Annotated in this window: 48 protein-coding genes, 1 pseudogene and 1 riboswitch (2 of these 50 cut by a window edge); of the genes and pseudogenes, 13 read left to right on the top strand and 36 right to left on the bottom strand. The window is 62.3% G+C overall.

Annotated features, from left to right (window positions below; genetic code table 11):
• The 10 genes from IDH44_RS09310 to IDH44_RS09265 all read right to left on the bottom strand — a co-directional run.
• Positions 1–239, bottom strand: the 5' portion of a protein-coding gene (locus IDH44_RS09310; protein ID WP_190916949.1) for an ABC transporter ATP-binding protein. Its footprint begins 739 nt before the window's first position; 239 of the gene's 978 nt are visible here — the first part of the coding sequence; the start codon lies at positions 237–239; the stop codon falls past the left edge of the window.
• A gap of 66 nt (positions 240–305) precedes the next feature.
• A complete protein-coding gene (locus IDH44_RS09305; protein WP_190916947.1) occupies positions 306–1,244 on the bottom strand; it encodes an ABC transporter permease in 939 nt (312 codons plus the stop codon).
• 17 nt (positions 1,245–1,261) lie between these two features.
• A complete protein-coding gene (locus IDH44_RS09300) occupies positions 1,262–2,179 on the bottom strand; it encodes an ABC transporter permease (RefSeq protein ID WP_190916944.1) in 918 nt (305 codons plus the stop codon).
• A gap of 17 nt (positions 2,180–2,196) precedes the next feature.
• The gene (locus IDH44_RS09295; protein ID WP_190916942.1) at positions 2,197–3,795 is read right to left on the bottom strand and encodes an ABC transporter substrate-binding protein; all 1,599 of its coding nucleotides are present in this window, start codon (positions 3,793–3,795) and stop codon (positions 2,197–2,199) included.
• Positions 3,792–4,994 carry a M20 metallopeptidase family protein gene (locus IDH44_RS09290; RefSeq protein WP_190916940.1) on the bottom strand — a complete coding sequence of 401 codons (1,203 nt, stop codon included), beginning with the start codon at positions 4,992–4,994 and terminating at the stop codon, positions 3,792–3,794. The genes IDH44_RS09295 and IDH44_RS09290 overlap by 4 nt, the downstream gene beginning before the upstream one ends.
• Complete coding sequence (locus IDH44_RS09285) at positions 4,991–5,740, bottom strand: FadR/GntR family transcriptional regulator (protein WP_190916938.1); 750 nt, start codon at positions 5,738–5,740, stop codon at positions 4,991–4,993. Before IDH44_RS09285 ends, IDH44_RS09290 begins: the two co-directional genes overlap by 4 nt.
• A gap of 290 nt (positions 5,741–6,030) precedes the next feature.
• Positions 6,031–7,848: a thiol reductant ABC exporter subunit CydC gene (gene cydC, locus IDH44_RS09280; protein WP_190916937.1), complete on the bottom strand. Its 1,818-nt coding sequence runs from the start codon at positions 7,846–7,848 to the stop codon at positions 6,031–6,033.
• Complete coding sequence (gene cydD, locus IDH44_RS09275; protein ID WP_190916935.1) at positions 7,817–9,703, bottom strand: thiol reductant ABC exporter subunit CydD; 1,887 nt, start codon at positions 9,701–9,703, stop codon at positions 7,817–7,819. The genes cydC and cydD overlap by 32 nt, the downstream gene beginning before the upstream one ends.
• Before the next feature lie 2 nt (positions 9,704–9,705).
• A complete protein-coding gene (gene cydB / locus IDH44_RS09270; RefSeq protein WP_190916932.1) occupies positions 9,706–10,719 on the bottom strand; it encodes a cytochrome d ubiquinol oxidase subunit II in 1,014 nt (337 codons plus the stop codon).
• Entirely contained in the window at positions 10,706–12,145 is a 1,440-nt protein-coding gene (locus tag IDH44_RS09265; RefSeq protein WP_190916930.1) for a cytochrome ubiquinol oxidase subunit I, read from the bottom strand. The genes cydB and IDH44_RS09265 overlap by 14 nt, the downstream gene beginning before the upstream one ends.
• A 248-nt stretch (positions 12,146–12,393) precedes the next feature.
• Between IDH44_RS09265 and IDH44_RS09260 the strand changes: the two are divergent.
• Positions 12,394–12,726: pseudogene (locus tag IDH44_RS09260) on the top strand (L,D-transpeptidase).
• Positions 12,727–12,734: 8 nt separating this feature from the next.
• Here the strand turns inward: IDH44_RS09260 and IDH44_RS09255 are convergent.
• The 3 genes from IDH44_RS09255 to IDH44_RS09245 all read right to left on the bottom strand — a co-directional run bounded on the left by IDH44_RS09255 (position 12,735) and on the right by IDH44_RS09245 (position 17,352).
• Positions 12,735–14,315: a histidine kinase N-terminal 7TM domain-containing diguanylate cyclase gene (locus IDH44_RS09255; protein WP_190916927.1), complete on the bottom strand. Its 1,581-nt coding sequence runs from the start codon at positions 14,313–14,315 to the stop codon at positions 12,735–12,737.
• 111 nt (positions 14,316–14,426) lie between these two features.
• A complete protein-coding gene (locus IDH44_RS09250; RefSeq protein WP_190916925.1) occupies positions 14,427–15,800 on the bottom strand; it encodes an MATE family efflux transporter in 1,374 nt (457 codons plus the stop codon).
• Between the two features lie 187 nt (positions 15,801–15,987).
• On the bottom strand, positions 15,988–17,352 hold the full coding sequence (locus IDH44_RS09245) for a TrkH family potassium uptake protein (protein WP_190916923.1): 1,365 nt from the start codon (positions 17,350–17,352) through the stop codon (positions 15,988–15,990).
• Between the two features lie 115 nt (positions 17,353–17,467).
• Positions 17,468–17,665, top strand: a riboswitch (cyclic di-AMP (ydaO/yuaA leader).
• A gap of 113 nt (positions 17,666–17,778) precedes the next feature.
• Between IDH44_RS09245 and IDH44_RS09240 the strand changes: the two genes are divergently transcribed.
• The 7 genes from IDH44_RS09240 to IDH44_RS09210 all read left to right on the top strand — a co-directional run bounded on the left by IDH44_RS09240 (position 17,779) and on the right by IDH44_RS09210 (position 23,670).
• On the top strand, positions 17,779–18,438 hold the full coding sequence (locus IDH44_RS09240; protein ID WP_190916921.1) for an adenine nucleotide alpha hydrolase family protein: 660 nt from the start codon (positions 17,779–17,781) through the stop codon (positions 18,436–18,438).
• 4 nt (positions 18,439–18,442) lie between these two features.
• A complete protein-coding gene (locus tag IDH44_RS09235; protein WP_190916919.1) occupies positions 18,443–19,102 on the top strand; it encodes a potassium channel family protein in 660 nt (219 codons plus the stop codon).
• Positions 19,103–19,121: 19 nt separating this feature from the next.
• The gene (locus IDH44_RS09230) at positions 19,122–20,495 is read left to right on the top strand and encodes a TrkH family potassium uptake protein (RefSeq protein ID WP_397326760.1); all 1,374 of its coding nucleotides are present in this window, start codon (positions 19,122–19,124) and stop codon (positions 20,493–20,495) included.
• A 185-nt stretch (positions 20,496–20,680) separates the two neighbouring features.
• Complete coding sequence (locus IDH44_RS09225; protein WP_190916915.1) at positions 20,681–21,298, top strand: TetR/AcrR family transcriptional regulator; 618 nt, start codon at positions 20,681–20,683, stop codon at positions 21,296–21,298.
• Positions 21,295–22,158, top strand: coding sequence for an ABC transporter ATP-binding protein (locus tag IDH44_RS09220; RefSeq protein WP_223869509.1), 864 nt, complete (start codon positions 21,295–21,297; stop codon positions 22,156–22,158). The genes IDH44_RS09225 and IDH44_RS09220 overlap by 4 nt, the downstream gene beginning before the upstream one ends.
• Positions 22,155–22,865 carry a fluoroquinolone export ABC transporter permease subunit gene (locus IDH44_RS09215; RefSeq protein ID WP_190916913.1) on the top strand — a complete coding sequence of 237 codons (711 nt, stop codon included), beginning with the start codon at positions 22,155–22,157 and terminating at the stop codon, positions 22,863–22,865. The genes IDH44_RS09220 and IDH44_RS09215 overlap by 4 nt, the downstream gene beginning before the upstream one ends.
• Positions 22,858–23,670: a hypothetical protein gene (locus tag IDH44_RS09210; protein ID WP_190916911.1), complete on the top strand. Its 813-nt coding sequence runs from the start codon at positions 22,858–22,860 to the stop codon at positions 23,668–23,670. The genes IDH44_RS09215 and IDH44_RS09210 overlap by 8 nt, the downstream gene beginning before the upstream one ends.
• 64 nt (positions 23,671–23,734) lie before the next feature.
• Here IDH44_RS09210 and IDH44_RS09205 read toward each other — a convergent pair whose 3' ends face one another.
• The gene (locus IDH44_RS09205) at positions 23,735–24,679 is read right to left on the bottom strand and encodes a dihydrodipicolinate synthase family protein (protein WP_190916909.1); all 945 of its coding nucleotides are present in this window, start codon (positions 24,677–24,679) and stop codon (positions 23,735–23,737) included.
• A 743-nt stretch (positions 24,680–25,422) separates the two neighbouring features.
• Positions 25,423–26,451, bottom strand: a complete 1,029-nt coding sequence (locus tag IDH44_RS09200) for a LacI family DNA-binding transcriptional regulator (RefSeq protein WP_190916907.1) — start codon at positions 26,449–26,451, stop codon at positions 25,423–25,425.
• Positions 26,452–26,616: 165 nt separating this feature from the next.
• Here IDH44_RS09200 and IDH44_RS09195 point away from each other — a divergent pair, with 165 nt between their 5' ends.
• A complete protein-coding gene (locus IDH44_RS09195; RefSeq protein WP_190916905.1) occupies positions 26,617–27,018 on the top strand; it encodes a VOC family protein in 402 nt (133 codons plus the stop codon).
• Between the two features lie 141 nt (positions 27,019–27,159).
• Here the strand turns inward: IDH44_RS09195 and IDH44_RS09190 are convergent, their stop codons facing one another.
• Positions 27,160–27,459: a hypothetical protein gene (locus tag IDH44_RS09190; RefSeq protein WP_190916904.1), complete on the bottom strand. Its 300-nt coding sequence runs from the start codon at positions 27,457–27,459 to the stop codon at positions 27,160–27,162.
• A gap of 200 nt (positions 27,460–27,659) precedes the next feature.
• Here IDH44_RS09190 and ssuE point away from each other — a divergent pair, with 200 nt between their 5' ends.
• Entirely contained in the window at positions 27,660–28,205 is a 546-nt protein-coding gene (gene ssuE, locus IDH44_RS09185; protein WP_190916902.1) for an NADPH-dependent FMN reductase, read from the top strand.
• Positions 28,206–28,508: 303 nt separating this feature from the next.
• Here the strand turns inward: ssuE and IDH44_RS09180 are convergent, their stop codons facing one another.
• The 4 genes from IDH44_RS09180 to IDH44_RS09165 form a co-directional block, all read right to left on the bottom strand.
• Entirely contained in the window at positions 28,509–30,050 is a 1,542-nt protein-coding gene (locus IDH44_RS09180; protein WP_190916900.1) for a hypothetical protein, read from the bottom strand.
• A 72-nt stretch (positions 30,051–30,122) separates the two neighbouring features.
• Complete coding sequence (locus IDH44_RS09175) at positions 30,123–30,872, bottom strand: class I SAM-dependent methyltransferase (RefSeq protein WP_190916898.1); 750 nt, start codon at positions 30,870–30,872, stop codon at positions 30,123–30,125.
• Between the two features lie 18 nt (positions 30,873–30,890).
• The gene (locus IDH44_RS09170; protein ID WP_190916896.1) at positions 30,891–31,826 is read right to left on the bottom strand and encodes a phosphotransferase family protein; all 936 of its coding nucleotides are present in this window, start codon (positions 31,824–31,826) and stop codon (positions 30,891–30,893) included.
• Between the two features lie 62 nt (positions 31,827–31,888).
• Positions 31,889–32,620, bottom strand: coding sequence for a DUF421 domain-containing protein (locus IDH44_RS09165; RefSeq protein ID WP_190916894.1), 732 nt, complete (start codon positions 32,618–32,620; stop codon positions 31,889–31,891).
• Between the two features lie 138 nt (positions 32,621–32,758).
• Here IDH44_RS09165 and IDH44_RS09160 point away from each other — a divergent pair, with 138 nt between their 5' ends.
• Entirely contained in the window at positions 32,759–33,175 is a 417-nt protein-coding gene (locus IDH44_RS09160) for a hypothetical protein (RefSeq protein ID WP_190916892.1), read from the top strand.
• Between the two features lie 29 nt (positions 33,176–33,204).
• Here IDH44_RS09160 and IDH44_RS09155 read toward each other — a convergent pair whose 3' ends face one another.
• From IDH44_RS09155 to IDH44_RS09145, 3 genes are all read right to left on the bottom strand, one after another.
• Positions 33,205–34,017 carry a GNAT family N-acetyltransferase gene (locus IDH44_RS09155; protein WP_317890142.1) on the bottom strand — a complete coding sequence of 271 codons (813 nt, stop codon included), beginning with the start codon at positions 34,015–34,017 and terminating at the stop codon, positions 33,205–33,207.
• Between the two features lie 160 nt (positions 34,018–34,177).
• Positions 34,178–34,624: a GNAT family N-acetyltransferase gene (locus IDH44_RS09150; protein ID WP_190916888.1), complete on the bottom strand. Its 447-nt coding sequence runs from the start codon at positions 34,622–34,624 to the stop codon at positions 34,178–34,180.
• Between the two features lie 347 nt (positions 34,625–34,971).
• Complete coding sequence (locus IDH44_RS09145) at positions 34,972–38,394, bottom strand: S-layer homology domain-containing protein (RefSeq protein WP_223869522.1); 3,423 nt, start codon at positions 38,392–38,394, stop codon at positions 34,972–34,974.
• Positions 38,395–38,518: 124 nt separating this feature from the next.
• Here IDH44_RS09145 and IDH44_RS09140 point away from each other — a divergent pair, with 124 nt between their 5' ends.
• Complete coding sequence (locus IDH44_RS09140) at positions 38,519–40,717, top strand: bacterio-opsin activator (RefSeq protein WP_190916884.1); 2,199 nt, start codon at positions 38,519–38,521, stop codon at positions 40,715–40,717.
• 54 nt (positions 40,718–40,771) lie between these two features.
• Here the strand turns inward: IDH44_RS09140 and IDH44_RS09135 are convergent, their stop codons facing one another.
• The 10 genes from IDH44_RS09135 to IDH44_RS09090 form a co-directional block, all read right to left on the bottom strand.
• Positions 40,772–41,935 (bottom strand): MFS transporter, encoded by a 1,164-nt coding sequence (locus tag IDH44_RS09135; RefSeq protein WP_190916882.1) that lies wholly within the window; start codon positions 41,933–41,935, stop codon positions 40,772–40,774.
• Positions 41,936–42,126: 191 nt separating this feature from the next.
• Positions 42,127–43,344 (bottom strand): GTP-binding protein, encoded by a 1,218-nt coding sequence (locus IDH44_RS09130; RefSeq protein WP_190916880.1) that lies wholly within the window; start codon positions 43,342–43,344, stop codon positions 42,127–42,129.
• A 32-nt stretch (positions 43,345–43,376) separates the two neighbouring features.
• The gene (locus IDH44_RS09125; RefSeq protein WP_190916878.1) at positions 43,377–45,083 is read right to left on the bottom strand and encodes a nucleoside recognition domain-containing protein; all 1,707 of its coding nucleotides are present in this window, start codon (positions 45,081–45,083) and stop codon (positions 43,377–43,379) included.
• Positions 45,077–46,207, bottom strand: coding sequence for an NAD(P)/FAD-dependent oxidoreductase (locus IDH44_RS09120; protein WP_190916876.1), 1,131 nt, complete (start codon positions 46,205–46,207; stop codon positions 45,077–45,079). Before IDH44_RS09120 ends, IDH44_RS09125 begins: the two co-directional genes overlap by 7 nt.
• Before the next feature lie 34 nt (positions 46,208–46,241).
• A complete protein-coding gene (locus IDH44_RS09115; RefSeq protein WP_190916874.1) occupies positions 46,242–46,574 on the bottom strand; it encodes a DUF3024 domain-containing protein in 333 nt (110 codons plus the stop codon).
• A gap of 34 nt (positions 46,575–46,608) precedes the next feature.
• Entirely contained in the window at positions 46,609–46,878 is a 270-nt protein-coding gene (gene rpsN / locus IDH44_RS09110) for a 30S ribosomal protein S14 (RefSeq protein WP_190916872.1), read from the bottom strand.
• An 87-nt stretch (positions 46,879–46,965) separates the two neighbouring features.
• Entirely contained in the window at positions 46,966–48,708 is a 1,743-nt protein-coding gene (locus IDH44_RS09105) for an ABC transporter ATP-binding protein (RefSeq protein WP_190916870.1), read from the bottom strand.
• Entirely contained in the window at positions 48,705–50,546 is a 1,842-nt protein-coding gene (locus IDH44_RS09100) for an ABC transporter ATP-binding protein (protein WP_190916868.1), read from the bottom strand. The genes IDH44_RS09105 and IDH44_RS09100 overlap by 4 nt, the downstream gene beginning before the upstream one ends.
• Positions 50,547–50,704: 158 nt before the next feature.
• Complete coding sequence (locus tag IDH44_RS09095; RefSeq protein ID WP_190916866.1) at positions 50,705–51,664, bottom strand: helix-turn-helix transcriptional regulator; 960 nt, start codon at positions 51,662–51,664, stop codon at positions 50,705–50,707.
• A 143-nt stretch (positions 51,665–51,807) separates the two neighbouring features.
• Positions 51,808–53,169, bottom strand: a complete 1,362-nt coding sequence (locus IDH44_RS09090; RefSeq protein WP_223869507.1) for an MFS transporter — start codon at positions 53,167–53,169, stop codon at positions 51,808–51,810.
• Between the two features lie 158 nt (positions 53,170–53,327).
• On the opposite strand from IDH44_RS09090, the gene IDH44_RS09085 reads away from it, so the two are divergent.
• A complete protein-coding gene (locus IDH44_RS09085) occupies positions 53,328–53,531 on the top strand; it encodes a nitroreductase family protein (RefSeq protein ID WP_190916864.1) in 204 nt (67 codons plus the stop codon).
• On the opposite strand, the gene IDH44_RS09080 is transcribed toward IDH44_RS09085, so the two are convergent.
• The 3 genes from IDH44_RS09080 to IDH44_RS09070 all read right to left on the bottom strand — a co-directional run.
• On the bottom strand, positions 53,528–56,215 hold the full coding sequence (locus IDH44_RS09080; RefSeq protein ID WP_190916862.1) for a UxaA family hydrolase: 2,688 nt from the start codon (positions 56,213–56,215) through the stop codon (positions 53,528–53,530). The genes IDH44_RS09085 and IDH44_RS09080 overlap by 4 nt on opposite strands.
• Before the next feature lie 115 nt (positions 56,216–56,330).
• Entirely contained in the window at positions 56,331–56,888 is a 558-nt protein-coding gene (locus IDH44_RS09075) for a hypothetical protein (RefSeq protein WP_190916860.1), read from the bottom strand.
• A 30-nt stretch (positions 56,889–56,918) separates the two neighbouring features.
• Positions 56,919–57,671, bottom strand: the 3' portion of a protein-coding gene (locus IDH44_RS09070) for a mechanosensitive ion channel family protein (RefSeq protein WP_190916858.1). Its footprint extends 555 nt past the window's final position; the window shows 753 of its 1,308 coding nt (coding positions 556–1,308); the start codon falls outside the window, past its right edge; the stop codon is at positions 56,919–56,921.

Here is a 57,671-nt window from a genome sequence, read left to right as displayed (position 1 = left end):
AGCTGCAGCAGGTCGACGCCGTCCAGCCGCACCTCGCCGCCCGCGATGCGCCCGGGCTCGGCGATTAGCCCCATGATAGACAGCGAGGTGACGCTCTTGCCGCTGCCGGATTCGCCGACCAGCGCCAGCGTCTCTCCCGCCTCGACGGTGAAGCTGATCCGATTGACCGACGGGACGAGGCCGTCGCTAGTCTTGAACTGCGTCTGCAGCTGTGTCACTTCGAGCAGACTTGCCGTCATACCCGTCTCCCCCTTCCCTGCTTGTACCTGCCCCCAGCTCGACCTCGCGCCGCCGGACGCCCGGCTTCATGCGCGCTCCTTCATGCGCGGATCGAGCACGTCGCGCAGCCAGTCCCCGAGGAAAATGACGCCCAGTACGGTGACCGTGATGGCGATGCCGGGGAACGTCGCCACCCACCAGCTCGTCGCCACATACGATCGGCCGTCGCTGAGCATGCCGCCCCAGGATACGTCCGGCGAGGTGATCCCGAGCCCGAGGAAGCTGAGCGACGCCTCCAGGATGATGGTCGTAGCGACGCTCATGCCGGAGATGACGATGAAGGAGGAGATGATGTTGGGCAGGATATGCTTATACAGTATGCGTCCGCTGCGCGCGCCTACCGCCTGCGCAGCCTTGACGAAATCGCGTTCCTTGATGCTGAGCACCTCGCCGCGCACGACGCGGGCATACGGCACCCAGTTGGTGAAGCCGATGACGAAGATCAGCGTCGTCAGCCCCGGCCCGACGACCGCGAGGACGACGAGCATCAGCAGGATCGTCGGAATGGCGAGGAAGGCGTCCGCCACGCGCATGATCAGCGCATTGATCCAGCCTCCGAAGTAGCCGGAGACGAGGCCGAGCACGGCGCCCACCGCGCCGGACACGAGCACCGCGCCGATGCCGACGAGCAGCGAGACCTGGGCGCCGTAGACAATGCGGCTGAGGATGTCGCGGCCGAGATTGTCCGTGCCCAGCAGATGGCCGGGCAGGCCGCCCTCCATCCAGACCGGGGGCTTGAGCCGCTGCAGCGGCTCGACATCCGCCGGGTCGTGCGGCGCGAGCAGCGGCGCCAGCGCCGCGAGCAGCACGACTGTTACTACGATGAGCGCTCCGACCGCTCCGGTCTTGCTGCGGATCAGGCTGCGGAGCAGCCGCGTCCAGCTGCCCGGCTTGCGCCGCGCGGCCGCCGCGACGCGCACGTCGGCCGGGCCGGCGTCGTTCGTCGAATCTGCAGGGTGTGCCATCGCGTGTCCTCCTGTCGTTAGCTGTATTTGATCCGCGGGTCGAGCAGGCGGTACACGATATCCGTCAGCAGATTGCCGAGGATGACGATGATGGCGATCACGAAGACCGCCGCCTGGACGATCGCCATGTCATGATTGTTGACCGAGGTCACGAGCAGCTGCCCGAGCCCCGGCCAGGCGAATACCGTCTCGGTGATGAGCGTGCCCCCGATCAGGCTGGTGAATTGCAGCGTCAGGATCGTGACGACCGGGATGAGTCCGTTGCGGAAGGCATGCGAGCCGACGACGACGAGCTCGCTCAGCCCCTTGCTCCGTGCGGTGCGGATATAGTCCTGGCTGAGAATCTCCAGCATGCTGGAGCGGATCAGCCGCGTCATCTGCGCGGCCAGTCCGACGCCCAGGGTGACGGCCGGCAGGATGAGATGATCGAAGCCGCCGCGGCCCGATACCGGGAAGTAGCCGAGATAGACCGAGAACAGCAGGATCAGCATGATGCCCATCCAGAAGTTCGGCATCGCCTTGCCGATGACCGAGACGCCGGAGATCAGCAGGTCCAGCACCGTGTTGCGCTTGACGGCCGAGAGGATGCCCAGCGGCACGGCGAGCAGCACGGCGAGCGCCATCGCGGCCGCCGCCAGCTCGAAGCTGGCGGGCAGCCGCTCCAGCACGAGCGGCAGCGATGACTGTCCGTAGTGGAACGAAGTCCCGAAGTCGCCCTGCAGCGCGTCGGCCAGGAAGATGCCGTACTGCACGAGCAGCGGCTTGTCCAGGCCGAGCGCCGCGGTCAGCGCCACCCGATCCGCCTCGGAGGCGGATTCGGGCAGCATCAGCGCGACCGGGTCGCCGGTGACGCGCACCAGGATGAAGACGATGAGCGAGATCAGCAGCAGGACAGGGATCATTTGAAGCAGCGACTTTACAATATATCTAGCCAACGCGCAGCCCTCCCTGCTTATTCCGCGGAGGTAATCTCCTCCGCGTAGAACATTTCATCGATGCGCGGGTCGAAGTTTACCGCGTCGCGCTTGCCGTAGATGCCTTCCATCTGGAACAGGTAGACGGCCGGACGCTCCTCCGCGAATATTTGCTGGACCTCCTGATACTGCTCGGTACGCGAAGCCTCGTCCATGTTCTGCAGCGCGTCCTGCAGCAGCTCCTCGACGCGCGAATTGTCGTAATCCGTCTCGCCCGTATTGCGCTCGACGGTGAAGCGATTGTAGTTGTTCGACGCATCGAACAGCGAGTTGCCGATGCCGATCATGAAGAGGTCGCCGAAGGTCCGGGAGCTGAGCTTCTCGCTGAAGGCGCTCGATTCCAGGATTTCCAGATTGACTTCGAAGTAAGCGTCCGTCAGCATCGCCGCGACGACCTCGGCGTATTCCTTGTATTGCGACTGTGCGGACAGGCTGACGACGGCCGGATTGTCTGCGCTGTAGCCGGCTTCCTCCATCAGCTGCTTGGCGCGGTCGGCATCGTAGAGGGTCTGCTCGTACAGACTCGGGTCGGCTCCGAAGTTACCGGGCGTCACCGATGTGCGGGTCACGGTGCCTGCGCCGCCGGCGATGCTGTCGACAATGCCTTGCTTGTCAATGGCCAGATCGAGCGCTTCGCGCACCTTCGGATCTGCCGTCGGAGAACCTTCAGTGTGACGCAGGATGACCTGCAGCACGCGCTGGATCGGCGAGCTGACGATCGAGGTGCCTTCGCTCAGGTCGATCCGCGGGATGTCCGTGGACGGGACGTTGGCGATAATATCGACCCCGCCGGTCAGCAGCTCGGATACGCGGGTCGACGTCTCCGGGATCGCGCGGAACACGACCTTGTCCCATTGCGGCTCGCCGCCGAAATAATCGTCGTTTTTGACCAGCTCTACGCGGTCGTCCTTGGCCCAGCTGCCGTACTTGTACGGCCCCGTGCCGACCGGCGCCGCCAGGAAGGCGTCGATGCCGTTCTCTTCGATATACTTCGAGGGCAGCATGCCCGCGCCCATTCGCGACAAGCGATTCAGCAGGATCGGATCGGGATTGATCGTATGAATCTCGACGTGGGTATCGTCGATGATGGTCACTTCTTCGATGTTATTGTACAGGGAATGCTGCTTCAGCGCCTCATCGGTAGCAATCCGCTCCAGCGTGTACTTGACGTCGGCTGCGGTGAAGGGATCGCCATTGTGGAAGGTGACGTCGTCGCGCAGCTCGAATGCCCACGTCGTATCGTCGACGCGCTCCCATGAGGTCGCCAGATTCGGCTCGAGCTCCATGTCGGCACCCCGCTGAATCAGATAGTCGTACATGTTGACGAGCACCGATTCGCTGACCGTCGTATTGTTGTTATGGAAGTCAAAGCTCTGAATGTCCGCCGGATTGGCGATCGTCAGCACACGCTCCTGTCCTTCTTGTGCGGCGCCGTCATTTTGCCCGGCGTTGGCATTTGCATTGGAATTCGTGTTGCCCTCGTTGTTGGTGTCGTTTGCAGCATTGCCGCAGCCTGCGAGCACGAGCAGCAGGGCAAGCAGCAGGACAGATCCTTTTACCAGTCGATTGTGCTTCATTGCGTGTCATCTCCCTTTTTTGGATTGAGGTATTCGAGCGCGGCCGTCGCGAGCAGCGCGCTGCCGATCGGCAGCGCCTGCTCGTCGAGATCGAACATCGGATGATGCAGCGGGTACGACGTCTCGGCCGAGCCGCTGCTCGTGCCGAGCCGAATGAACGCGCCCGGGATGCGCTCCGTGTAGAAGGCGAAATCCTCGCCCCCGGTGGACGGGGTCATCGCGCTCCACGGCTTGCCGCCGACGAGCCGCTCGGTCGCGCGGGCCATCAGATCGATCATCGCGCCGTCATTGGTCACGACGGGATAATTGTGATGGTAATCCAGCGTGTGCGAAGCGCCGAAGGCCGCGGTAAGATGATCGAGCGCGCGCTCGACGAGCTGCGGCATCCGCTCCCGGACATGCGGCGCCAGCGTGCGCACCGTGCCGTGGAGCACCACCTCCGGTGCGATCGAAGAGCCCATGTATCCGCCCGAGATCTTGCCGATGGTGAGCACAGCCGTCTCGAGCGGATCGATCATCCGGCTCACCACCTGCTGCAGGCCGGTGATGACCTGGCCGGCTACCGCGATCGCATCGATCGCTTCATGCGGTCGCGCCGCGTGCCCGCCTTGGCCGTGAATCCGGATGACGAAGTCGTCGACGGACGCATGAGCGACGCCCTTGACCATCGCGAACGATCCGGTGCGCAAGCCGGGATAGACGTGGAGCCCGACAATGGCGTCGACTCGGGGGCGATCCAGCACGCCGTCTGCGATCATTGCGGCCGCTCCTGCCAGCCCCTCTTCCGCCGGCTGAAAGATGAATTTGATGTTGCCGCGCGCCGGCGGCCCCATATCCCGGAGCAGCTGTGCCGCGCCCATCAGCATCGTCGTGTGGGCGTCGTGGCCGCATAGATGCGCCTTGCCCGCCACGCCGGAGCCGTAGTCGACGCTTTTGGCGTCCTGGATCGGAAGGGCGTCCATGTCGGCGCGCAGCGCGATGGTCGGACCGGGGCTCGTCCCCTCCAGCAGTCCGACGACACCGGTGCGGCCGATGCCCTCGGCGACCTGCAGGCCGAGCCCGTGCAGATGCTCCGCGACGACGTTCGCCGTCCGCACTTCCTCGAATCCGATCTCCGGGTGGCGGTGCAGATCGCGCCGCCACCGGACGAGCTGGGGCGCGAGGCGCTTGGCCTGCTCCAATAGGTGCTCAACTGTCAAACGGGTGTTCCTCCTTCGCTGTCGCTCTCGGTGAATACGCGGGCGTGAATGGCCTCCAGCGATTGCCCGATATGCGCCTTCATGATGTCGTAAGACTGCTGCGCTTGCCGACCTGCGAGCGCCTCGAAAAGCTTGCGGTGATGGTCGACGTTGACGACCCGGACGTCCGGGTTATACGGCATCAAATCGAGCGCGCGGTTGATGCGCGTCCGAATGCGACGGACCGACCGTTCAATGTGCGAGTTGCCGGACGCCTTGGCAATCAGCAGATGGAACTTGACGTCCAGTGCGCGGAACAGCTCGCGCGAACAATCGTCCGCCATGCTCTTGTCCAGATAGCCCTCGAGCTCGCGCAGTTGCTCGGGAGCGATTCGCTTCGCGGCATAATAGGCGGCCTCCGGTTCGATAATGAGCCGGAATTCGGACAGCTCGACCATGTCGTGCCAGTCGCTCTTAATCTCCTCGCGCGTCCGGCGATGGGCATGCATCGTGACCGGCAGCACGAACGTCCCGCCTTTGGCGCCGAGTCTTTTTTCCACAAGTCCCTTCTGCTCCAGATGGGCCAGCGCTTCTCGCACGGCGAGCCGGCTGGCGTTGAAGATTTCCGCCAGCTCGCGCTCGGTCGGCAACTGCTCCTCGGACATCAGCTCTTTGAGAATGATGGCTTCTTCCAATTGCTCCAATATAAAATCGCTCACTTTTTTAGAGCTGACTTGCTCGAATTGCAGCGGGAAAAGCTGTGGCATTCCTTTCACCCCTTTAAAAGTCCGTTACTAAGATTTAAGGTCTAAACCTTATACCTTTGAACCATATGCTCACTATACCGACTTTGTCGAAACGTGTCAACATAAATCACACTTCTTTTTTATGGATAGCGCTTTCTATGTCATGTTACCTTACACATACTAGATAAAAACGTAAGAAAAAAGCGCGTTCGTCTGAAGTTGCTCAAACGAACGCGCCAAATTGCACAGGTGCAACTCGCGCTCCGGCTCGGCCGGAAGCGAACGAAGATGTCGGGCGGCGGCACGGCGCGTCAACCGGCCGCAGGTCGATCCAGCCGATAGAGCCGGCGATAATGCGCGCTGGATTGCAGCAATTGGCGATGCGTGCCGCGCAGCGTGATCGCACCCTCGTCGATAAAGACGATCTCATCCATCGCCTCCATACCGGTCAGGTGGTGCGTCACCCAGATCAGCGTCCGCCCCTCCAGCGCCTGCAGCAGGGTCCGCAGCAGCGCCTGCTCCGTCCGCGGGTCCAGCCCCACGGCAGGCTCGTCGAGCAGCACGATCGGGCGGTCGAGCAGGATCACGCGAGCGAGCGCAATCCGCTGCCGCTCTCCTCCGGAGAAGCGGCGCCCGCCCTCCAGCACCCGCGTGCGCAGCCCCATCGGCAGCGATTCGACCAGCGGCTCCAGACCGGCGAGGCGTACCGCGCGCATCACCGCGGCATCGTCGGCCTCCGGCCGGCCGATCCGAATGTTGGCAGCCAGCGTCGTATCGAACAGGTGCGGCTGCTGCCCGAGCACTGCACAGTGCGCCTGGCTGTCAGCGCCCGCCCAGAGGGGATGTCCGCCGAGCAGCGCTCGTCCGGCAGTCGGGGCCAGCTCTCCCTGCAGCAGGCTGAGCAGCGTCGATTTGCCGGCCCCGCTGCGCCCGAGCACGGCGATGCGCTTGCCTGGCGGCGCATGCAGCTCGAGGTCTCGCAGCGTATCGCCCGTCTCGCCCGGGTAGCGATAGCACACGCGCTCGAGCCGCAGCTCGCAGGGGTGCCCGGCCGCATGCCCGTCGACCTCGTGCCCGGCCAGCGCCGCATCCGCTGCGGCTGCCTCTGCAGCGCTGCGCGCATCGTCGGCAGCCAGACGCTCGCCCTCCAGCTCCGTATCGCGCAGCCTGCGCAATGCCGCGGCATCGTCGGTCACACGCGCCGTAGCGTCGCCGCTGCGAATCAGCGCCTCCAGCAGCGGCATGCCTGCCAGCGCGATCGCTGCGATCCAGGTCGGCCCGATGGCGCCCTGCTGCGCTAGTCCGCCGGCCCAGAGGCTGAGCAGGATGATCGCCACGCCGCTCAGGCACTGCGACAGCCAGTGCATCCGCCAGGCCCGGCGGCGCAAGCCGCCCTCCAATGCCGCCGCATGTCGCCGCTGCTCGGCGAAGCGCGCCAACCATTCGCGCGTGCGGCCGCTCAGCATCCAATCCTGCATCCCGAACACCGCATCCGTCAATTCGGTATACGCGCGCCGCCTGGCCTGTCTGGCCCGTCTGCGCCGCTCCCTCCCGCCGAGCAGCGCGAGCGCCGGCGCGCCCAGCAGCAGATAGCCGGCATAGCATGCCATGAACACCGCAAATCCGGGGTCCAGGCGGCCGATGGCTGCAATCCCGACCGTATACGCCGCAGCCGCAATCAACGCGGGCAGAGCGAAGCGCAGCAGCAGCTGCTGCACGCGCTCGATATCCTCGGCCATCAAGCCGAGCATGTCGCCGGTCCGCACCCGACTGCGCGGTCGCGCAGCGAGCGGCTCCACCAGACGGTACAAGCGGCCGCGCAGCGACGAGAGCACGCGCAGCGCCGCGCTGTGCCCGGCCAACCGCTCGAGGTATTGCATCACCGCCTTGCCAAAGCCGAACGTCCGTACCAGCACGATCGGCACATAGACCATGAGCACATTCTCCGGGCGCAGCGCCGAGCTGGAGATCAGATGTCCGGAGGTATAGAGCAGCGCGGCCGCGCAGAGCAGCGCGCCCAGTCCGAGCAGCGCTGCCAGCGCCAGCTTGGCGGTGCTGCCGCGCCGGGCGGCGCGGGTCTGGCTCGCCGCCCGGCCGCTACCGCGCCTGCCTGTCGATGTGAATGTCATCGCGGCCTTCCTCCTCCCGATTCGTCAGCATGCTGTAATATCGCCCACGCCGCTCCAGCAGCTGCGCAGGGGTGCCGGCCTCGACCAGCCGGCCCCGCTCCATCACCCAGACCCAGTCCATGTCCGCCATCCAGTGCAGGCGATGCGTGGCGATGAACATCCGCTTGCCGTGCAGCGCCTGCAGGATGGTCGCCTTCAGCTCCCACTCGGTCTCGATATCCAGATGAGCGGTCGGCTCGTCAAGCAGCACGGTGGAGCGGCCTCCGACCAGCGCCCGCGCGAGCGCGACGCGCTGAGCCTGACCGCCGCTGAGCGCGCGGCCGCCCTCCCCGATCCGCGCCTCCAGTCCGTCCGGCAGCTGACGCAGCAGCGGCCCCAGGTTGGCCGCTTCGATCGCCGCCCGCACCTCCTCGTCCTGTGCCTCGGGCGCATAGAAGCGGACATTGTCCGCGAGCGTACGGGCGAACAGATAGGGCTGCTGGGGAATGTAAGCGATCCGACGCTGCCAGCTCTCCACCTCGCTGATCCCCGGCGTCCGGCCATCGAGACGCAGCTCGCCGCGATCCGGGCGGACGAAGCCGCTCAGCACATCCAGCAGCGTCGACTTGCCGGATCCGCTCGCGCCGACGATCCCGATCCGCAGCGCCTGCGGCGGCAGCTCGGCCCGAATGCCCGTCAGTCGCGGCCCGTCCTCGCCGTCGACGCCGACGTCGTGCAGCGAAGGCAGATCGGGGAGGACGCCGCGGTCGACGCGGGCCGGCGGCACGACGAACGGCCGGATCGGGGAGCGGGCGCGGACGCCGCAGGCGTCTGCGCCTACAGGCGATGCGGACGCAGGCGTCTCCCCCTCCCGTTCGTCTGAGAGCGGCACGCCGGGGCGGCCGTCCTGGTCGGATGCGCCGCCTCCCGGCCGCCGTCGTTCGTCCAATATGCGCCTCGCGTCGGCCCAGGCCTCCTTGCCGTCCAGCGAAGCGTGATAGTCGGTCCCCAGCATCCGCACCGGTACGAACACCTCCGGCGCCAGGACCAGCACCGCCAGCGCGCGCTCGAGCCCGATCGCGCCGTCGATCAAGCGCAGTCCCAATCCGACGGCTACAAACGCAACTGCCAGCATGCTGAAAAAATCGAGCGTAAAGGAAGAAAGAAAAGCGACCCTCAGCAGCCGCATCGTCGCTCCCCGGTGCTGCTCGCTGACCGCCTCCACCGTCCGGCCGTGGGCGCGGCTGCGGCCGAGCTCGCGCAAGGTGCGCAGGCCGCGCAGCGCGTCTGTGAAATGATGCGCTAGCAGCCGATGCGATTGCCACTGGCGGTCTGCCTGACGTCTGGCCGCCAGTCCCATGAGTATAAAGAAAGCGATCAGCACCGGCAGCGAGACGGCCAAAATGAGCGCGGATACCGCATCGAGCCATGCGACGGCCGCGATCAGCAGCGTCGTCCCCACCGCCATGCCGATGACGCGCGGGATCGCCAGCTCCAGATAGACGCGCACACGGTCGATCCCGTCCATCGCCAGCGTCACCAGCCGGCCGCTGCCCTCTCGGGCGGCGGCGACCGGGCCCATGTGGAAGAAGGTCTCCGTCAACCGGACCCGCAGCGCCTCTGCCGTCCGCTCGGCGAAGCGGTCAGCGGTGCGCCGCTCCAGCCAGATCAAGGTATGGCGGACGCACCACCCCCCGCCGAACAATGCCAGCCCTAAGGCGGCCTCGGCGCCTGTACCGCCATGGAACAACGTCGCGACCGCCGCGGCCAGCCCGAGCGCCTGCAGCATGACCGCTCCGGCCTGCAGTGTCGTCAGCAGCCCCAGCCGCAGCAGCAGACCGCGGAAGCCCGGCAGCTCCAGCCATGCCCGGTCCATGATCAGTACTCCAGATGATCGCCGGGGCGCAGCCGCTTGTGAAAGACGACATAGCTCCAGGCTTGGTAGCCCAGCACGAACGGCAGCAGGCAGGCGGCGACGATTGTCATCGCGGTCAAGGTATAGCTGCCGGAGGCGGCATTGTAGATCGTCAAGTCGTACGCCGCATCAAGCGAGCTGACCATCACGCGCGGGAAGAGGCCGGCGAACAGTGCTACGCAGCCGAGCGCGATCGTCGCGCCGCTCATGGCGAAGGCGAGTCCCTCGCGGCCGCCCCGGTTCCAATAGGCAGCCAGCGCATAGGCAGCCGCGCCGAGCGCGAGCACCAGCCCGAGCCACAGCCCGCGCCGCTCGAACAGGTCGGTGGACAGCCACGTGGCGACGGCGAACGCCGCCAGCAGCGCGCCCTGCCACGGCATCCAGCGCAGCGCCATGCGGCGCGAACGCTCGCGCAGCTCGCCGGTGGTGCGCAGCGCCAGGAAGTGCAGGCCGTGCAGCAGACAGAGCCCGGTGAGCGTGAGGCCGCCCAGCACCGTATAGACGTTGACGATATCGCTCCACCCGGCGGCCATCTCCATATCCGCGCCGATCGGCACGCCGGCGGCGGCCCCGGCCAGCGCCATGCCCAGCAGCAGCGGCGGAGCCGTGCTGCCGATGAGGATCGCGCCGTCCCAGATTCGCCGCCAGCGGGGGGCCTCCAGCTTGCTGCGGAATTCGAACGCGACGCCGCGGCCGATCAAGGCCAGCAGCACGAGCGCGAACAGCAGATAGTAGCCGCTGAACATCGTCGCATACCAATGCGGGAACGCAGCGAGCATCGCTCCGGCCGCCGTGATCAGCCACACCTCGTTGGCATCCCAGAACGGACCGATCGTATTGAGCATAATGCGCCTGTCGGTGTCGCTTTTCGCCAGCAGCCTCGTCGCCATTCCCACGCCGAAGTCGAAGCCCTCCAGGAAGAAAAATCCGGTAAACAATACGGCAATCAACACAAACCACAGCTCATTCAGCGACAAGGCCGTCGCCTCCTTTCGATTCATACGGATCAATCGCCGCAGGCGCTTCCGGCGCCTCCGGGGCCGGCCCTTGGCGCGCCACGCGAACGAACAGGTACGCCTGCACGCCCAGCAGAATGGTATAGATGCCGGTAAACGCGAGCAGAGTGAACCAGACCTCGCCGGCGCTCACGCTCGGCGATACGGAATCGCTCGTCGTCAGCAAGCCGAAGACCGTCCACGGCTGGCGGCCGATCTCGGTCATGATCCAGCCCGCCGTATTGGCGACGAAAGGCAAGGCGATCGCCGGCACGAGCAGCAGCAGGAAGCGCCGGTTCCCCTCCGCCAGCCGTCTGCGCAGCATCAGATAGACGCCGTACAGGCCGAGCACGATCATCGCGCTGCCGCAGCCGACCATGATGCGGAAGCTCCAGAACGTCGTGCGCACGGGCGGGATATAATCGCCGGGGCCGTAGACGGTCTCGTATTCGGCCTGCAGCTCCTTCATGCCCGGCACCGATCCGGAGAACCGGCTGTAGCTGAGAAAGCTGAGCAAGTAGGGCACCTTCAGCTCATAAGCGTTGGCCTGAAGCTCGGGATCGATCCCCGCGATGATCGTCCATGGCGCCGGGTCCTCGCTGCGCTCCCACAGGCCCTCGCTGGCCGCCATCTTCATCGGCTGCGTGTCGACGAGATACTGGGCCTGCCCATGCCCGAACTGGGCGATTGCTGCCGAAGCGATCAGCGCCGTCACCAGTCCGATGCGCAGCGACGAGACGAACAGCGGCTTATCCGCATGGGCGTCCGTATGCGCTTTGCCGCGCTGCAGCTGCAGCAGCTTCCAGGCGCTGATGCCGGTGACGAGGAAGGCGCCCGTCGCAATTGCGGCAGCCAGCGTATGCGGAAACTCCCACAGTAGTTGGCCGTTCGTGAGCAGCGCGCCCAGATCGGTCATCTGGGCGCGGCCGTCGACGATCGCATAGCCGACCGGCCGTTGCATGAACGAATTGGCGGCCAGAATCCAGAGCGCCGAGAGCATCGTCCCGATCGCGACGAGCCACATGCAGGCCAGGTGGACTTTTTTCGGCAGGCGCTCCCAGCCGAACACCCAGAGCCCGATGAAGGTCGATTCCAGGAAAAAGGCGAGCAGCGCTTCAATCGCCAGCGGCGCGCCGAATACATCGCCTACAAACCGCGAAAAATCGGACCAGTTCATTCCGAATTGAAATTCCTGCAAAATGCCCGTGACGATGCCGACGGCAAAGTTGATGATCAAAAAGGTCCCCCAAAACTTGGCCATTCGCTTGTACATCTCGTCCTTGCGCGTCACATACAACGTCTCCATAATGGCCACGAGCAGCGACAAGCCGATTGAAATCGGCACGAATACAAAGTGAAAAATTGTAGTCGTCGCAAATTGCAGCCTAGCCAAATCCAGTACATCCATCGCGTCCACCCTCTCTGTCCTGTGCCCGCTCAATTAGTTGTGAATGATTTCACTTATTATTGTGAAATTAATCACAATAAAACGTGAAAGTATTCACAATATTTATTGGCCGCGGGCTCGGTTTCGATATGCTCTTATTATATCGCCTTCCGAAGACCGCGCATATCCGCTCGCCCCGCAGTTCGTGAAATTCAAATGGCGTTTCGTTGACAACTTTGTGAAAAATAACACAAAGTCCCCTCCTATGCATATACCGAATCATCGTCGACTTGTCCGAACGCACCTTGTATCTGCTCGACGGAGACCTCGTCGTGCGCGCCTTCCCCGTCGCCATCGGCAAAATGCTGACTCGCACGCCGACCGGGGAATTCACCATCATCAACAAAGAGCCGAATCCGGGCGGCCCGTTCGGCGTCTTTTGGATCGGATTGTCGTAGCCGCACTACGGCATTCACGGCACAAACGAGCCTGCATCGATCGGGCGAGCCGTCTCGCACGGCTGCATCCGCATGTACACTGCGGACGTGCTGGAGCTCGCCGCGCTCGTGCCGATCGGCACCCGTGTGACGATCCGTCCGTGACGTACCGCTCATCCGTTGCCGGACTGGCGTTCCTTGCCGTTCGACATATAGCTTCGCACTTGATTGCGCCCGCCCCGCTTCGCTGCATAGAGCGCTTCGTCCGCCTCGCGCAGCAACTCCGTCAGCTCTGCCGATTCGAGCCGCGACTCGGTCACGCCAAAGCTGGCGGTCGCAACGATCGGACCTTCGGAGGACTGCAGCGGGTCCGCCTCCAGCGCAGCCCGTATGCGCTCCGCCTCCTCCTCGGCCGCGTATACCGTGCAATCGGGCAAGGCAATGACGAATTCCTCGCCCCCGAAGCGCGCGAACGGCAGCCCGGGCGGGAGCAACTGGCGGGCGATCGTCACGACATGCACGATGGCGGAGTCGCCAGTCTCATGGCCGTACTTGTCGTTAATGGACTTGAAGTGATCAATGTCGAACAAAATCAGCGCGAGCGGGCGGCCGCGTTGCCAGCAATCTTGCAGCAGCTCGCGGGCGATGTGGATAAAATGCATGCGATTCAGCAAATTCGTCATACCGTCGTAGTAGGCCAACTGGTGAAGCTGCTCTTGCAGCAGACGCTGCTCCGTGACGTCAATAAACATTAACAGACTGCCGACCGGTTCGCCGTCCTTGCCCCGAATGAGAGAGGAGCGGACCTGATAGCAGCAATTGCGACCGTCCGCCACCCATGGCAGCTCCTTCTGCTCGCCGTCGCGCAAGCCGCGCACCGGGAAAACGACGCCCGTCAATTGTTGCCACGCTTCGTCGAGCGTCAAGCCGAGCATGTCGGTAGACAGACCCGGCAGCATGCGGCTCACCGCGCCGTTGAAGTCCACGAGCTTACGCTCCGGGCTCAGTACAATGACGCCTTCGCGCATGCTCTCGAACAGGTGCTCCTTGGCGATCGGCACGATGGTCAGCATGCGCGTGGAGAATAGCACCCAGATGTACAACGCCGAGGAGATCGACAGCACCATCGGGACCGGGTCCATGCCGTAAGGGGTGATGCCCATCAAGTACACAAAAGCGGCGGTGATCGGTATCATTTGTCCGACGATAAACGTCGCCAGTTGCAGACGATGCCGCTTGTGCGTGCGCGGCCAACGCCTGATCAGCAGCACCGCTGCCGCGAACATACTGCCGAACGTATACGCGCCATGCACGATATACCATTCCCCGATGACGATGTCCACGGTCGGGAACGGCGAATCCGGACGCCAATAAATGTCTTTGTAAAATAAATGATGCCAATCGTTGGTCGCGACCATGAATAGTGTAATCACCGGAATAATCAGTAAAATGACGACCAAACGCGGCGTAATCGTTTTGCCGATGTAACGCATGACCAGCAGCAAGCCAAGTGCCGGCGCCCCGGCAATGCCAATGTATTCGATCACGCCCCAAAATTTGATTTGATCCAGCGTATCGCTGGTCATTTCGAAAGAAACGGCGAAAATGTAAATGGCCTGGACCGCGGTATATGGGATGAAAATGCGGGCGCCCGGCAGTTCATTGCGCTGCAGCAGCGCATACATAAACAAAAAGATCATCATCACGCCTGAAGTGGTGACCAGTGTAATCAGCATTGTCAATGAAGGTTGCATAAATCCCCTCTTTAGCTCGTGTGTGAAACGGCGTCGCCAACCGCGTGAAGCATGCTAAATGACGGCGCGCCATGACAGTATCGTATCATAAGCTGGCTAACGCAGGAAGAGTCAGCGCGCGGAAGCAGGCGTTCGCTTGGACAGGCTCCCGCGCTGCACCCGTCGCAGTCGAATCAAAAACCCGATCGCGGCGAAGGTCAGCCCGATCGTAATGCCGATCCAAAAGCCTCTCGGCCCCCATGCGGTATATGCCGCCAGCGCATAACCTGCCGGGAAACCAATTACCCAATACGCAACCAGCGCGATCACGAACGGCACACGCACGTCCTTGTATCCCCGCAGCACACCTTGCAGAGATACCTGGGCGGCATCGGACAATTGATACACAATGGCAATGGTCAAAAACGATGCCGCAAGCCCAACCACGTCCGGATCCGGCGAGTACATCCGTGCGATCGGCACGCGGAGTACATAAAGGCCGGCCGCGCTCACGGCCAGAAAAGCGACACAGCCGAGCACGCCGAGCAAGGCGTATTGCCGTGCGGCCGCCTCTCTGGCCGCGCCTACCGAATAGCCGACGACGATGGTCAGAGCCATCGCCATACTGAGCGGCACCATGAAGATCAGCGACGTAAAGTTGAGTGCGACTTGATGCGCCGCCACCGTCTCGGTCGTGAACATCATACCCATCATCAGCGTCACGACAGAAAAAATACCGGTCTCAAAAAAAATCGACAAGCCGATCGGCAGACCCACGGTCAACAGCGCCCGCCACTCCTTCCAAGACGGGACAGTCCACTGCGCAAGCGCCGCATAGCCGCGTATTGCCTTGAAGCGGAAGGTCACAGCCACGCTAAGCGCCAGCACCAGCCAGTAGGTGATGCCGGTGGCATATCCGGCTCCGACGCCGCCGAGCGCCGGCAAGCCGAAATGGCCGAAGATCAGTCCGTAATTGAGCAGCACATTCATCGGAATCGCGCTCAGCATAATGAACATCGTCAAGTGCGTATGTCCGTGCGCATCGAAAAAATAACGCAGCACATTGGCGGCAAAAAGCGGCACAATGCCGACAGCCAGTCCGACCAAATAATGAAAGGCAATCGATTCGACGGCAGGGTCGACGCCCATTGCAGCGAGCAGCGGCCCCAATGCAACTGCGCCGCATCCGATGACCAATAGCGCCAGCGCAACGGCTACGTAAATCGCCTGGTTCACGGTACGGCCGATCAGGCCGGTCCGACCGGCGCCGATCTGCTGCGCCACAATCGGCGATACGGCCATCAGCACGCCCCCCACCCCAGTGAAGATCGGGGTCCAAAGACCGCTGCCGATCGCGACGCCGGCCAGATCGTTCGTGCCGACGCGGCCGGTCATGATCGTGTCGACCAAATTCATGCCGATCAGGCTAACCTGCGTTACGGCGATCGGCCAAGCCAGCTTCAGCAGCAGCGCGAGCTTCCCCTTCCATGTCGTTTCGTGGTGCATCCGCTCTCCTCCTACTTAAACACTTCTATACGCTAACATGCAAGCAACCGCTTCAAGCCGGCTTGTTCCTTGCAAGGACTCATAATTTAATGCTATTAACTATTAATGTCGAAACGTGTAGAAAATCCGCAGTGATGCTAAAATAAATCAAATTAATGCCGACAATCATTAACCTCATTAAATGAATTTATCCGATCATGACCTTTTCTTCAGGCAGCCTGAACTTTGCGTCCACTTGATGGCGGTAAAGCGCGAAAGCTAGCGTGAGCGGCCCGAGACGTCCGATATACATCGTCAAAATCACAATCCATTTGCCGACAGGCGACAAATCGGCGGTCAGGCCCATCGACATGCCCACGGTACCGAAGGCCGAGGTCGCTTCAAAAAGCACTTCCATGAAATCCTTTTGCTGGCTGTGCTCGGTAATGGTCAGTAAAAAAGCGGACGTCAGTACGATTCCGAGGGACACGACCGTCACGGCCAGCGCCCGCATGATCATGCTGACGGGCAGTCTTCTATTCATCAGCTGCACGTCGGAGCGGCCCCGTATCGTGGCGCGAAGCGTGGCGACGAGAACGGCAAATGTCGTCGTCTTGATCCCGCCTCCTGTGGAGCCGGACGATGCGCCGATGAACATCAAGAAGATCATAAAAAACTGGGACGCGGTCATCATCGAGGCGACGTCGATGCTGTTGAAGCCGGCAGTACGTGTCACGACGCCCTGAAAAAAGGCGGTCCAAAGCCGATCATTCCAGCTCATCCCGCCCAAAGTCTCGGGATTGAACACTTCGATCAGGAGGATGCCCGCAAAGCCGGCGCAGCAAAGTAGCCCGCTCGTCGCCAGCACGACTCTGGCATGAAGCGAAAGCTTGCGCCAGCTCCTGCTTCGCCAAAGTTCCAGAATGACGAGGAAGCCAAGCCCCCCCGCAATAAACAGCCCGCAAATGACAACATTGACGACCGGATCGCCGGCATAGCCGGTCAAGCTGTCCGGCCATAGCGCAAAGCCGGCATTATTAAAGGCCGAGATCGCATGAAAGGCGCCGTAGTAGGCGGCCTGGCCGAGCCCCATCTCGCCTGACCAGCGCAGCGTCAATACGAGCGCGCCGGCCGACTCGATCAGCAGCGCGATAAACGCTATGGCAAGCGACAGCCGCACCACGCCCTGGGTAGAGAGCGCGCCGGTCGATTGCTGCAGCAGCAAGCGGTCCTTGAGCCCGATCCTGCGCCCGACCAATACGGCGATCACGACCCCGTAGGTCATGAAGCCGAGGCCGCCGAGTTGAATTAAAAACAAGATGACCAATTGACCGAACAGCGTAAAGTCAGAGCCCGTATCCAATACGACCAGCCCCGTCACGCTGACGGCGGACGCCGCTGTAAACACGGCGTCGACAAATGCGATCGGCCTGCCCGAGGCCGCTGCCGCCGGCAGCGCGAGCAGCACCGCTCCGATCAAGAGCGGCAACGCGAATCCCGTCAACAAAATGCGTGAAGGGGTAAAGGTCAGACTATGCTTTTGCAGACGCCGCCGCAGTTGCTTGGGCCCCATTCCATCATCTCCTTTTGCATTAACGTTATATCACACCTGAACGCCGCTTTGCCAGCTTCTTTCCGCACTTTACTTTTAAAACAAAGTGGCGTAATATTATTCGCGATATCAATATAATTGCAAATCGCTTAATCCCCATCAGGGGGAACGGGGGAACCAACCGAGACGACAAGCCGAGCAACGGCGGCTTGACAAGTTTCGTTTAAAAGCCGCAAGGCTTTAGGGGTGTATCCTCTCCGCGCCTACCGGAGAGGACGGATACTCTCAGGTCCGAATCCGACAGCTAACCTCGTCAGCGTGCATGGGAGATGAAACCTCCGGTTGCGCATGGTGCCGTGTCGGCACCTTCGAGACCCGGCGGCAGAATTTCTCTGCTGCCGGGTCTTTTGCATGGAATCCGGATATGATCAGAATGGGAGATGCGCAATGAAAAACAGCAAGGAAAAATTACTGGTATGCGTCTATTATGGGCCCAACGGCGAGCGGTTGATTCGGCGCGGCGCCGAATTGGCGCGCATGATGGGCTGTCCGCTAGATGTCGTGAACGTCGTTCCGGGCGCGTCCGGCGAGCTGGATTTTGAGATGGAGCGATTCGCCAGCCACTGGCAGACCTGCTGCAGCGAGCTGGGCGCGGACTACCTCTCCGAGCCCGCAGGCTCGCGAGACCGCGCCGAGGCGATCGCCGAGGTGGCGCGCAAGCGCGGCGCGACGCAGATCGTGATCGGTCAATCCGGCCAGACGCGCTGGCAGGAGATCACGCAGGGCTCGTTCATCAACGAGCTGCTCGGCGAGATCGGCAATATCGATCTGCATGTCGTGGCCGTGCAGCGGATGGACGACAAGCTCTACGATTCGCACGAGCACGGGGTGCCGGTGTTTGTCGTGCACGAAGCGAGCAACTTCCGGATTGCGGGAGCGGAAGGCGCGGCCAGACAGATCGCCGAAGGCGTGTTTTTTCGCGAGCGCAATACCGACTTTGACAATGGCGTGCTGCGCGTCGCTGCGAAGGACGGCATACGCTATCTCGATGTCGACCAGGGCATTGTAGACGATCCGCCGGCAGATTGGGCAGCCGAGAGGACGTGAGGCCATGAAAAAGCAATTCATCGTCATCGGGCTCGGCCGCTTCGGCTCCAGCCTGACGCAGACTCTGATTGCAAACGGACACGAGGTGCTTGCCGTCGACAAGGACGAGCAGCTCGTCCAAGACATGGCGGCGATTGCCACCCATGCCCTTCAGGCCGACTGCACGGACGAGGCCGTCCTGCGCGAGCTTGGCGCCCGTAATTTTACGCATGCGGTCGTGTCCATCGGCGAAGATATGCAAGCCAGCATCCTGGCGACACTGCTGCTCAAGGAGATCGGAGTGCCCAAGGTCACCGCCAAAGCCCGCAACCAGCGGCATGGCAGTGTGCTGCGCAAGGTCGGCGCCGATTACGTGGTCTACCCCGAGCGCGATATGGCGACCCGGCTCGGCCACCAGCTCAGCTCCAACAATCTGATCGATTACATCGAGCTTTCGCCGGATTACAATCTGGTCGAGATTCACGCGCCGGAAGCGATGAACGGGCGGAGTCTGCAGGAGCTGAACATTCGTGCCAATTATGGCTGCACGATTATCGCCATCAAGACCGGCGATCAAATGAACGTCTCGCCCAAAGCGGAGGATGCGATCCGTACGGGCGATATTTTGCTGATGATCGGCAGCAATGACGACATCCGAGACCTGGAGGAAGACTTTGAGCGCTAACCGCGAACACCATACACGCTTGCGTCCCGATCTGCGCGAGCTGCTGGAGCGAATCATCGAGCGCCTGAAAAACAACACGAGTCCGCCGCAGCTCGTGCTGTTCGTCTTCTTTGTCCTGATCTGGATCGGCGCAGTGCTGCTCACACTCCCTGCGGCCTCCGCCAGCGGGAAGTCGATCGGATTGCTGGACGCGTTGTTCACAGCCACATCGGCCGTCTGCGTCAACGGTCTGATCGTCGTCGATACCGGCAGCGTTTTTTCGACGTTTGGCCAAGTGGTCATCATGCTGCTGATCCAGATCGGGGGACTCGGCTTCATGACCTTCGGCGTCGTCGTCGCGATCGTCCTCGGCAAGCGCATCGGACTGAAGCAGCGCCTGATCATCCAGCAGACGACCCAGTCGTCGACCGCACAAGGATTGGTTAAGCTTTCCATCTATATGGTGGTCATTGCGCTTTCCTTCGAGCTGCTGGCCACGGCAATCCTGACGCTGCGTTGGCAGGATGAGATGGGCCCCGGACAAGCGCTTTACTACGGCTTGTTCCACGCCGTGTCGGCGTTCAATAATGCCGGCTTTGCCCTCTGGTCCGATTCACTCACCCCGCATGTCGGCGATCCTGTCGTGAATCTGACGATCATTGTGTTGTTTGTCATCGGCGGCCTGGGCTATATTGTCGTGCTTGAGTTGTTCCGCAAGCGCTCGTGGCGCAAGCTCTCCCTTCATTCCAAGATCGTCCTGCTGTCGAGCGGCGTGCTATCCGTTGTCGGCTTCATCTTTTTGCTGCTCATTGAGAGCTGGAATCCGGCGACCTTTGGCGGATTGAATTTTGGCGAGCGCATGATGGCCGCCCTGTTTCAAGGCATGGCGCCGCGCAGCGCCGGCTTCAATACGATTGACATCGCAAGCATGCTGCAGACCTCGCAGTTTTTGATCATTATCCTGATGTTCATCGGCGCGGCTTCCGGCGGAACCGGAGGCGGCATCAAAATAAATACGTTCGTCGTGCTGGTACTGGCGACACTGCAGACGTTCCGCGGGGGCGGACAAGTGCATGCCTTCGGACGCCGGGTCGACAGCGCGGCCGTCTTGCGCGCGCTTGCGGTCACGATGAGCTCGCTTGCCTTCGTACTCGTCACGGCTCTGCTCCTGACCGTATCCGAAGGCATGCTCAAGGAGCACTTCCTGGAGGTGCTGTTCGAAGCAACCTCCGCGTTCAGCACGACCGGCTTGTCGATGGGCTTGACGAGCGACCTGTCACCCGCCGGCAAGGTCATCCTCACGTTTGCGATGTATCTTGGCCGGCTTGGCCCGCTGACGCTCGCCTTTGCGCTGGCGCAAAAAAAACGCACGTCCAAAATTGGCTACCCCGAGGACAACGTGCTGATCGGGTAATGGATCGGATGAGCCGTTACGCCCCTTCCATTAGCTGCTCGTTCCAGCTAGGGCAGGTGACCGAACACGCTATATACGCCGCAGCCGTCCCCCACGGCCTTGCGGCGATTTTTTTGTTTTTTTTTTTATGAATTATAAATGTTATTATTCATATATTCATAAAATAATATTGGAGGAACGCTCCGATGCCGAAAAAATTTGATTTGCAAACGCGTGAAACCGTTCGCGCCCAGTTGATGCAGGCCGGGCGGGAGCAATTTGCCCGTTACGGGCTGCAAAAAACGAATGTGGCGGAGCTGGCCAAAGCTTCCGCTATTGCCGCCGGCACCTTTTACGCTTTTTTTCCGTCGAAGGAGGCGCTCTATTTTGAATTGCTGGAGGAAGAAGAACGCCGGATCCGCAAGCAGCTGTATCGTCTGGCCGAGGCCTCCCCGCCGACGGCAGCGTCGTTCCGGCAGTTTTTTCGGGACGCCTTTCGATTGTTGCGCGAGAGTCCCTTCATTCGCCAGACGCTCGACGCCGCACAGCTCGCTGCGCTCGTGCGCAAGCTGCCGGCCGAGCGGCTCGCCCGCAACGCAGAGCAGGACAATATTGCCCTGCTGCCGCTGCTGGGACGCTGGCAGGATGCCGGCGTGCTGCGCCCGGCGCCCGGCGAGCTGATCGTCAGCGCGATGCGCGCCCTGCTGCTGCTCGCCTTGCACGAAGTCGAGATCGGCGAGCTGCAGTATGAAGCGACGATGCAGCTCTTGATCGATTCCGTATCGGATGGGCTGTTGCGCAATGAAGGAGCGCGTACGCCATGATTGTAGAAGCACGCGAGCTGACCTACCAATACGCCGGCCGCGTCGAACCCACGCTGGGTGGATTGACCCTGCGCATTGCCCGGGGCGAAATCTTCGGCCTGCTCGGACCTTCCGGGTCGGGCAAGAGCACCCTGCTGAACGTATTGACCGGCCGACTTAAGCGCTATACAGGCACAGTAAACGTGCTGGGTTGGGAAGCGGCGGCAGCGGGCCCCGGCTTTTACGAACGCATCGGCGTCGGCTTTGAGTCGCCAGGCTTTTACGAGCGTTTTACCGCGCTCGACAACCTGCGCCACTTTCGCCGCCTGTACAGCTCATCTGCGACCGATCCGGAACGTCTGCTGCGTGAGCTCGGCCTGGCAGAATCCGCACAACTGAAGGCCGAGCAGCTGTCCAAAGGGATGCGGATGCGTCTGGGCGTATGCCGGGCACTGCTCGGCGATCCGCAGCTGCTGCTGCTTGACGAGCCGACCTCGGGACTTGATCCCAAGAGCGAAGAGCGGTTGCGGCAGGTGCTAGAGGGCCGTCGTGCGGCCGGCATGACCATTGTGTTGACGACGCATAACATGAAGGCCGCGGTGCAGCTCTGCGACCGGATCGGCTTTCTCGTTGACGGCCGCATGCAGTTGATCGATACCCCGCAGGCGGTGATGCAAAGGTACGGCGAACGGATACTCCGGGTGGAGCATGCCGAGTCCGAGGACGGCGCATGTCAGGTCGAGCGATTTGCTTTGGACGGAATCGGCGCCAACGCCCGTTTTCAGCAGCTGCTGCAGAGCGGGCGCATCATGGCCATGCATACGGAGGAAGCGACGCTGGAGCAGGTTTTTGGCAGCATTGCCGGGAGGGTAATCCAATGAGGCTGTGGCAGCTCGTGCGCTTCGATCTGCGTTATCTGTGGCGGCATCGCGCCTACGCCGTCTATATTCCCGTCTGCGCCGCCTACATCGCGCTGCTGGCGGCGCTGCCGGAGGACTGGCGGCAGCGCGTGCTCGTGCTGCTGACGCTATCGGACCCGGCGGCGATCGGATTGCTGCTGGCGGGCGCGATCACGCTCCTGGAGCGCCATCAGGGCGTATGGGACGGCTTGTTCGCCACCCCTGTGCGGCTGGCCGAATACGTGCTCGCGCGCTGTCTTGCGCTCGGCTGTCTGTCCGTGGCGGCTGCATGGACCATTCACCTGCCGTCGGCAGGCTGGCCCGCCTCCCCGCTGCAGTTCACCTTGGGAACGGCGCTCAGCTCGGTGTTCTTCAGCCTGCTCGGCCTGGCGGCCGCCGCGCGCTGCAGGACAATCAACGGCCTGCTGCTGCTGGTGCAGCTGTACGCACTCCCCTTCACCCTGCCGCTCTTGGCCTACGTCGGCTGGCTGGAGAGCCCGCTCTTGCAGCTGCTGCCCACCGCGGGCGCGCTCCTCCTGCTGGACGGCGCCCAGGAGCGTGTCGAGTGGGCGCATGCCGCCGGTGCTATCGGGCTGCTCGCCATCTGGATCGGGGCGGCAAGCTGGCATGTCCTGTGGCTGCTGCGGCGCACGGTGCGGGTCTATGACGGGGGCGCCGCGCATGAATAGGTTCAATGCCTTGCTGCGACTGGATCTGCGCCGTCTCGTTCACGATCCGATGCTGCTGCTCGTCGTGCTCGGGCCGCTACTGCTCATCGCCGCATTGCGCTGGGGGTGGCCGCCGCTGAGCGACTGGCTCGCACTGCGCAGCGGCCTGGAGCTGGCCGCATACACGGACCTGCTGGCCGCATTGACGATGCTCGTCGTGCCGCAGCTTGCCGGCATCGCCTCCGGTCTGCTCGTGCTCGACGAGCGCGATGCCGGACTGCTGGCCATCTATGCGGTCACCCCGCTGCGCAGCTCCGGTTATTGGGGCTACCGCCTGCTGCTGCCGAGCGCGATCGCCCTCGGGATGAGCGGTCTGTTTCTCGTCGGCTCGAATCTGTTCGCGCCGGACCTGCGGCTTGGAGCCGTGCTCGTCCTGCTTGCGGCCCAGGCGCCGATCTATGCGATGGCGCTGGTCGCCTTGTCTGCGAACAAGGTGGAGGGGCTGGCGCTGTCCAAGCTCGTCTCGCTCACGGTACTGGCTGCGCCGATTGCCTACTGGGTGCCGATGCCCTGGCAGCTGCTCGCCGCTCCCCTCCCCGGCTATTGGCCGGCCATGCTGGTGCTGGACCATGCGCCGGCCGGCAGCACAGTGATTGGAAGCATGGCGACCGGAAGCGCGGCGACCGGAAGCACGACGATTGGAAGCATGGCGACCGGAAGCGCGGCGACTGCGAGGACGGCGCTCTGGCTGCTTTGCGCCGTCGCAATCCACGGCGGGCATCTCTGGTTCTGGCTGCGGCGCTGCAAGCGCAAGCTGGAGCTGTGAAGCTTGCGCATTTAATGGTGCATCGCAGGCAAGGGATGGCTTGCTCGCGTCGACTTCGGACGCCTTATTTGGTCACTGGCAGTGCCGTCTGTATGCCGAGCTGCTGCGCCGCCCGTTGCGCGAGCAGGCGCAATTGCTCGATCTCAAGCCGGTCGGTCGCCGAGAATGCTTCGGACGCTTGGACGCGCGTTTCCAGTTCCTTATAGACGCCTTCCAGCGACAGGAAGTATTTGGCGTTGACCGGGTAGAGCTGCTTCTCAATGAGCGCAGTCAAGCTCAGTAGCGCGGCCAGCTCCTCCGCTTGCCGGGGCTCGGCCTGCCAATGACGCGTCAGCCAGACATATAGTTCAGGATGGAAGTTGGCCATGATGCCGCTGTAACCGGCCGCGCCCATCTGCAGCGACGGCAGCAGCGTCGCCGCGTTGGCGTTAAAAATTTTGAGCGCCGTGCCTTCCACCGCCTCCAGCTTGGCCCGGATCAGGCTGACATCGCAGCTCGTGTCCTTGAGGAAGCGAAAGCGACCCGTATCCGCACAAGCCCGCAGCAGATCCGAGGAGAGCAGCCGCTTGTAAGGATAAGGACATTCGTACAGACCGAGCGCAATATGCGCCGGCAGCTCGGCCAGCAGACGCTCCAGATTGCGCAGCCAGATCGAATCGGACTCATCCAGCGCAGCCAGCCGATTCGTAATCAGCACCAGTGCGTCGACGCCGGTGTCGGCCAGCGCGAGCAACTCCTCCACCTGATCCTCGAAGCGTCCGGATACATGGCCCGAGGCGATAACCGGCACGCGGCCATCGGAATATTGACGCGTCAGCGCAGCCAGCTTCACCCGCTCTTCGAGGCTCAGAAAGAACATTTCGCTGGATTGGCAGACGGCGAACAGACCATCCACCCCGCGCGCGATATACCACTCTACAGTCTGGGCCAGCACCTTTTTATCAAGCTCCCCTTGCGTCCCAAAAGGTGTAATCATTGTCGGCCACACACCGTTGTTTATTGCTTTCATGTGCATCCGCTCCCTTGATATTTTTGTTAAAATGTTTTGCTGAAACGATTTACTAAAACGTTTTAATAGCAGTATAAACGGCTTCTTGTTCTTCGTCAACCGCGTAGTCATGCACGCTCGCACACGCCCACGAGGCGGCCACGGCTGCCAGTCCCAAATCAAGGCTAGCCTCCATTCCGCAATCGGTGGCACCCCAAGGCTGAAGGCTGCATCACAGCAATTTCACAGGTTTCTTACTCATGCATCACAGGAATTCACAAGCCTCCGACTCATTCATCACAGGGATTCACAAGCTCTTGATTCATGCTGCTTCACTGGATCGAATCTCTTCCTGATTGCGTGCGCATGCCTTGGGATTCACACGGTCCACACCTCGGCATCGAATCCTCGATGTAGGCAATGGGTTTGAACAAACGCCTCGCTGTAATGGACTGAGAGACGCTTAGCGAGGCTCCCGGTCCTTCCAACCGGCTCAAACGCTCGCTAAGCGTCGCTAGTGACCGTTACAGCGGTTCCGTCCGCACTGCTTCTCCTGTCAGCGCGGGTTCTTCCGCCCGCGCCAGTCCGCCGCGCTGAAGTGCCGCCTCTCGCCAGTCCCCCCATAGCCCCTGGCACTGGATCGGCCGAGCACATGGCTATGGCGTATGGCTAAGCATATAGCTGCGGCATTGACTATAGCATATGGCTGTAATGTAGGTTGTAGCGTGCAGCCGCCGCCTATGGCTGTAGCGTAAGCCGCGACGTCATCGGGACGAGTCTGTGCCTCCGCAAGACCCGCGAACGACGATGCGGCTGTCGAACATGCGCGTGAGCGGCGCCTGTGTCTGGTGGTTCATGACATGAAGCAACTGCTGCAGGCACTGCTGCGCCATCTCCTCGACCGGCAGATGGACCGTCGTCAACGGCGGCTCGGTGAAGGAAGCGACCTGATCGTCGTCATGCCCGACGAGCTCGATCTGCTGCGGCACCTGAAGGCCGCGCGTGCGCAGCGCGGCCAGCGCGCCGACCGCCATCTGATCGCTGAGCGCGAATACCGCCGTCGGCGCTTGATCGGCGCTGTCCAGCAAGCGCAGCATCGCCTCATAGCCGCCCGATTCGGAATAATCTCCGGCCGCGATGCTGTGCTCCGGCACGTCCATGCCGCATTGCGCGGCGGCGGCGAGGAAGCCCGCGCGCCGCTGTTCCAGCGCCGAGGAGGACAAGGCTGGCACGAGCAGACCCGCCCGCCGGTGCCCGCGCCCTGCCAGCAGTTGCGCGACCGCCTCGCCCGCGCGCATGCTGTCCACATTGACCCAGGAGTAGCGCCTCGACCCGCGCAAATAGAGCACGAGCGGCACCTGAATATCCGCTTGCTCCAGATAGGCCTGGTCCTGCTCGGTCAGGTTGGTGATGATTGCGCCGTTGAAGCGCGTCCCGGTGATGAGCGAGGCGGCTTGCTCCAGCTTGGTGCCTTCATATGGCTGAACCATGAGCTCGTAATCCGCCTCGGTCCGACGCAGCTCTTCCTGCAATCCCTTGAGAAAGCGGCCGATCAGCATCGCCCGCGCGTCGAGCGCCCAGAACAGCGCGATGATCGGCCGCGCCGCTTCGCCGCTGCTGCGCAGCCTGCGCGCCGCTATATTGGGCTGGTAATTAAGCTGCCGCGCCGCCTCCGTTACTTTCGTTCGCGTTGCCGCGGATATCCGATACTGCTCGGCTTTGCCGCTGAGTACAATCGAAGCCGTTGCCGGCGAGACGCCCGCGGCGGCGGCTATTTCTTTGATACTGGCCACAGCTGCCCGTCCCCCTCCTGTTCTACTAGCCTGTACGATTCTTTCCAGTATACCAAAAAGCAGACCGTTGCCCACCCCTTCGCAGCTTCGCAATCGGTGAGAAGTCCGCAGCCCGACATTGTGCTAGACTAAGGTAGAATCGACTAATGGAAGGATGGATGCATCGTGGCAATTCTGAAGCCGTATATTCTGTCAAGCGCTGCCAGGGAACAGGGAGTTTTCTACACCGAGGCCTTGGGCGGAGAGGCGGTGTCCGTGCTGACGCACGGCGAGGTGATGGGCGCACAAAGCGAGATGAAAGACAAAATCATGCATATGTGCATCCGGGTCGCCGGCGACAACTACATCTTCCTGGCTGACGCGATGGCGCCGACATCGGGCGGCAGCAACCTCGTGCTTTCGGTGGAATTTGCAGCCGTTGAGGAGGCTCGCAGTGCCTTCGCCAACCTGGCCGAGGGCGGCCGTGTAACCTTCCCGCTGGAGCTGCAGCCGTTCGGCATGTATATCGGACAATTGACGGACAAGTACGGCATTGGCTGGATGATCACAACCGAGCAAAAAGCGTAACGGACGGGAAAGGCAATCAGCTTGCGTCGCCTCCGGAGGACGGCGTAAGCCGATTCGCCTGGAATACCGTTTCGCCTTGACCTAAACGGTCATGCAGCGCATGACGGACCCGCATTGGCGCCCTGGCTATCATAATCGGCGCTAGCTATAATAATAGAACTTGTCTTCCTTTCCCTTCCACCGCCAAAACGAACTGGAAAATCCAATGACCACGTACGTAACCAGCCAGATCACATGCGAGCTGTTCCATTGACCCGGATACAGCGCATAGCGCGCCTTATCTTCGAAATAATAGTTGACGATCAGCCAGATGCCAAACAACAGAGCGCCCAAGATCAAGCCGCGGGACAGGATGTAGCGCAGCTTTCCTTTGCTCCGTACGGCCGCCCACTTGCACATGAATTTTCGCTGCCTGTCGCTTATGTTTATTTCTTCTGCCATGTCCGGCGCCCTTCCTCTCCTCTTCATCCTTCCCTTTAGTATAGCAAGGTTGGTGGCGATATGGATAGTCAAGCAAGAATTGTGGAAGTTTTGCATGCATGTATGCGGATTCATGACAATCCGGCGTTCCCACTGTCCAAGCCGCCTGTTATACTATCAGAAGGGTTGGAAGAAAAGTATGCATTTAAGGAGTGGATATCATGAGTAAAGTCGTCATCATTTCGGGAAGTCCGTCCCCCAGCTCGCGGCTGAACGGGATCGTGCAATACGCCGAGCAATTTCTGGAGCGCGCCGGATTCGTCCCTGAGCGCATCACTGTCGTCGAGCTGCCGGCGGAAGCGCTGATTCATGCCAAGTTCGGCGATCCGGCCATCATTGCGGCCAACAAGCTGGTCGAAGAAGCCGATGCCGTCATCGTCGCCACGCCGGTCTACAAGGCATCCTTTACCGGCGCCATCAAGACCTATCTCGATCTGCTGCCGCAAAAAGGACTGGCGGGCAAGGTCATCCTGCCGCTCGCACTCGGCGGCACATTCGGCCACTATCTGATGCTCGACTACGCGCTCAAGCCGGTGCTCTCCGCCCTGGGCGGCAGCAAAATTCTGAGCGGCGTCTTCGTGCTCGATACTCAGGTCGACCGCACCGAGGATCTGCAATTCAGCATCAACGATTCGCAAATTATCGAACGCCTCGACACGACGCTGCATAACGTAGCCGCCGAGCTGCGCGTAGATCTGACGCTCTGATTGATCGTCGGCCTGAACAGGCTATGCTTGCCGCAAAGAAGCTCCTGTGGGGCGTTGTACTCGTTATTTTGTGCGCTACCGCTGGTGACCGTTAAAACATCGACTTAGGAGGACAGAGGCCATGCACCTGTATGCATCTGTCCTTTGACACAGACTCCAGGCTCTAGATGCCGGGCGCATGTCGTCGGGCTCTGGCAACGTGGTGAAAAAGTGCCAAAGCGTCCGAAATTGCGATGGAGAAAAGCCTATGATTTCGAAGTTCCGCCAGGCAGCCGCCCGCTAGCGATCGGTCTCGGCGCGCCGCTAAGGCAAGCGGCGGTGCAGCGCATGCAGCAGCCGTAGGAGCTGGCCGAGCGGCTCGCGGCCGACCGAGATGCGCAGCGCCGCTTCGCCTCCGTTCGCGCCGCTGACCGCATTCATGCGGAACGTGTCGAAGCCAAAGCTGCCGCCCGAGACAAGATGCTCCTCCTCCGGCACGCTGGCCGTCGTGCGGTCGACCCAGCGCTCCACCTGCTCCTGCCGCTCCAGCCCCGGCAACCGAATATAGAACACCGCCCCGATCCAGGGCGTCTCGCCGATCCGGTACAGCGGCGAAGGATCGACGGTGCGCGCGTACGCTTCGATTCGTCCCGAGCGGCGAGCATACGTCAAGTAGGCATCGACCCACCAGGCATTGCGTCCGAGGCGTTCGAGCCTGGCTGCCACGCGCGCCCAGTCCGGCTGCGGCAGCTGGCGCACGACGCTTGGCTCGGCGCCGGCGCCGAGCAGGCCCGCCAGCGCCTCCCATGCTTCGCGGCGCTCCGACTGCCTGAGCCCGCGCTCCGTCACAGTCAGGTAGCCGATGCTGGCCATATCGAAGCCGTACTGCAGATACTTGATGCCGCTCTCGACGCTGATCAGTACGATATGCTCCGGCAGCTCCGCCGCATAGCGGGCGAACAGCGGGTTGGCCAGACTCGTCAACGTGCGGTCGACGATCACATACATCGGCTCGGCCTGGCGATGGTTCGCCAGCGCCTGCATGAGCCGCTCGAGGGGGACCGGCGGCCGCACCGGATAGCTCATCCCGGGGTCCACCAGCAGACCGCCGATCCGCTCGCCCGCTTCGATCCGGGCAATCAGCTCGGCAGAGGCAAGACATTGCGGCCGATCCAGCAGCAGCTCCGTCAGCTCGACACCTTCTCCGTAGAAGCCCTCCTGCCAGTAAAACGGCGCCTGCTGACCGGTGAAACGGCGATAGCCGAGCAGCGCCAGCTCCAGCGCCTTCATACCGGAAGATACGGTATATCCCGCGCACGGCAGGTCCTGCTCGCCCGGGCAATCGTAGTAGGCCTGCAGCACCTGTCGCTCGTACGCCTTCACCACTTCGCTGCCATAGGCGCGAGTATAGGTCCCTTGCTCGGACTGCGCATAGCCGCTCTCCTCCGGCACGCCCGGCTCAGGCGGCTTCGTTTTGACGCACGGCGTCTGCCAGTCGCTGCCGGCCAGCACGCCGCCGAGCTGCTTGTAGAGGGTGCGCAGCTCGTATTTCAACGCGAGGAATCGGTTCCACTCGCACGCCTCCGGCGCGCGGCAGCCGGCTTGGATGCTCGCTTGCAGCCGCTCCAGCCGGGCCCGGAAGGCGTCGCCCAGCTGCCTGGAAAAAGTGTCCGCGGGATACGCTCTCCCGTAGGCTTCCAGCTTACTGCGCACCCCAGCCAGCAGCCACTCCAGCTCGTCCAGATCGGCCTTGCGATCGCCGCGCTCGATCGCCTCCAGCTCGGCCGGCAGGCGCAGCGTCTCGGCGGCGAACTGCTCCGCCCAGTCGAATTCGGCGATCAACTGCTCTTTTTGCAAGTGATTCATGCTTGCTCCTCCTCTCGGCATCGGACCCGTCGGGATGCACTCTTCATCCTATATAGCCGAGGAAGGAGGATTTCAAACGCGATCGGCGGCGATGATCAGAAACATCGGCCGGCGCAGCTCGTCCCGCATGCCCGGCACGTCCATCAGATGCGCGGCGGGTGCCGGCTCCGCGACCTCGCGCACGGCAAAGCCCGCCTGCAGCAGCAGGTTCATGTACGCCGCCACGGTGCGGTGGTACTTGACCACGTGCGAGCCGAGGAAAGACGTCTCCCGACTGCCCTGCGTCTGGTACTCGTCGACCGGCCAATGCAGCCGCTCGCCCTGCGGGCCGTAATGCCAATCCTGCGCAGCCCGCGCGGTGAAGATCGGATGCTCCACGGACAGCACGAAGCGTCCGCCGGGAGCCAGGCAGCGCTGGACGCGCGCGCATACGGCTCCATAATCCTCGACATAATGCAACGCCAGCGAGCTCAGCACAACATCGAATGCCGCTTCTCCGCCGTCCAGATCTTCGATCGCACCTATGTCTTCAATCGCGCCCAAGCGATACTCGATGCGCGAGTCGTCACACTCGGCCCGCGCCCGCTCAAGCATGCGCTCCGACAGATCGAGGCCGAGCACGCGGGCGGCGCCTTGCTCCGCTGCATAGCGGCTATGCCAGCCGAAGCCGCAACCCAGATCCAGCACGCGCTTGCCCGCGAGCTCGGGCAGCATGCCGCGCAGCACCGGCCATTCGCCCGCGCCCTCCAAGCCTTGCACCGAGCGCGGCATTTGGCTATACGCCTTAAAAAAAGAAGCGTCGTCGTATTGATTTTGTTTCATGATTGATCCCCCAGTCCGTCAAGCGTACCACCTCGGCCGCACGCGCTCGAAGCCGTCGTGATCGTCCATCACGCCGCCGATGCGCTCCAGCATCGCATCCAGCTCGCCCGGCACCGTCTCGGCCGTCCAGACGGCCGACGAGATCGTGCACATCGCGACATACAAGGCGTACCGCCGCCAAAAAAGCGCGTCAGGTTCGCCTCCGTAAAAATAGCCTCGAATCTGGCCCACCGCATAAGGCACGCTCAGTTGGCGGCAAAAAAAGCCGAGCTTCAGAAAATCATGCGCCGGATCGCCCCAGTCGTAGCGTTCAAAATCGATAACACCGGCTAATTTCCCATTGCGTAAAATCAGGTTGTTCAAATGAAAATCGTCGTGCTGAAAAACGTTGGCGCTGCCGTCCATGGCATCCAAATTCGTTGCAATCCAGTCGAGCACGCGCTCGCCGCCTGCGAACCGTACCCCGAGCCTGCGATAGCGCTCCGCATACGAACGATGCTTGGCGATTTTGCGCTGCGCCCAGCCCGGCACGTCGGCGGGCGCGCCGATGCTGTGCATCAGTCGCAGCTGCTCGCCCGCCTCGCAGCCGATGCGGTATTGGGTCAGAGGCGGGTACGCGCCGATCTGCGCCTCGCCGTCTCTGCCTTCGATATAGCGCAGGAGCATGTAGCCGTTGTCCCCTTGCTCAAAAGCGCCCAGCCGCACCGGCCGCGAGCAGCGCACGTCCTTGCCCTCCAGCGTCCGCAGCAGCTCGAATTCCGCCGCGCGTGACGGCAGCGTCTGACGGTCGAACAGGCGCAGCAGGTACGAGCTGCCGTCAACCAGCGTCGCGCGGAGCTTGATATCGCCCGAATACCCCTTGTCAATCGGCTCGATCGCCACACAATCTGCCAATTCCGGGATCGCAGCGGTCAGCTCGTTCGCGCTTGGAATCGCATGATCAGCCGGGTTCATGTGTCTGTCTCCCTTCATTGCAAGGGCGGCCGTCTCGGTCGCTCTTTGTTTTTGTTCCTTCCCTACTCGCGGTTATCATCGCCCGGCTTATAGTTCGCTGCGCCGCCGATTTGCGACAGGGCGGTCGTATCCAGATTCAGATTGCCATCTTGATTGTATGTAGCCAGCGTAATTCCGCTCATATTTTGAATCGTGTGGCCATGCGCCTGCAGCTGTTGGGCCAGCCAGTTTTTGGTTTTGTGCAAATACTGCAGATTTTGTTCAACCAATGATCCGTCGATGATGAGCGGGACGGGGATGAACGTCGGGGGTGGAGACAGCTGCAAATCGGCAGGCTGAACCGGACGTTTCGCCGCTTTTGGGATGACGCTGATATGCCCCGAGCCCTCCATCAAGCAAAGCGAAATATCCGCGCAGTTTTCATATCCTTTGATTCGCAGCTGTTGAATCAACTGCTCCACCGACAATTTCGCATGCTTTAAGCCCTGCTCATCAATATCTCCCCCTCGTATGAGCACGGTTGGGCTCGAGGAAAGCCATTTTTTAAAAGGTTTCACGAGTTCCAGTCGAAGCAGAACCAAATAAACAAGCACGACGGCAAAGGAGTACCAGATGGCGACCTCCAATCGTTTCGTGACGATCGGTTCGGATATGGAATTCCCCAAAATTAAAACAATGAGCAGCTCAAAACTGGTCATTTCGGCGACGGCTTTTTTTCCAAGCAACCGCAAAAGCAGATACCCTGCCAAAAAAACGGCGATTGGCGTGCATACAAACTGATAAACAACACTCATTCCTTCGCCCTCCTTTTATGCAAAGGATGCCAAATCACAGTTGCGAGTATGCAGCGTGCTTATGCTAATCCGTGAATAGGCGGGGAACGGAATTCAAATGCTATAAAAAATGCGATTCGGGAGGTAGAAAAATGACCATTGCACCATTGCGGCAGCAAAATTCAACCGGCTTCCGCTTTAGGCACGCCCATGTACAAACGTATACGCGCGCCGCCCAGTGCGCCGCTCATTGAAATGCGCTTGTCGCTTAGCTTTATTGTATGGCTGTTACTCGCAGGCACCGCAGCTTGTGGAGTGCCGGATGTCGATCGCTTGGATCGCCACGTATCTGAGCTCCGCTACACCATCCAACAAGCGCGTTGGGACGAAACGGAAGAACTGTTAAGTCGGATCGACGATGATTTTCAATATGTGAAATTAAATCATCCCGTCTCCTTGGATCACAAATTTGAAGACACGCTTTACGAGCTGGAGATGAAAACGGCCGTGCTGGATCAATCGAAAGCATTGAAAACATGGGAGAAGCTAGCGCAACTGACGGATCGCCTGCATTGAAGCGGCGCTCGGTCACGCTGGACACGCGTTCAGCGCTCCGGACGCCGCATCCATGTCGAGCGGACATAGGCCACCTGCAGCCCGGCCCGCTCCATATTGCGGTGGCTGGCCGACAAAAAAGCGCATTGTCCGGCGACGAGGCTGCAGCCGCTGCTTGCCGCCCTGTTCAGACGGTGCCGCAACAGCAGGCCGTGCAAGCCCCTGCCCCGATAAGCCGGCATCGTCCCGGCAAAGGTGAGCGAGGCGACGCCGCCATGCTCATACAGGACCGCTGCCGCCGCAGGTTCGCCCGACACCTCAGCCAGCCAGACGCTCCAGCCGGCGCGGCCGTGCAGCACGGCATTGTTCGCCGCGACAGGCGCGATGCCGCTCGCGGGCAGCCCGAAGGCCGCGCAATGAATCGCGGCATAGGCGTCATAGTCGCCTGCGCCCGCTTGACGAATCACTACGCCTGGCGGCAGTTGAAGCGGCTGCTCGATCGGCGGCCCGGCCATCGAGGTGTGATGCCCGGACGGAATAAAGCCTCTGTCCCCAAGCGCCTCCAAGAGCGGCGCGTCCACACGGGAAGGCACGAGCTCGAATTGGACCTTGCGACCGCGGGCGGCATAAAAATCGAGGATGGCGTCAAGCTCGCCTGCGTCGTCCGAAGACAGTCCCTTGACCGTATTGAAGCCCGGCCACGGCATCGTTCGGCTATACAGGCACAATGCCGAGCCGAAGCGTCTGAGTTCGATGCCCTCCGGATTGCCTTCGCGCTCTTGCATCGCCAGCAGCCGATCCTCGGTATAATCGACCTCCGAGCGCTCGATTGCGGCGATCGTCTCCGCCGTTGCCAATTGCATCTCCATCACGCTCCCTTTTGTTTAATCCTACCATCGAAAAGTCAGCCTCGTCCATAAGCGTCGTGCCGTTCTGACTGTTTCAGAACTTAATCCTGCGCTTTTTTTACCATTATTACTGGCAAATGACTGCCGACAAGCTGCTATAGGAAGTCATTGCAGGTTAAGAAAGCTGCAGCAAACGTATGATTTCGCCATCGATTGCTGCCTCACTTACCTTCTTGAATCCCAGTGCTTCATACAACGCTCCGGCAATCCGGTTATCCGGGCGGTGTCCGATCATGATTCGCTTGCATTTCATGGAGCGCATATTCGCGATGAGCTCATGCATGGCTGACTTTCCGAAGCCTTTACCTTGATGCTTTTCATCGATCATCAAGGCCGGTATCCAATAGTTTCCCTCCTCGTCCGGATGCTTGCAAAAAACAATAAAACCGACTAGATCAGTCTCCCAATATACTGCACGCAGTTCAAAATCATCCACAAATTTAGACTCAGCGATCCAATAAACAACAGGTGCCGGAAAAACTGGTTGTTGCTCGGGTTTAACTTTTAGTTTCGTACACGCATACCAGTTATCGGCCGACACGGGCTCAAGATGAATTCCCATTGAACGTTCCTCCTGAAATGGATGAATTTTTGAACAAAAAAACCGCAGAACTATCCTGCGGCATACGCAAAAAAAAATGCCGCAAGAAACCTATAAGGTCTCCTGCGGCATCGGAACGGCTATGTGTCATCAACTAGTTGCACATAGCGTTTAAGATCCTTGTTCGTCCGAAGAGACCAATGTGTGGTAAGCATATGGATTATGCGCATTCATCATTCGTTTTTTCATTTCACATCAGCCTCCTTGCCAAATTTTATAACGTTATTATATGCATGTCATTCGCTTGTGTCAATGACCACCCAATTCTATACTCCGCTTGTGCCGTACCGATGATACGGTTCCCTGGGTCAACCGTCAATCAATCCCAGCAGGCGCAGCAGGCGCGCCAGCACGACCGCGCTCTGTGCGCGTGTCGCTTGGGCCTGCGGTGCGAATGCGCCATCTGCGACGCCTTGCATCAGCTCCAGTCCTACTACGGTGATGACGGCGTCGGCTGACCAGCGGGAGATCGTATCTGCATCGGCGAAGCGGTCCAGACCAGCTGGCTTCAGCAGCCCTACGGAATTGCGGCCGGTGAAGTCGGCGGCGCGCACCAGCATGACCGCCAGCTCTTCACGCGAAATCGTCGCATTCGGCCGCAGCGTGCCGTCGGCATTGCCCGCGATCAAGCCCGCCCCATACGCTGCGCGCGCCGCTCCGGCATACCAATCGGTCGGCGCCACATCCGCGAACGGGAGTGCCTGGTCCGCCGAAGCTTGCGTCAAGCCAAGTGCGCGCACCAGCAGAGCCGTAAATTCCGCACGCGTAATCGGACGGTCCGGCTCGAATGCGTGCGCCGCTGTCCCCTCCAGCAGCCGCTTGGCGGCCAGCAGCTCGATCTCGCGCCGGGCCCAGTGCGCTGCGACATCGTCCAAGCGACGCTCAGACGAAACGGCCGCGAAAAGACTGCCCTGCGGTGCATAAAACGTAGCTGCGGGCGCGCCGTCTACTGTGCCGAAGACGGCGGGGACGAAATGCGGCTGCAAGCGATCGTCCAGCCACAAGACCGTCGATGTCTTCGTAGAAGCCCCCTCGCGCAGCTCAAATGCCCGTTCCAGATACAGACCGTCAAAATCGCGAAGCTCACTTGCTCCTGCAAGCAAGACAAATTCATACGGGGCGGCAAGGAGGGTCGCCTCTCCGTCAAGCGCGGCCAGCCCTCGGGCCACTTGCGATTCCGCCGCAGTCGAAGCCACGGCAATGACGATGGTCGGTTCTTCGTCGGGTGCGGCATCCTGCCACACGCGCAGCGGCACTGTAAATGACGCGCCGCGCACGACCAGGCGCAATTCGGCGGCGGGCTGCTGCTCCAGGATGCTGCGCACCGCTGTACCGGGGAGCTCCAACCGTACAACCGGTACTGGATTGTCGACCTTCAATGTCACCCGTGCGGCTCCATCAAAGGCTGCTGCCAGGAGCCGAGCGGCGGGAAGCACGCGCAGCTGCGGTCTGCCATCCGCACTGGAGCCGTACAAGGCCGTCACGGGGACCGATTGGCCGTCGAGCCGAATGTGCAGCTGCTGCGAATCGAGCTCGGATTGCGGCTTGCCGGGCTGCGGTCCCGGTTCGGGCTCTGGCTCTGGCTCTGGCTCGGGTTGAGGTTCTGGTCCCGGCTCCGGCTCTGGCTCGGGTTCGGGTTCGGGTTCCGGATCAGGATCGACCGGAAGGAGCAGGGCCAGCTCGATAGCGCCGGTCTGGACGGTCTCTCCCGCCACGACCGACACCAGCCGCTCCTCGCTGACGTAGCCGTCCGCCTCGACCGCTAGCGGGTGCGTCCCCGCGCTCAAGCCCTCCAGTCGAAACTGCCCGTCGACATCCGTCCATGTCGAATCGCCCTGGATCGTCACGCGCGCCTCGGGGATCGCCACGCCTGCCGCGCTGTACACGGCGCCTGCGACCGCGCCGGTCAGCGGCGGCGGAACCTCGACCGTGACCGCCGTGCTCGCGGTATGGCCGCCGTCCGTCGTCGTGACGGTAATCGTCGCAAGGCCCGGCTCCACGGGCGTCACCTGCCCCGTCGCATCCACTGTCGCGACCTCGGGCGCGCTCGAGCTCCACGTCACAGCCGGGTCGGTCGCATCCGCCGGCGCGACGACCGCGCTGAGCGCCGACGCTGCGCCTCCCGCGGTCAGCGTGAGACTAGCTGGCGTCAGCGTCACGCCGCTCACCGCCACAGGCTGGCGAATATGCGCCGCCGTGAGCATTACCCGGCTCCACGCCCAGATCGCGCCGCCTGTATCCGTCTCATAGACGATCAGCGCATCTCCCTCCCGAGCGCCTGAGATGTCCGAGCCGAGTGCGTAGGACAAGGCGTCGCCGGGCAACTGCTCGCCGCGCAGCGGCCGCTGCTCGATCCCCCCATCGTCGAGACGGTAAGCGAAGGCGTGGCCCGCCATCTCCGTCGCGGCTGTGAACGATACGCTGCCCAGCGCCGTGCCAGGCAGGACGGACAGCCCTTGCACCGGCGACGCATCCTCGGATACTTCGAGCTGCAGCGACGCCGTGGCCGCCGCCTCCCCCGCATCGGTCGCCACGACCGACACGTCGAATCGCCCGCTCTGCTCCGGCGTGCCGGCGATTGCGCCGCCGCTGTTGAGGGTCAGCCCCTCCGGCAATCCGCTCGCTTGCCAGCTCAAGCCTTGCGCAGCGCCGTCGAAGCCTTCCAGCACTGCCGTATACGGCATGTCTTTTTTGCCGGTAGGCAGCGAATCGCTCAGCACCTGCGGCCGCAGGTACGGATAGCCGTCGTTGACACTCGGAGCAATCGCCCAGGCCGCTGCGTAATCCCAACCCGCGTATTCGGATTGCGTCCGCATCTGCGATGTGGTCAATGCTGCGATGCCTGGCTGCGCGTCACCGTAGGCGCCTGCAGGTTGACCGGTGGCCTCGAGATCGAAATAATTGTCCGTCATTGTCCATTCAAAATCCAGTCCGCCAATCAAGCCGCCGCTAACCATATACATGGCGCTGCCGGAGACCGGCCCTGCCGCATAGCTCGTCGCCAGACTGCCGAAGATGAATTGTCCGATCAAGCCGCCGATATGCAGATAGCCGCCGTCCACGCTCGTCACCGCGCCGGTCGCGTAGGCATCCCGCGTCGACCCGGCCCCGTGCGATCCGATCAAGCCGCCGGCGTATACATTGGGGGCTGTGCCCCCGGTAACTGCAACTCGCGATGACACGCGGCTGATGGACGAATTGACGGCAAGGCCGGCCAGACCACCTGTCGCAGTAATTGTGTCGTCGACGCCGCCGGCGACGCGCCCGGATGCCGCCACGAACGTGACGCTGGCGCCGTCTGTCTTCCCGGCAAGCGCACCGGCGTATTGAGCGCCGGATAGGTCGACATCCAGGCTCAGGTGCCGGGCCGTACCGGACAGGGTGCCAAATAATCCGGCCTCCTCCAGACTGCTGTCAAGGGTCAGGCCTGTAAGGCTATAGCCGCCGCCGTCGAATAGGCCGGTAAAGGCCGGCGCGCCGTTGCCGCCGATCGGCACCCAGTCGTAGCCGGTCAGATCAACGTTGCCGTCGAGCCGAAGCTGCGCCTCAAGATAGTCCGCTTGATGCGCGCTCACATAAGCGAGCTGTGCGGCGGTCGACACCGTGACCCAGCCTTGCCGGACCGGCGGCGCCTCGGAATCGGGTCCCGCTCCTTGCGCGCGCGGGATCAGGCCTGCCATGCTCATGGATACGAGCAGCAGGCATAGACTGATGAATGGGATGCGTTGCATCACTGCTGGCGACCTCCTCTTGCTTGCTGTCATTTCATAGAGTCGCCTTATAGTATATGATAGAAGCACAATGCGAAGTGTCTCAAAAATGATTCACGCGGATCCGCGGGAAGACGATCGGAGGATGACGGAAGAGATGACGACGGCGCGCATGATCAGTCGCGAACGAGAGCTGGAGCTGCTGCGGCAGTGGCAGGGCAATCCCGGTGCAAGCACGACCATTCTGTCGATCTGCGGCATCGGCGGCATCGGCAAGACGACGCTGCTCGCACAGATGGCGGACGAGGCCAGACGAGCCGAGCTGCCGGCTTTGTGGCTGGACGGGCAGAGCGAGCTCGTCACGCCCGCCGCCTTCCTGAACGCGCTCGAGCTCGGGCTCGCCAGCGCGTACAACCGGACCCGTCCGCATGATGTGTCTCAGCTCGATTTTGTGACAGCCGAGCTTCACAGTCGTCCCCATCTCGTGCTGGCGGATCATTGCGAAGCGACCCTGCCGGCCGTCTACGGCTGGCTGCTGGCTGCTTTTTTGCCCCGCCTCGACGCCGCTCGCGTGCTGTTCGTATTCGCCTCCCGCAGCGGCCTGCCGCTGCGCTGGCACACGCATCCGCAGTGGGGGCCGCGCACCGTCAAGCGCCCGCTGGAGGTATTCACACGCTCTCAAGTGCAAGCGTATCTGGCGCACAGCGGCCTGGACGAAGGGCGAAGACGCCTCATCGGACAGCGCAGCGAGGGCCATCCGCTGCTGCTCGCGCTCACTGTCGATCTGGTGCGGAGCCGGACCAGGGATCGGCAAGACCCGCAGCCGGACATCCCCGCCGCCCTGAGCGCCGATTTTTTGCGCGAGGCCGCATCCCCGACGATCTACCGCGCCATGACGGCGCTCGCCCTGCTGCCGGCCGCCGACCAGCAGCTGCTGTCGGCGCTGCTGGTCGAGCCCCTGGACGATGCCGCCTACCGCGATCTGGCGCAGCTATCCTGCGTCCGCCAGACGCGCGACGGCCTCGTGCTGCACCCGGTTGTGGCGCAGCTGCTGCGCGCCGACTGGCAGAGCCGGCACGTCTCCCAATTCCAGCGGATGCGCAGGCGGGCCTTCTCCCTCTTGTCCGACGCCTATCCTCAGGCGCAGCGCAGGCGGCAGATGGCGATCGCCGCGCACGTACTCGAGCTGTATCGGGCGTACTTGCCCGCTGCGAGCAGCTACGCGGACTTCTCCATGTACCTGCCGCCCGCTGCGCAGGAGCCGTATCGTCCCGAGGATCTGCCGGAGCTGCTGCGCCTGCTGACCGACTCGGTCGCAGGCGGCGACTGGCAGACCGAGGCGGTGCCTGCGCAGACGTACCCGGCGCTGCTCGAGGAACTGGTGCGAAGCAGTCCCGGCGGCGTGTTTGTGGTGCGCGACGAGACGGCCCGGCCGCTCGCCTTCTGTGCAGGGCTGGAGCTGCATGCCCGGACCTGGCCGCTGCTGGAGCGCTATGCGCCGGGCTTGCTCGACCTGCTCGGTGCGGATGCCTACGCGCTGCGTCGTCTGCCGCCGGAGCAAGCCGACACTGTGCTCGTGCTGCTGGCCGCCGTCGACACCGATCAGACGCTGTATGCGCCCGAGGCGCTTGGCGCGCTGCTGCTGCAGCATTGGCTGATCGCGATGACGCGCGGCAGGCGCGGCATCCTCGCCACGGCGGACCCGCAACTGAACGCATTGCTGCCGCAGCTCGGCTTCACAGCGCGCGGCACGCTTGGCGCCTCCGGCATGACGGAGACGGCGACTCTTACAGGCTGGGAGATCGATTTTCGGGAGGAGCGCTTTCCGGCGTGGATAGCGCGCATTGTGCGGCAGACTGATCATACGCCGCTCGCTCCCCAAGATGCATCCGCCCGTTCGGATACCTTCGCCGCAGCCGATCCGGTTGAGTTATCATATGGACAGGATGCGACCATGCCTTCGCTTGCGGGCATCCGGCCGGCTCAGACTGCAGTTGCGACGCAGCCGGATGTGGCCAGCGCATTCTTGTCCTGGCGCGAGGTTCAGACCCTGCTCAAGCAGTTGTTCGAGCCTGGGCCACATCACCGGTCACTCGCGCTTCCTGGCCCTCGGACGTTCGGTCCGGAGGCGCTCGCCCAGCTTGAGGCCATCCTCACGATGGCCGAGCCCCCTTATCCGCTGACGGCCAAGGAGCAGGCGATCCTGCGGGAGATCTATCTGCGGCGAACCCGCAACAAAAACGAGCTCGCCGAGCATTTCCACGTCAGCCGGGCGACCTTGTATCGCCAGACCCGTACCGCGCTGCAGCATCTGGCGCATGTCGTGAATCGCAATTCTGGATAGCATCGAGCATCAAATTGCCCCTCATGGTTTTACATCCTAAAAAAAGCGAGCGGCCTAAGCGGCCGCCCGCGTCCCTTCCTTGCGCTCCTTGATCCAGAAGATCGCCCCGAAGACGATCACCCCCGCCCCGGCCAGCAGCGAATTGTAAAAAAAGGTCTCCCGCATACCGATCGCATCGCTCGTGATCCCGCCGAAAAAGCTGCCGATCATGCGCGCCACGCCAAGGCAGAGCAGTGCATGGAGCGTCTGTCCGCTCGCCTTGAGCTCGCCGGGCACCTCGCGATTGATGACGATCGCCATCGTCACCGTCAGCACGATGAAGATGACGCCGTGCAGCGCCTGCGCCGGGAACATCCACCACGGATTCTCGATGATCGAGTACACATACCAGCGCACAGCCGTGGCAATACCTGCCCCGAGCAGAATATACGAGATGCGCACCCGTTTGAACAGATACGCCGACAGCAGGAGGAACGGAATCTCGCTGAGCGACGAGACGAGCATCGACCAGCCGACCCAGGCGTTGGTCGCGCCGAGCTCCTGGAAGTAGAGCGGGAAGAACGAGTAGTAATAGCCCAGCGTCACATGGAACAGGAAGCTCGCCGCCATATACAGCATCAGCTTGCGGTAGCGGAAGAGCATGCCCATGTGCATTTTGACGCCGTGGCTCTGATGCCCTTCCACGCGCGGGAAGCGCAGCACGAGCAGCAGGCAGATGCAGAAGACAGCCGCGTTGACCGGGAACAGCAGCCCGACCTGCTCGTTGGCAATGAAACCGAACACGACCGACATGATCGCAAAGCCGAACGTGCCGCCCATCCGGATCAGGCTGAAATTGCCGCTGCCGCGCCGGTCCAGCACCTCCAGCGTAATCGCGTCTCCGACGGCAAACACCGGGGTCTGAAAAAACATGTACAGGCAGATCAGCACGAGTACAAAAATAAAATGCCCGGACAGCGGGAACACGAGCATGCAGATCGCGCTTCCCCCAAGGAGCATCATCAGAACGCTGTTCTTGGTCTGGGCCCGGTCGCCGACCGTGCCCCAGAACGGCTGCGCCAGCACCGCAACCAGGGGGCCGACCGACAGCAGCAAGCCAATCTGGGTATTGGAAAAGCCGATGTGCTCGAAATAAACCGGCGCGAACGTCCCGTACACCGCGTTAACCATATAAACAAAAAAATAAAACCAGACAAGTGTATGTAATGGTGTAGACATGTAAGACTTCCTTCTTCGGATAGAGTGAGCCTGTACAGCGCGCAGCCGCCTCGGACAAGCGAGGCGCGATCGGACAAGCATCCCTCCATTATAGTCGCTGACACCGGATATGGGAAGAAGGGACGGCGAATTGTTCGCCTCCGCTACTCCGACTCGCGCTTCTTCGCCTTATCCTTCCGACCTCGAGCGCGTCAAAATGCTGGTAGCGGATCGGGAAGCTCGCGCCAGTCGCCCTCCAGTTCCTCCGCGGTGAGCAGCGCCGTGTCGAGCGTGCGCACGATCTCGCGCTGGTCCATGTCCACTCCGATGAACACGAGCTTGGTGATCCGGTCTCCCCACTTGTCGTCCCAATCCGGCGTCTTGGGATAGTCGCCGCCGAAATACGCCTGCCGCTCCTCCTCGGATAACGCCGCGATCCACAATCCGGCAGGGGACAGCTGCCGCGAGACGCCGGCCTGGCTGAACGAAATGGCCATGTTGTTGCGCGTCGCCAGCCAGAGCAGTCCCTTGGTGCGCACGATCGGTTTGGGCCACTTGGCCATCCACTTGAGTAGCCGCTCCGGATGGAATGGCGTTTTGCGCGCGTAGACGAACGAGGAGATGCCGTATTCTTCGGTCTCCGGGGTATGATGCTCCCGCTGCAGCTCCCGAATCCACCCCGCTGACTGGCTCGCCGCCTCAAAGTCAAAGCGATGCGTATCCAGAATCTGCTTGGGATCGATCCGGCCGTGCGTGGTTCGAATCATCCGGGCACGGGGCTGCAGGCTGCGCAGCGCAGACTCCAGCCGGGTTAGCTCCTCTTCGCTGACCAGATCGCACTTGTTGACAATCAGCACGTCGCAAAATTCCACCTGCTCGATCAGCAGATGCACGACGCCGCGCGTATCCTCCTCGGCGGCGTGCTGCCCCCGGTCGCGCAGCGTCTCGCGTGTATGATAATCCTGCCAGAAATGATAAGCGTCGACGACGGTTACCATGCAATCGAGCCGGGTCAGCTTCGACAAGTCGATGCCCAGCTCCTCGTCGACATAGGTGAAGGTCTGCGCGACCGGCAGCGGCTCCCCGACCCCCGTCGATTCAATCAGGATATAATTGAAGCGGCCTTCCCTGGCCAGGCGCTCCACCTCCTGCAGCAGGTCGTCGCGCAGCGTGCAGCAGATACAGCCGTTGGACATCTCCACCAGCTTCTCCTCGGTGCGGCTCAGCCCGCCGCCGCCTGCGATCAGATCGGCGTCCACATTGACCTCGCTCAGATCGTTGACGATGACTGCGACACGCAGCCCTTCGCGATTGTTCAGGACATGATTGAGTATGGTCGTCTTGCCGGCGCCCAGGTAGCCGCTCAGCACGGTAACCGGGATCCTGGTCGGCGCTTCGTGTTCGTTGGAATTGGAATCTAGTAGTGTCACTGGTGAATACCTCCTTCATCGATCTTGTCTGTCTACGTCAGGCCGCCGAGCAGGCCAATCGCCAGCGCCATGAGCGCTGCCGTCCCGAGTGAAGTCAGCGCTTGCTTGCCGGCCAGCGCGGCGGCATAGCGGGCGCCGAGCTCCTTGCGCACCGTCCACAGCGTGACCAGACATGCCGTCAGGGTCGAGGCCAGATACACGAGGACGAATATTTGCCCTGCCGTCATGGCCTGCACCAGCTCGCCGCCGCCCTGATTGAGGACGAGCAGGCCGTCCTTGCGCAGCACGGAAAAAAGCACGCCGGGCGCTGCCTCCGCGGGCAAGCCGAAGCCTTGCAGCAGCGGTCCGGTAATGCCTGCGATCCGCTCGAGCAGACCGCTCTGCTGCAGCAAGGCCGCCGCTACGCAGATGCCGAGAAAGATCGGCATCGCCTGCAGCAAAAATTGCCGCACCGTCGCCCTGAGGCGCCAAAGGGACGCGCGCAGCCGCGGACGCTGCACGAAGGTCGCCGTGTCGTGGAGCGGTGCGGCATGATTGCGCGTCCGCTGCCCCTTCTCCTGCCACAGCCGGGTATGGAGCGCGCCGACCAGTACCAGTGCGCCGATGTAAGGCACAAACAGCCACGGTCGCCCGGCCGAACCGAACAAAGAGAGCGAGGCGCCAATCTGGTAGCTGCAGGCCGAGCCAAAGGCGATCAGCGAAACGCAAGACTTGCGGGTGCAGGCGCTGCAGACTCGGCTCTGATAGACGGCCACGACATTGCAGCCGAACCCGGACAGCACCGGGATCAGATCGCGTCCGCTCAGCCCGATGCGGCGCATCCAGCCGTCCAGCGCATCGGTGATGCGATCCTTGAGGCCGCTCTCCTCCGTCAGTGCCACGCTCAGGCCGAGCAGCGCCACAACCGGGAAGGCCCACAGGAACGAGTACCAGCCGAGCGTGAGCAGTCCGTAATCGCCTACCAGCAGCGCTTGCGCCAGCGGCGACGCGCCGTCCAGCACCTGCACCAGCGGCTCGATCAGATATCGGTCCGCCACCGGCTGGAGGGCGTTCGAGAGCAGGTACGCCAGCCAGACCGGCCCGGCGAACATCAGCAGCGTCGCCGCCAGCGCCAGCGGCCGGCCCCATCGCGCGTGCTCGAACCAGGTCGTCTGCGGCCGCAGACCCGGAAAATCCGAAGCTAGCGTGTGCCGCGCGCCAGACCGGATCGGCGCGGCAGTCGTACAGGCGCGCAGCAACGCTCGACGAAGCTCGGGGCCGACGCTGCGCGCATCGGCTGTCACGACAGGAATACCGAGCCAGTCCGTATAGTAATGCTGCAGGCGCTCGATCTGCGAGGGTAGCTTGTCGGCGAAGGTCAGCACGAGCGCGGCCGGCCGGCGTCCGGTCGGCACGGCGTCCAGCAGCCGCGGCAGCTCGTCCGCGGCGTGCGTAGCCCGCACCACCAGCATCACCGTATCGGCGGCGGCAGCGGCGTCCAGCGCGGTACGGGTCGTCTCGCTGTCGTCGCTCAGCCGTATGCCTGGCAGATCGGCCAGCTCCAGCTCCGCCGCGAGGCGCGCACGGCGCGCCTGCACCGTCGAGCCGCGAAAATTCGCCACCGTTCCCGTCCGGTCGCCCGTCAAGCCGCGAAACAGCGCCGACTTGCCGGCCGATTCGAATCCGACCAGCATCATTGTCCGCGAGCCGGCCCGCTCGCTCTGCCCGGCGGTCCGTCCCGCAGGCGGGGACGTCAGCACTGGCAATCCTCCTCGCAGCAGCTCAGATCATCCAGCAGCATGCCCCGTTCCTGGTAGACGCTCAGGGCTTCGGTGTCCAGTCCCAGCCGCTCAGCTACCGCTCCCGCGACGACGCCGAAGCGCTGCCGGAATTTGTAGATAAAGCAGAGCAGCAAATGGCCGTGCGCCACGCCGGGACCGCAGACGAACAGACCGGACGTCTGCGTGGACTCGTCGTGCTTGCCCAGCATCACGGCGCCATGCACATCCCTCTCGAACAGATGGCTGACCAACTGGAGGCTTCCCTTGAACCCCGTGGCGAGAATCGGCGGTTGGTCCGATTGGACGAAGCGGCTCTCGCCTACGCCATTTTCGCAATAGACGAGATAACGCCCTTGCGCGGCGTCATGCTCGATCCACTTGACCTCCCAGCCCGCAAGCAGATCCATGCGTCCGTCCGGCGAGTCGCGCAGCCGGTCCTTGGTAAAGGGCGACAGCTCGACGCTCGGATCGCTGCTGCCCTTCTCCGTCCAGCGGCCGTTGCGGTCGATCAGCGTGACCCGCTTGCCCAGCCGACTCAAGTGGATCGCCGCGTCGGCGCCGCTCTCGTAGCCGCCCACGATGACCGCCTCTTCGCCCGGCCAATCGCGCCAGCTGCGGATTAGACTGCTGTGTACGCCGTGCTCCGCCCCGGGAAAAGCGTCCAGCCGCGGATACTGGAATTCACCGGCCGCCCAGACGACAAAGCGACTCCGGAGCGGACCGGCCGAGGTCCTCAGCTCGAAACCGCCGCCTTCGCACGACTGTACATCGGTCACATCGACGCCGGTCCTTACGGGCAATTCGCGATAAGCCGCCACACCCTCCAGGTAATCCGCGTACGCCTTACCGGACGGATGCTCCGTGCCGAGCGTATACGCCGGCGAAGTCGTCGGCGAGATCGCGTTCAGATCCAGCATGCCGTAGGCATTGCCGGTGAAGGATGGCGTGATCATCCGCATCTCCTCCGGCCACATGCGGAAGGAAGCGCCGATAACGGCGCGCTCCAGAATACATAGACGCTCGACCTTCAGCTCCTGCAGGATACTGCCGACGCCGAGTCCGGCCGGACCGCCGCCGACCACGATACAATCGAACGATTCCATCTGCAACCCTCTTCTTTATTGTAAATTTTACTATTTAAGAAATCCAAAACAAGCCTTCCCGGTCCAGCTCAATCTGCTCCAGCTGCGCCTCGAAGTCCGGGTGCGGCGCAATCGAGCAGACAGTCGCCCAGTCCTCATTCGCCGCCGGCGCATACACGTCCCAGCCCTGCTGCGATGGACGCAATTGCGCAATCCGTGTGCGATCCCAGCAGCGCCGCTCGTAATCCGGGCGTTCCTCGTACAGGGCCAGGCCTTCGGCGCTCCACGCATACGCGAGCCGGACTTCACCGCGCAGATCGCGCGGCACCTTGCTTGCGATATAGCCGTCGAGCACCTTCTCCAGCCTGCGCTTCGTCAACAATTCCATGTTGTCCGTTCCCCTCCCCGGATGATCAGCTCGTTTACCAGCTTGCCTTTTTCACGCCGGGAATTTGCCCTTTATAAGCCAGCTCGCGGAAGGCAATCCGCGATACCTTGAATTTGCGCAGGTACGCGTGCGGACGGCCGGTCAGCTCGCAGCGGGAATGCAAGCGCGTCGGCGAGGCATTGCGGGGCAGCTTGCTGAGTGCTGCATAATCCTTGTTTTCTTTCAATTGCTTGCGTTTCTCCGCATACTTGGCGACTGTCGCCTGGCGCTTCCGCTCCTTGACGATTTTCGATTTCTTGGCCATGTTTGTGTTTCGCTCCTTTATTCGTAATAATTACGTATTTTAGCAGAAGGAGCTGCTCAAGGCAACCCCTCCTTGTACAAGCCATGCCTAGGCTTCGATATGCCAGCCCTCCGCTTCCTGCTGCATGGTCCACAACCGGGCGTACAGCCCGTCCGCCGCGCGCAGCTGGCTATGCGTGCCCTGTTCGATCAGTCGCCCTTGGTCGAGGACGACAATGCGGTCGGCGTGCTCGATCGTTTTCAGCCGATGAGCGATAATGATCACGGTTTTGTCAGCTACGAGCGCATTGATCGCCTGCTGCACCGCCAGCTCATTCTCCGGGTCGAGCGAGGCGGTCGCCTCGTCCAGCAGGACAATCGGCGCATCCTTGAGCAGCGCGCGTGCAATCGAGACGCGCTGCTTCTCCCCTCCCGACAGCGTCGATCCCCCCTCGCCGACCGGTGTGTCGTACCCTTGCGGGAGCGACTGGATGAAGTCGTGACAGCACGCGCGCCTCGCGGCCTCCTCAATCTCCTCCTGCGTCGCGTCCATACGGCCGACGCGGATGTTGTTGCCGATCGTGTCGCGAAACAGATAGACATCCTGGAATACCATCGAGATCTGCTGCAGCAGATGCTCCGGATTCGCCTCGCGCACCGGCGTGCCACCGATCGTGACGACGCCTTGCTGCACGTCCCAGAAGCGGGCGATCAATCGGGTCACCGTGCTCTTGCCGCTGCCCGAAGGTCCGACGAGCGCGGTAATGCTCCGCGGCTCAATCGCGAGTGACAGCTCAGGGAGGACAGGGGAATGCCGTTCGTAGCCGAATGTCACACGATCAAATACGATCGGGCCGCTCGCATCGACAAACCCGACTCCCTCGAGCGGGCTCTCCTGCCGGACCTCCGTAATACGGTGCGCACTGTAGGCGGAATAGCGCATCTCCGTATAGCTCATCAATACTGCGGTGAGCGGGTCGAATACCCGAATGCCGACGAGCAGGAAGAGCAGGAACGCGGAGAGCGACAGCGAGCCCCCGGCAAGCAGGTAGCTGCCGACCCCGATCATGACAGTGAAGCCCGAGCGCATCAGCAGCATGGCGCCCATGACGAGCGGGCCGAGCAGCCCCTCGATCCGGATCGAGGCGCGCATCAGCCGCTCGAAGGCAAGCCGCAGCCGTTCGAAGCGTTCGCCGCCCATGTGATGGGCCTTGATCTCGCGGATCCCCCCTAGATACTCCTGGAGCCGGCTGGAGGCCTCGTTTTTGGCGCGGACATGATCCTCGCTGAGCCGTGTCTGCAGACGGCCGGTCAACTGCAGCAGCAGCGCGCCGAACGGAATCGCGATGAATAGCGCCAGCGCCATTCGCCAGTCCAGGGCTAACAGACCGGCAGCCGCCAGCGCAGGCAGCATCAGAGCGCTGACCAGCTGCGGCAGATTGTGCGAGATTGTATGTTCGACTTGCCCGTAGTCGCTGAGCAGCAGATTGGTCATATCCCCCGGATCGCGCTTGCCGAAATAACCGAGTGACAGTCGTCGTACGTGCTCGGCCAGCTTCAGCCGGCCGGATGCGGCGAGACTGTAAGCTGCCTTGTACGATCTGTCGTACAACAGGGCGTAAGTCCCGTAGGAGACGCCCAGCCAGACGAGCAGCATACCGCTGACCAGCCACATGCGCCCGGTGTCCAGGCCGCTGTCGGGCTCGGCGACGGATTGATACAGCGTGTGAAAGAGATCGACCAGCAGCGCGGCCGGAACGATTCTGACCAGGCCGTCCAATAGCGATGCGACAACGGACGGCAACAGACTGCGCGGTTCTCCGCCCGAAATATCATAAAGGTATTGTCTCATCCCGCGCTCCCCCCTTGGGCGGCGGCGTTTCGCGCCGGATATGACCCGAGCCGCCAACCCGCTGAATGGATATGTGCCTGCCACATCTGTTCGTACAGCCCGGCTTGCGCGCGTAGCGCATCATGCGTGCCGCGTTCGACAACCCGCCCCTGCCGGATCACCAGGATCTGCTGTGCATTGCGGATGGTGGACAGCCGGTGCGCGATCATGAGCACGGTTTTGCCGCGAATCAGTCGGGACAAGCCCGCCTGAATATTCTGCTCGTTCTCCGCATCGGCATAGGCTGTGGCCTCGTCCAGCACGAGGATCGGCGCGTCCTTGAGAATCGCGCGCGCTATCGCAATGCGCTGCGCCTCGCCGCCGGACAGATTGGTGCCTCCTTCGCCGATCCTGGTAGCGTAGCCGTCCGGCAGACGCATGATGAACGCATGGCAGCAAGCCGCCTCTGCGGCGGCGATCACGGCTTCGCGGGAGGCGGCGGTATTGCCCATTCGAATATTGGCCTCGATGGTATCATAGAACAGATGCACGTCCTGGAAGACGAACGAGACAGCAGCCATCAGGCGCGCTGTGCCAATCTCGCGGATGGGCACGCCGCCGATCGCAATCTCGCCGCTCGTCACGTCCCAGAAGCGAAGTAGCAAATTCGCAATCGTCGACTTGCCGCCGCCCGATGGCCCGACGAGTGCGGTCAGCGCGCCTGCCGGCGCAGTAAAATCGATCTCATGCAGCGCCGGTTTGTAATCACTGCTGCCTGGCTCCGCATAGGCAAATGTCACACCGCGATAGACAATATCGTAGGCATCAGGATTGCGCGGCGCTGCCGGTTCCGGCGTCAAGGGCTCGGCAAAAATCGCGGCAATGCGCTTGTTGTTCTCCACGACATCGCGCAGCCCGCCCCCGATGAGCATCAGCTTGAGCAGCGGCGCCGACAAGCTCGGCGCAAGAATCAGAAACAGGATGAACGTCAAGGCGAACGACTGGCTGCCGGCCTGTCCGCTGGCTAGAAGGATCCCGGCCGGCACCACAAAGGTGAACAACGAGCTGATCAAAACGAAAAACAGACTGTACGGCGTCTTGCAAATCGCGGTAATATGCAAGGAAATGTCCCGGTAGCGCTGGACGGCGTCGTGAAAGGTTAAGAATGATTCGGCCTTGATGCCAAATATTTTTACCGCCGGCATCCCGCGCACGTATTCGACGCCGGTGGCGTTCATTTCTTCCACAGCCTGCTGGTAATCGCGATACGCCTGCCGGCCTTCGGCACTGAGAAATACCCGGCCCTGCAGCCAGAAGCCAAGCACGATCGGTATAAACGAAACGAGTGCCAGCCATGGATCGAGCCAGAACATATAGCCGATCAGCAGCAACGGAATCACGAATGCGGTGACAAGATCGGGAAGCTGGTGAGCGATGAAATTTTCCAGCTTCTCTACGCTTGATTCGATGATTTTTTTGACTTCGCCGGAAGCTGTGCGCGTATGGTAGCCCATCTGCACGCCTGCGACGTGCCCGGACAGCCTGACGCGCAACCGGTACAAGATGCGAAAGGCCGCAATATGCGAGCACATGCTGCCAGCATACAGTGCAAGCAGCGAGGCCAGCATCGCAACAAACGCCAGGACGCCCCAGCGAAGCAGCGCCTCGGCGCCGATTGCGGCGGGTGCCTGAGCCTGCTGCAGCATCTCCTTGATAATCTGGTACACCGCGACAAAGGGCGCAAGCTGCAGTACGCCGGAACATACACTCAGTACAGCGGCCGCCAGCAACAGCCCTTTCTTTTCTCCCGCAATGGCCAGCAATGCGGACAGTTCGGTATTTTTAGTCTTGCGGTTCATCGATATTCTCCTCTCCCATACCTGCAAATCCAAATTTATTGAGAACAATTCTCAATAAATTTCAGTGTAAGGGAGCGGCGTTGCTGCGTCCATACCCGATCGGGAGCCGAGCTACCCGATCGGGATTTTTTGAAAATGACAGAATGTACAGGACTGGCCTATCGCAGACCGATGATTCGTTCCGTGCGAAGGGAACTCGGATTGCAGTGAAATGCGCGCTGAAAAGCGCGCGAAAAATGCTGGCTATTGGCATAGCCGACGCGCTCGGCTGCCTCGCGCACCGTTACGCCTTCCACCTCCAGCATGCGGCGCGCCGCCATCATTCGCTTGTCGAGCACATAGGCATACACCGGCTTGCCGAATACCTGCTTGAATCCGCGCTTGAGCTTGTACTCATTCAATTGGACCGACCGGGCCAGCTCGGCCAGACCCGGCGGCGCCGCAAAGCGCGCATCGAGGATATCCCGCGCTTCCTGCAGACGGGCGAGATCGGTGCGCGACAACTCGCCGCGCGCCCCGTGTCCAGCAACAGCGCGGCCGGGTCCGGCCAGACTGAGCGCCAGCATCTCGGACAGCTTGGCTTCCAGATACATCTCCCGCAATCTGCCGGTCATCGCGCAGCCTGCAACCTGCTCCAGGATCAGGCGCATGTCGGCGGTCATGCCGAAGCTGTGCGGCTGCAATCGAGAAGGATCCAGCTCCGGCGCTCCATAAGCAGCCAATCGCTCGGGCCGGATCGTCAGACTGGCCCCTGTGTAGCGGATACCGGCTTCGAAAAGCGAGCGCTCGGTCATGTCCTGGAGCGGGTACAGCTTGCATTCTCCAGTGCCGATCCGGTGCAGGCGGCCACTGCCCTCCTGCGTCCACTGAATCGACTCCGCCATGCAGCAGGCGAGCATCCAGACCGGGCCGCGCGTCCGTCCCTCCAGACACAGCGATTGATTCAAGCACATTGTATTGAGATGCAGCTGGACTCCGTCGCTCATGTCGATCCGCCTGCAGCCCCCGACCCCCAGCTCCTCCGGCACTGCAAAGTAAGAACGGTCCGGAGTGCGGCCCGGGGCTTCCTCCATCCATGCCCGCAGCCGCGTATTCAATTGTCTCGTTGATTCGTTCATGCCTGGCGCCTCCCGTTTCAACTCATCGTTCCATCCCGGCGATAGTGATAGTCATTCTCATTATAGCGCATTTCGGATATGCCGCCACACGTGCTGCAGGTCTGGGCGTCTCTGCACGAATGATACCTGGCCGATGCCTGCAATCAGTCTGTCGCACTGCTCCCCTGCGGCATCCTCGCGGTCAATGCCAGCATCAGCAGGCCCAGCGCCGCACATACCCAAGCCATGCTGTGCAGATGGCCGGAGGTGATCGTATCGCCGAACAGCGCCGCCAACAGGCTGGACGAGAGGATCGTGCCGATGAAGCGCGAGGTCATGAACAAGCCGGACGCGATGCCGGTCTCCTCCTTGGCGACGAACGCGTACAGCGACGTCTGCATGCCCAGATTGTTGAAGCCGTTGGCGATGCCGAGCACGCTGAGCACGAGGAAGATCGTGAGCGCGCTCGCCCGGTCGCCGATCAACAGCATCAGCAGACTGCCGGCGACGACCGCGGCCGTCCCGACCAGCAGCGGTCGCTTCGAGCCGCTGCGCTCGATCCAGCGTCCGACAAGCGGCGTCACGACGACGCTGAAGCCGGCGATCGACAGCATCACCAGCCCCGTCTGCTGCGGGTCCATGCCCTGGACCTGCTGGAGATAAGACGGGATGCCGAACATGATCGAATAGAACGCGATGTTGGTCAGAATAAACTGGACATAGATCAGCGTCACATTGCGATTGTCTCGCAAAAACGCGACATTGATGAACGGCTGCTTGCGGCGCAGCTCATAGCGGTACAAGCCATAGGTCAACGCCGCGCCGACCGCAAATTGCCACAGACTAAAGCCGCTCGCGAGCGAAAGGAAAAACAGCAGCCACATGAAGATCGTCGCCGAAAACAAGGCAACGCCTGTCCAGTCCATCGCCATCGCGCCACCTTCCGGCTTGGGGTCGCGGGGGAACAGCTTCCAGGCGAGCAGGAACGAGCCGATAATGAACGGAAAGTTGCATAAAAAAATGAGCGGCCAATCGCCGTAATGCAAGAGGAAACCGCCGATCGAAGGGCCAAACGCCGCCGACGTGCTGGAAAAAATCGAGACGATGCCGAGCGCCTGGGCCTGGCCGGACGTAATCTGACCGCGAATGATGCCCATCCCCGCGGGGAAAAGCGCCGAGCTGCCGAACGCCTGAATGATGCGGAAGCCGATCAGCCAGCCGAAGCTCGGCGACAGCGGCGCCAGGCAGGACGCAGCCGTTACGAGCAGCAGACCGAACATAAAGATGCGCTTGCGGCCGTACAGGTCGCTCCACTTGCCCATCAGCGGCTGCCCGATCGCACTGGCCAAATAATACGTCGAGATCAGCCAGGACACCTCGCCGAAGGTAAGCTGGAAGTCCTCCTGAAGGCGAGCCAATGCGACCGAGATCATCGTGGTATTGAGCGGATTCAGCAGAATGCCGAGCGCGACGGCTGTAATCAGCAGCAAATCCTTTCGTTTCATGGCAGTGCGCGCCAGCTCCATGCGATCACCCTCTTTTCTCTTTCCTTCGATGCCGATCGATTGCTTCAGTATACCATGTCGTTTCCGGCTCGTCCGCACGCTTTTGAAGCGGGGACGTTATCGGGAGGAAGCTGCTTATCGCTTGGCCACGCAACTTCTTGCCGACATGGAGCGCGAATTTGCTTCGGATGCCGGCGAGGTGCTGCAAGCGCGCCGCCTGCCATTGTCTCGTGCAAAATGTAAACCTGCTGGCCCGCGAGCGGCGCATCGACGCAAAAGTCGCCCATCCGGCATGGATGGGCGACGAAGCCGTGCGCAAGCAGCTTGGCATCGGCGAGCAGGAACAGGCCGTTGCCGTCCTTGAATTCGGCTTGCCGATCTAGAGCGAGACGCCGAGCAGGCCGCGCGTGAACTGAATGCCGGTATTGCCCTTGCCTTGCAACTTCGGCGCGTAGCGCCGCTCCAGCGTCTCCCGCGTCAGGCCGAGCAGCCGCTCCGTCCCCTCGCCAGCTTGCTGCGGCAGCAGCAGATCGAGATCGTCGCGATACGTCGCATACAGCGAGGCATCGCCGGACACCTGCAGCACAGGGACAAACGGATGCGCCTGCATCGGCCGCTCGTGCACGAGCGCGACGATCAGCTCGACGCCCGTCGCAGCCAGCCCGGTCATCGTCTCCACCCAATGGCCGGTCGGCGTCGCCATGATGTGGAAGCCGTCCTCGCGGATCGAATCGCCGTACGCCAGCGACGGGGCGGGCGTCTCCTCCTCGAACAGCTCGCGATACGCCGCGTGCTCCAGCAAGCTGCTGTTCTCCGGCACTGCCACGGTCCCGCCCGCCTGCACGATGAGCGAGGTCAACGCTGCCGCCTCCCGCACCGCCGCAGCCGGCAGCGGCCCGGACGCCATCAGACCGATCCGAAGACCGTCCAGCCCGATCTTCGTCCTCCGCTCGCCATCCTCCGCGGCCGGGCGCTGCGCGAACCAACCCGTGACCTTGCGCGAGACCGCGTCGATCCCGCCGTCGAGCTGAATGCTCGCATAGCCGAAGCGCGACGGGTCTTCCCCGGCGGCCGCGATGCGCCGCCGCATGTAATCGTTGTGCGTCTTCTCGCAGCCATGCTCCAGCAGCAGGCATTCGCCCACCGCCGGATGCAGCGCGTAGCCGACCATCGCCCGGGCGAACAGCTGCTCGGCGTTGCCGCCGGAATTGCCGCAGCCCTCGGTGTGCGGCAGCGTCACATAGCGCGCGAGCGGACCGCTGCGATTCAGCTCCTCCGCGATGCCGGCCGCCACCTGACCGGCGCACAGGCTCGTCGGCACGATCAGGCCGATCCGGCCGAGCGGACCGCCGTCCGCGCCGCGCGCGACGGCGAAGTCCGCCGGCGCGGCGGCTCCGGCTACGGGCCGCAGCGGCAGCGGCAGGCCCTGCGGCTCTTGCGCTTCGAGCAGCGAGGCCAGCCGGCTGCCGTCGGTCTGCGCCCAGTCGCGCCAGATCTGCACCTGCGAGTGACCGGCGCGCTCGCCGGCGCTGAGCTGCCCCGAGGCGACCTGCACCGTCAGCTCGAACGTCTGACGGCCGAGCTCCTCCATCGGCGTCCCCTCCAGGTAGGCGCCGGCATTGACGTCCATCTCGCTGGGCAGCAGCTCGTACCGCTCGGTCGTCGTGACGATCTTGATCGTCGGCACGAACGGAAAATTCGTGATCGAGCCGTTGCCGGTCGCGAAGAAAATCATGTTGCATCCGGAAGCGACCTGTCCGGCGATACTCTCCAGGTCGTTGCCCGGGCTGTCCATGAAGTAGTAGCCGGTCTCCGGCATCGCCTCGCCGTATTCGATCACATAGTCCAGGCGCGTCTCGGGGTCCTTCTTCTGCGCCGCGCCGATCGACTTGAGCGCGATGTTGTACAAGCCGCGGTACATGTTGCCGCCGGACGGATTGCCCTCCGCGCTCGCGCCGTGCCAGCCCGCGCGCTCGCGGAAGCGCGCGACCAGATCCAGGAAGCGCTGCGCGGTGTCCAGATCGCGCACCTTGGACAGCACATACGGCTCGGCGCCGATCAATTCGTCCGTCTCGGCCAGCGAGGCCGCGCCGCCATAGCGGATCAGCTCCTTGGCCACCCAGCCCTGCAGCGGATTGCCGGAGATGCCGGAGAAGGCGTCCGAGCCGCCGCACTGCATGCCGACCTTGAGATGGCGCAGCGACTCGGCCGTGCGCGCGTCGCCCGCTACCTCCGGCACCCAGCTGCGCACGACCGCTTCGGCGCGGTCCAGCTCCTGCTCGAAGCCGCCTTCGAGCGTCAGGAAGCGGTGCCGCACCTCGCCCAGCGGATAACCGTGCCGGCGCATGTAGTCCTCGAGCATCCGGTTCGTCACGGGCTCGGTGCCATAATCCACCGCCAGCACCGCGCCGACGTTGGGATTGACCATGAAGCCGGCCAGCGTGCGCAGTAGCAGTCCCAGATTGTTGGGCTTGGCCGCGCCGCCCTCGGTATGCGCCGCCGGCACGATGCCGTCCAGATTCGGATGGGCGTCCGCGACGCCGCGCAAGCGGTCGGCCAGCTGCGTCACGAAGCCGCCGGTCTGCGAGGTCGTGCCGAGCAGGACGATCGTATTGCGCGTGCCGACGCCGCGCGCCGCGCTCCGCTTGTAGCCCATGAAGGTGCGTGTCTCGGCGTGCGGCGCCGGCGCCTCGGCCGGACGGAACGTCGCTTCGTCCAGCGTGTACACCTGCGTGTCTTCCTCGAAGTTCGGCGCCGGCGGCAACGCAAAATCCAGGTTGCGCTGCCCCAGCGCGCCAAGCGTCGTCGGATTGATCACATAATGGCCCGGCGCGATCGCCCGGGTCGCCACGCCGAACGGCAGCTCCCACGAGAGCAGATGCTCGCCCGGCGCAATGGGGCGGATCGCGAAGCGATGCCCTTCCATAACGGTATAGTCAAGCGTCAGCGACTGCCCTTCGTGGACAATTCTCGTGCCCGCCTCCAGACGGCGCGTCGCGATTGCGACATTGTCGCCGGGCAGCGGGATACGGCCGATTTCATCAAAAGCAAACGTTGCATGCTGCATCGGAATCAAGCTCCTTGATCAGATAAGTTACTTCTAACTTATCCTTCTTGGCGCGAATACACAATAGTTTTTTTATCATAATGAACCAGTTTATTATAGAGAACCAATATGGAGTTTACCTTTTGCTTGCGCGCATCCGGCGCACGATGATTGCGATTGCACCGATGGCGACGAGCAGCGCCAGCAGCCCGTACAGCCTCCGGTTGTCTTGTCCGAGACGATGGAAGGCATCGCGCAGATCCGTTTGCTCCGAGGGCGCGGAGCCTGCTCCGAGCAATTGCAGATCGGCCGCCGCCTCGGAGAGCGCCGCCGAACGCGAGCACGTGTGCACCATCAGGCGATCCTCGCGCTCTTGCGCATACAGCAGATAACGCTCCCCGGCAGCGAGCGGAAACTGACACGAGGACCAATCGGTGTACACAATGGCCTCATTCGCCTTGATCCCTTGGTAGACGCGGTCCACTTCGACGAGCGCCGCGTCATATGCTTCGTTTTTGATCGAGGTCTTCTGGATCAGCGCCACCTGCCCCACAAACACGACGTCGCCGCTCGCCAGCGCAGCTTCGACGCTCTCCGCAACCGCGCACGAGCAAGCCTTTGCTTCTCCCGGCTGCCACCAGACGAGCGCTTGCAGGAGCACAAGCGCCGCGATCCATCCTTTCCCTTTTCGCATGGTTGGGCCACGCTCCTTTTGGGTTGTCCCTCACGCGTCCCCGCTGTCCATTGCGCCTACCGCTCGTGCCGGCGTCCCGGTCCGACTCTGGACGGCGGACAGCTCCATGCCGCGCTGCAGATCGGCACCGCTCGGATTCTGGAAGATGCGCAGGCCGAATTCGGGAGCGACGGCGTAAAGATGGTCGAAAATATCCGCCTGCACGTTTTCGTACACGGCCCAATCGATATCGTTGGTGAAGGCGTAAATTTCCAGCGGCAGCCCCTTCTCCGTAGGCTGGAGCTGTCTGACCATGCAGGTCATGCCGCGATGAATTTTCGGATGATGCTTGACGTAGCGCTCCATATACGCGCGGAAGGTCCCGATATTGGTCAGGGCCCTGCCGTTGACCGTGATGGCGCGATTGACATTGTGCTCCTCGTTGTAACGCTGCACCTCCTGCTCCTTGGAGAGGATGTAGTCTTCGAGGAGCTGAATGTTGCGGAAGCGGGCGATCATCTCCGGCGAGCACATGACGATGGAATTCGTGTCGATGTAGACGGCGCGCATGATCCGGCGGCCGCCGGAGATGGTCATGCCACGCCAGTTTTTGAACGAGTCCGAGATGAGCGCGTACGTCGGAATGGTCGTGATCGTCTTGTCCCAGTTCTGCACCTTGACCGTGTTGAGCGAGATGTCGAGCACGTCGCCGTCCGCGCCGTACTTCGGCATTTCGATCCAGTCGCCGACCCGCACCATATCGTTGGACGTGAGCTGCACGCCGGCGACGAGGCCGAGGATCGA

The sequence above is a fragment of the Paenibacillus sabuli genome, from assembly GCF_014705605.1.
GTDB lineage: Bacteria > Bacillota > Bacilli > Paenibacillales > Paenibacillaceae > Paenibacillus_D > Paenibacillus_D sabuli.
This window is presented reverse-complemented; position numbering and strand designations above follow the sequence as displayed.

Bases quoted from the DNA above. Each gene is read 5' to 3' on its own strand.
- IDH44_RS09305 (WP_190916947.1), bottom strand. From the start codon at position 1,244: ATGGCACACCCTGCAGATTCGACGAACGACGCCGGCCCGGCCGACGTG.
- IDH44_RS09295 (WP_190916942.1), bottom strand. From the start codon at position 3,795: ATGAAGCACAATCGACTGGTAAAAGGATCTGTCCTGCTGCTTGCCCTG.
- IDH44_RS09285 (WP_190916938.1), bottom strand. From the start codon at position 5,740: ATGCCACAGCTTTTCCCGCTGCAATTCGAGCAAGTCAGCTCTAAAAAA.
- cydC (WP_190916937.1), bottom strand. From the start codon at position 7,848: ATGACATTCACATCGACAGGCAGGCGCGGTAGCGGCCGGGCGGCGAGC.
- cydD (WP_190916935.1), bottom strand. From the start codon at position 9,703: ATGGACCGGGCATGGCTGGAGCTGCCGGGCTTCCGCGGTCTGCTGCTG.
- IDH44_RS09265 (WP_190916930.1), bottom strand. From the start codon at position 12,145: ATGGATGTACTGGATTTGGCTAGGCTGCAATTTGCGACGACTACAATT.
- IDH44_RS09255 (WP_190916927.1), bottom strand. From the start codon at position 14,315: ATGCAACCTTCATTGACAATGCTGATTACACTGGTCACCACTTCAGGC.
- IDH44_RS09250 (WP_190916925.1), bottom strand. From the start codon at position 15,800: ATGCACCACGAAACGACATGGAAGGGGAAGCTCGCGCTGCTGCTGAAG.
- IDH44_RS09245 (WP_190916923.1), bottom strand. From the start codon at position 17,352: ATGGGGCCCAAGCAACTGCGGCGGCGTCTGCAAAAGCATAGTCTGACC.
- IDH44_RS09240 (WP_190916921.1), top strand. From the start codon at position 17,779: ATGAAAAACAGCAAGGAAAAATTACTGGTATGCGTCTATTATGGGCCC.
- IDH44_RS09235 (WP_190916919.1), top strand. From the start codon at position 18,443: ATGAAAAAGCAATTCATCGTCATCGGGCTCGGCCGCTTCGGCTCCAGC.
- IDH44_RS09225 (WP_190916915.1), top strand. From the start codon at position 20,681: ATGCCGAAAAAATTTGATTTGCAAACGCGTGAAACCGTTCGCGCCCAG.
- IDH44_RS09220 (WP_223869509.1), top strand. From the start codon at position 21,295: ATGATTGTAGAAGCACGCGAGCTGACCTACCAATACGCCGGCCGCGTC.
- IDH44_RS09215 (WP_190916913.1), top strand. From the start codon at position 22,155: ATGAGGCTGTGGCAGCTCGTGCGCTTCGATCTGCGTTATCTGTGGCGG.
- IDH44_RS09210 (WP_190916911.1), top strand. From the start codon at position 22,858: ATGAATAGGTTCAATGCCTTGCTGCGACTGGATCTGCGCCGTCTCGTT.
- IDH44_RS09205 (WP_190916909.1), bottom strand. From the start codon at position 24,679: ATGAAAGCAATAAACAACGGTGTGTGGCCGACAATGATTACACCTTTT.
- IDH44_RS09190 (WP_190916904.1), bottom strand. From the start codon at position 27,459: ATGGCAGAAGAAATAAACATAAGCGACAGGCAGCGAAAATTCATGTGC.
- ssuE (WP_190916902.1), top strand. From the start codon at position 27,660: ATGAGTAAAGTCGTCATCATTTCGGGAAGTCCGTCCCCCAGCTCGCGG.
- IDH44_RS09180 (WP_190916900.1), bottom strand. From the start codon at position 30,050: ATGAATCACTTGCAAAAAGAGCAGTTGATCGCCGAATTCGACTGGGCG.
- IDH44_RS09175 (WP_190916898.1), bottom strand. From the start codon at position 30,872: ATGAAACAAAATCAATACGACGACGCTTCTTTTTTTAAGGCGTATAGC.
- IDH44_RS09170 (WP_190916896.1), bottom strand. From the start codon at position 31,826: ATGAACCCGGCTGATCATGCGATTCCAAGCGCGAACGAGCTGACCGCT.
- IDH44_RS09165 (WP_190916894.1), bottom strand. From the start codon at position 32,620: ATGAGTGTTGTTTATCAGTTTGTATGCACGCCAATCGCCGTTTTTTTG.
- IDH44_RS09155 (WP_317890142.1), bottom strand. From the start codon at position 34,017: ATGCAATTGGCAACGGCGGAGACGATCGCCGCAATCGAGCGCTCGGAG.
- IDH44_RS09150 (WP_190916888.1), bottom strand. From the start codon at position 34,624: ATGGGAATTCATCTTGAGCCCGTGTCGGCCGATAACTGGTATGCGTGT.
- IDH44_RS09145 (WP_223869522.1), bottom strand. From the start codon at position 38,394: ATGCAACGCATCCCATTCATCAGTCTATGCCTGCTGCTCGTATCCATG.
- IDH44_RS09140 (WP_190916884.1), top strand. From the start codon at position 38,519: ATGACGGAAGAGATGACGACGGCGCGCATGATCAGTCGCGAACGAGAG.
- IDH44_RS09135 (WP_190916882.1), bottom strand. From the start codon at position 41,935: ATGTCTACACCATTACATACACTTGTCTGGTTTTATTTTTTTGTTTAT.
- IDH44_RS09120 (WP_190916876.1), bottom strand. From the start codon at position 46,207: ATGGAATCGTTCGATTGTATCGTGGTCGGCGGCGGTCCGGCCGGACTC.
- IDH44_RS09115 (WP_190916874.1), bottom strand. From the start codon at position 46,574: ATGGAATTGTTGACGAAGCGCAGGCTGGAGAAGGTGCTCGACGGCTAT.
- rpsN (WP_190916872.1), bottom strand. From the start codon at position 46,878: ATGGCCAAGAAATCGAAAATCGTCAAGGAGCGGAAGCGCCAGGCGACA.
- IDH44_RS09105 (WP_190916870.1), bottom strand. From the start codon at position 48,708: ATGAGACAATACCTTTATGATATTTCGGGCGGAGAACCGCGCAGTCTG.
- IDH44_RS09100 (WP_190916868.1), bottom strand. From the start codon at position 50,546: ATGAACCGCAAGACTAAAAATACCGAACTGTCCGCATTGCTGGCCATT.
- IDH44_RS09095 (WP_190916866.1), bottom strand. From the start codon at position 51,664: ATGAACGAATCAACGAGACAATTGAATACGCGGCTGCGGGCATGGATG.
- IDH44_RS09090 (WP_223869507.1), bottom strand. From the start codon at position 53,169: ATGGAGCTGGCGCGCACTGCCATGAAACGAAAGGATTTGCTGCTGATT.
- IDH44_RS09080 (WP_190916862.1), bottom strand. From the start codon at position 56,215: ATGCAGCATGCAACGTTTGCTTTTGATGAAATCGGCCGTATCCCGCTG.
- IDH44_RS09075 (WP_190916860.1), bottom strand. From the start codon at position 56,888: ATGCGAAAAGGGAAAGGATGGATCGCGGCGCTTGTGCTCCTGCAAGCG.